Origin of the sequence: Pseudomonas sp. BN415 (assembly GCF_029871195.1) — a bacterium.
Lineage (GTDB): Bacteria > Pseudomonadota > Gammaproteobacteria > Pseudomonadales > Pseudomonadaceae > Metapseudomonas > Metapseudomonas resinovorans.
The window spans coordinates 1-57,414 of the sequence record NZ_SSOK01000055.1 but is presented as its reverse complement, the minus strand read 5'-3'; the positions used below and the strand labels follow the sequence as shown (position 1 = coordinate 57,414).

General features: G+C 63.1%; 51 protein-coding genes (1 of these 51 only partly in view). 23 read left to right on the top strand and 28 right to left on the bottom strand.

Annotated features, from left to right (window positions below; translation table 11 throughout):
* From E8F20_RS15080 to E8F20_RS15045, 8 genes are all read right to left on the bottom strand, one after another.
* Positions 1-895, bottom strand: the 5' portion of a protein-coding gene (locus E8F20_RS15080) for a M14 family metallopeptidase (RefSeq protein WP_280284433.1). 218 nt of this gene lie to the left of the window's left edge; 895 of the gene's 1,113 nt are visible here — the first part of the coding sequence; the start codon lies at positions 893-895; its stop codon lies off the left edge, out of view.
* Positions 896-899: 4 nt separating this feature from the next.
* Positions 900-1,598, bottom strand: a complete 699-nt coding sequence (locus E8F20_RS15075; RefSeq protein ID WP_280284432.1) for an ABC transporter permease — start codon at positions 1,596-1,598, stop codon at positions 900-902.
* Positions 1,595-2,284, bottom strand: a complete 690-nt coding sequence (locus E8F20_RS15070; RefSeq protein WP_280284431.1) for an ABC transporter permease — start codon at positions 2,282-2,284, stop codon at positions 1,595-1,597. Before E8F20_RS15070 ends, E8F20_RS15075 begins: the two co-directional genes overlap by 4 nt.
* A 108-nt stretch (positions 2,285-2,392) precedes the next feature.
* A complete protein-coding gene (locus E8F20_RS15065) occupies positions 2,393-3,175 on the bottom strand; it encodes an ABC transporter substrate-binding protein (RefSeq protein WP_280284430.1) in 783 nt (260 codons plus the stop codon).
* Positions 3,176-3,798: 623 nt separating this feature from the next.
* Positions 3,799-5,754, bottom strand: coding sequence for an acetate--CoA ligase (acs, locus tag E8F20_RS15060; protein WP_280284429.1), 1,956 nt, complete (start codon positions 5,752-5,754; stop codon positions 3,799-3,801).
* A 302-nt stretch (positions 5,755-6,056) separates the two neighbouring features.
* On the bottom strand, positions 6,057-7,550 hold the full coding sequence (gene putP / locus E8F20_RS15055; protein WP_280284428.1) for a sodium/proline symporter PutP: 1,494 nt from the start codon (positions 7,548-7,550) through the stop codon (positions 6,057-6,059).
* A 567-nt stretch (positions 7,551-8,117) separates the two neighbouring features.
* Positions 8,118-10,178 (bottom strand): TonB-dependent receptor, encoded by a 2,061-nt coding sequence (locus E8F20_RS15050; RefSeq protein WP_280284427.1) that lies wholly within the window; start codon positions 10,176-10,178, stop codon positions 8,118-8,120.
* Between the two features lie 144 nt (positions 10,179-10,322).
* Complete coding sequence (locus E8F20_RS15045) at positions 10,323-11,096, bottom strand: AraC family transcriptional regulator (RefSeq protein WP_280284426.1); 774 nt, start codon at positions 11,094-11,096, stop codon at positions 10,323-10,325.
* A gap of 147 nt (positions 11,097-11,243) precedes the next feature.
* Between E8F20_RS15045 and lon the strand changes: the two genes are divergently transcribed.
* From lon to cmoB, 6 genes are all read left to right on the top strand, one after another.
* Positions 11,244-13,643, top strand: coding sequence for an endopeptidase La (gene lon / locus E8F20_RS15040; protein WP_280284425.1), 2,400 nt, complete (start codon positions 11,244-11,246; stop codon positions 13,641-13,643).
* Positions 13,644-13,750: 107 nt separating this feature from the next.
* On the top strand, positions 13,751-14,155 hold the full coding sequence (locus E8F20_RS15035) for a protease inhibitor I42 family protein (protein ID WP_280284424.1): 405 nt from the start codon (positions 13,751-13,753) through the stop codon (positions 14,153-14,155).
* 91 nt (positions 14,156-14,246) lie between these two features.
* On the top strand, positions 14,247-14,936 hold the full coding sequence (locus E8F20_RS15030; RefSeq protein ID WP_280284423.1) for a lysoplasmalogenase: 690 nt from the start codon (positions 14,247-14,249) through the stop codon (positions 14,934-14,936).
* A gap of 27 nt (positions 14,937-14,963) precedes the next feature.
* Entirely contained in the window at positions 14,964-15,536 is a 573-nt protein-coding gene (locus tag E8F20_RS15025) for a hypothetical protein (RefSeq protein WP_280284422.1), read from the top strand.
* A 65-nt stretch (positions 15,537-15,601) separates the two neighbouring features.
* A complete protein-coding gene (gene cmoA / locus E8F20_RS15020) occupies positions 15,602-16,345 on the top strand; it encodes a carboxy-S-adenosyl-L-methionine synthase CmoA (protein ID WP_280284421.1) in 744 nt (247 codons plus the stop codon).
* On the top strand, positions 16,342-17,310 hold the full coding sequence (gene cmoB / locus E8F20_RS15015; RefSeq protein ID WP_280284420.1) for a tRNA 5-methoxyuridine(34)/uridine 5-oxyacetic acid(34) synthase CmoB: 969 nt from the start codon (positions 16,342-16,344) through the stop codon (positions 17,308-17,310). The genes cmoA and cmoB overlap by 4 nt, the downstream gene beginning before the upstream one ends.
* A gap of 153 nt (positions 17,311-17,463) precedes the next feature.
* Here the strand turns inward: cmoB and pdxJ are convergent, their stop codons facing one another.
* From pdxJ to rpoE, 11 genes are all read right to left on the bottom strand, one after another.
* A complete protein-coding gene (gene pdxJ, locus E8F20_RS15010) occupies positions 17,464-18,210 on the bottom strand; it encodes a pyridoxine 5'-phosphate synthase (protein WP_280284419.1) in 747 nt (248 codons plus the stop codon).
* The gene (gene recO, locus E8F20_RS15005) at positions 18,203-18,901 is read right to left on the bottom strand and encodes a DNA repair protein RecO (protein ID WP_280284418.1); all 699 of its coding nucleotides are present in this window, start codon (positions 18,899-18,901) and stop codon (positions 18,203-18,205) included. The genes pdxJ and recO overlap by 8 nt, the downstream gene beginning before the upstream one ends.
* A gap of 8 nt (positions 18,902-18,909) precedes the next feature.
* On the bottom strand, positions 18,910-19,812 hold the full coding sequence (era, locus tag E8F20_RS15000) for a GTPase Era (protein WP_028626356.1): 903 nt from the start codon (positions 19,810-19,812) through the stop codon (positions 18,910-18,912).
* Positions 19,805-20,494: a ribonuclease III gene (rnc, locus tag E8F20_RS14995; RefSeq protein ID WP_280284417.1), complete on the bottom strand. Its 690-nt coding sequence runs from the start codon at positions 20,492-20,494 to the stop codon at positions 19,805-19,807. Before rnc ends, era begins: the two co-directional genes overlap by 8 nt.
* Positions 20,491-20,868 (bottom strand): DUF4845 domain-containing protein, encoded by a 378-nt coding sequence (locus E8F20_RS14990; protein WP_280284416.1) that lies wholly within the window; start codon positions 20,866-20,868, stop codon positions 20,491-20,493. The genes rnc and E8F20_RS14990 overlap by 4 nt, the downstream gene beginning before the upstream one ends.
* 115 nt (positions 20,869-20,983) lie before the next feature.
* The gene (gene lepB, locus E8F20_RS14985; RefSeq protein WP_280284415.1) at positions 20,984-21,838 is read right to left on the bottom strand and encodes a signal peptidase I; all 855 of its coding nucleotides are present in this window, start codon (positions 21,836-21,838) and stop codon (positions 20,984-20,986) included.
* A gap of 5 nt (positions 21,839-21,843) precedes the next feature.
* A complete protein-coding gene (gene lepA, locus E8F20_RS14980; protein WP_137823094.1) occupies positions 21,844-23,643 on the bottom strand; it encodes a translation elongation factor 4 in 1,800 nt (599 codons plus the stop codon).
* A 151-nt stretch (positions 23,644-23,794) separates the two neighbouring features.
* A complete protein-coding gene (locus E8F20_RS14975; RefSeq protein WP_280284414.1) occupies positions 23,795-25,219 on the bottom strand; it encodes a DegQ family serine endoprotease in 1,425 nt (474 codons plus the stop codon).
* A gap of 192 nt (positions 25,220-25,411) precedes the next feature.
* Positions 25,412-26,362 (bottom strand): MucB/RseB C-terminal domain-containing protein, encoded by a 951-nt coding sequence (locus E8F20_RS14970; RefSeq protein ID WP_280284413.1) that lies wholly within the window; start codon positions 26,360-26,362, stop codon positions 25,412-25,414.
* Positions 26,363-26,370: 8 nt separating this feature from the next.
* Positions 26,371-26,964, bottom strand: a complete 594-nt coding sequence (locus E8F20_RS14965) for an RseA family anti-sigma factor (protein WP_280284412.1) — start codon at positions 26,962-26,964, stop codon at positions 26,371-26,373.
* Positions 26,965-26,995: 31 nt separating this feature from the next.
* Positions 26,996-27,577: an RNA polymerase sigma factor RpoE gene (rpoE, locus tag E8F20_RS14960; RefSeq protein WP_028626348.1), complete on the bottom strand. Its 582-nt coding sequence runs from the start codon at positions 27,575-27,577 to the stop codon at positions 26,996-26,998.
* 381 nt (positions 27,578-27,958) lie between these two features.
* Here rpoE and nadB point away from each other — a divergent pair, with 381 nt between their 5' ends.
* Positions 27,959-29,575, top strand: a complete 1,617-nt coding sequence (nadB, locus tag E8F20_RS14955) for an L-aspartate oxidase (RefSeq protein WP_280284411.1) — start codon at positions 27,959-27,961, stop codon at positions 29,573-29,575.
* Here nadB and E8F20_RS14950 read toward each other — a convergent pair.
* Together E8F20_RS14950 and E8F20_RS14945 are read right to left on the bottom strand one after the other, a co-directional pair.
* Positions 29,544-29,996, bottom strand: coding sequence for a protein YgfX (locus E8F20_RS14950; RefSeq protein WP_280284410.1), 453 nt, complete (start codon positions 29,994-29,996; stop codon positions 29,544-29,546). The two genes, nadB and E8F20_RS14950, sit on opposite strands and share 32 nt — an antisense overlap.
* Positions 29,980-30,234, bottom strand: coding sequence for a succinate dehydrogenase assembly factor 2 (locus E8F20_RS14945; RefSeq protein ID WP_028626345.1), 255 nt, complete (start codon positions 30,232-30,234; stop codon positions 29,980-29,982). The genes E8F20_RS14950 and E8F20_RS14945 overlap by 17 nt, the downstream gene beginning before the upstream one ends.
* A gap of 119 nt (positions 30,235-30,353) precedes the next feature.
* Between E8F20_RS14945 and E8F20_RS14940 the strand changes: the two genes are divergently transcribed.
* From E8F20_RS14940 to E8F20_RS14930, 3 genes are all read left to right on the top strand, one after another.
* The gene (locus tag E8F20_RS14940; RefSeq protein WP_280284409.1) at positions 30,354-31,295 is read left to right on the top strand and encodes a folate-binding protein YgfZ; all 942 of its coding nucleotides are present in this window, start codon (positions 30,354-30,356) and stop codon (positions 31,293-31,295) included.
* Positions 31,296-31,327: 32 nt separating this feature from the next.
* Positions 31,328-32,164, top strand: coding sequence for an HDOD domain-containing protein (locus tag E8F20_RS14935; protein WP_280284408.1), 837 nt, complete (start codon positions 31,328-31,330; stop codon positions 32,162-32,164).
* Positions 32,165-32,232: 68 nt separating this feature from the next.
* Entirely contained in the window at positions 32,233-32,988 is a 756-nt protein-coding gene (locus E8F20_RS14930) for a transporter substrate-binding domain-containing protein (RefSeq protein WP_280284407.1), read from the top strand.
* A 103-nt stretch (positions 32,989-33,091) separates the two neighbouring features.
* Here the strand turns inward: E8F20_RS14930 and E8F20_RS14925 are convergent, their stop codons facing one another.
* On the bottom strand, positions 33,092-34,477 hold the full coding sequence (locus E8F20_RS14925) for a sensor histidine kinase (protein ID WP_280284406.1): 1,386 nt from the start codon (positions 34,475-34,477) through the stop codon (positions 33,092-33,094).
* Positions 34,470-35,141, bottom strand: a complete 672-nt coding sequence (locus tag E8F20_RS14920; protein WP_280284405.1) for a response regulator — start codon at positions 35,139-35,141, stop codon at positions 34,470-34,472. Before E8F20_RS14920 ends, E8F20_RS14925 begins: the two co-directional genes overlap by 8 nt.
* Positions 35,142-35,343: 202 nt before the next feature.
* Here E8F20_RS14920 and E8F20_RS14915 point away from each other — a divergent pair, with 202 nt between their 5' ends.
* The 6 genes from E8F20_RS14915 to E8F20_RS14890 all read left to right on the top strand — a co-directional run bounded on the left by E8F20_RS14915 (position 35,344) and on the right by E8F20_RS14890 (position 41,628).
* Complete coding sequence (locus tag E8F20_RS14915; protein ID WP_280284404.1) at positions 35,344-36,609, top strand: OprD family porin; 1,266 nt, start codon at positions 35,344-35,346, stop codon at positions 36,607-36,609.
* Between the two features lie 37 nt (positions 36,610-36,646).
* Positions 36,647-37,621: a tripartite tricarboxylate transporter substrate binding protein gene (locus E8F20_RS14910; protein ID WP_280284403.1), complete on the top strand. Its 975-nt coding sequence runs from the start codon at positions 36,647-36,649 to the stop codon at positions 37,619-37,621.
* Positions 37,622-37,685: 64 nt separating this feature from the next.
* Positions 37,686-38,129, top strand: a complete 444-nt coding sequence (locus tag E8F20_RS14905) for a tripartite tricarboxylate transporter TctB family protein (protein ID WP_280284402.1) — start codon at positions 37,686-37,688, stop codon at positions 38,127-38,129.
* 1 nt (position 38,130) lies between these two features.
* Positions 38,131-39,639, top strand: a complete 1,509-nt coding sequence (locus E8F20_RS14900; protein WP_280284401.1) for a tripartite tricarboxylate transporter permease — start codon at positions 38,131-38,133, stop codon at positions 39,637-39,639.
* Positions 39,632-40,654: an AbrB family transcriptional regulator gene (locus tag E8F20_RS14895; RefSeq protein WP_280284400.1), complete on the top strand. Its 1,023-nt coding sequence runs from the start codon at positions 39,632-39,634 to the stop codon at positions 40,652-40,654. The genes E8F20_RS14900 and E8F20_RS14895 overlap by 8 nt, the downstream gene beginning before the upstream one ends.
* A gap of 113 nt (positions 40,655-40,767) precedes the next feature.
* Positions 40,768-41,628 carry a DUF6279 family lipoprotein gene (locus E8F20_RS14890; RefSeq protein WP_280284399.1) on the top strand — a complete coding sequence of 287 codons (861 nt, stop codon included), beginning with the start codon at positions 40,768-40,770 and terminating at the stop codon, positions 41,626-41,628.
* Between the two features lie 4 nt (positions 41,629-41,632).
* Here the strand turns inward: E8F20_RS14890 and ung are convergent, their stop codons facing one another.
* Positions 41,633-42,328 carry a uracil-DNA glycosylase gene (ung, locus tag E8F20_RS14885; RefSeq protein ID WP_028626333.1) on the bottom strand — a complete coding sequence of 232 codons (696 nt, stop codon included), beginning with the start codon at positions 42,326-42,328 and terminating at the stop codon, positions 41,633-41,635.
* Between the two features lie 109 nt (positions 42,329-42,437).
* Here ung and E8F20_RS14880 point away from each other — a divergent pair, with 109 nt between their 5' ends.
* Positions 42,438-43,280, top strand: a complete 843-nt coding sequence (locus E8F20_RS14880) for an HDOD domain-containing protein (protein WP_280284398.1) — start codon at positions 42,438-42,440, stop codon at positions 43,278-43,280.
* Between the two features lie 144 nt (positions 43,281-43,424).
* On the opposite strand, the gene E8F20_RS14875 is transcribed toward E8F20_RS14880, so the two are convergent.
* Positions 43,425-44,306 carry an AraC family transcriptional regulator gene (locus tag E8F20_RS14875; RefSeq protein WP_280284397.1) on the bottom strand — a complete coding sequence of 294 codons (882 nt, stop codon included), beginning with the start codon at positions 44,304-44,306 and terminating at the stop codon, positions 43,425-43,427.
* A 131-nt stretch (positions 44,307-44,437) separates the two neighbouring features.
* Here E8F20_RS14875 and E8F20_RS14870 point away from each other — a divergent pair, with 131 nt between their 5' ends.
* The 5 genes from E8F20_RS14870 to mmsB all read left to right on the top strand — a co-directional run bounded on the left by E8F20_RS14870 (position 44,438) and on the right by mmsB (position 50,043).
* A complete protein-coding gene (locus E8F20_RS14870) occupies positions 44,438-45,931 on the top strand; it encodes a CoA-acylating methylmalonate-semialdehyde dehydrogenase (protein WP_280284396.1) in 1,494 nt (497 codons plus the stop codon).
* 64 nt (positions 45,932-45,995) lie between these two features.
* Entirely contained in the window at positions 45,996-47,159 is a 1,164-nt protein-coding gene (locus E8F20_RS14865) for an isobutyryl-CoA dehydrogenase (RefSeq protein ID WP_280284395.1), read from the top strand.
* Positions 47,160-47,169: 10 nt separating this feature from the next.
* Positions 47,170-47,988: an enoyl-CoA hydratase gene (locus E8F20_RS14860; RefSeq protein ID WP_280284394.1), complete on the top strand. Its 819-nt coding sequence runs from the start codon at positions 47,170-47,172 to the stop codon at positions 47,986-47,988.
* 23 nt (positions 47,989-48,011) lie between these two features.
* A complete protein-coding gene (locus E8F20_RS14855; protein WP_280284393.1) occupies positions 48,012-49,115 on the top strand; it encodes an enoyl-CoA hydratase/isomerase family protein in 1,104 nt (367 codons plus the stop codon).
* 43 nt (positions 49,116-49,158) lie between these two features.
* Entirely contained in the window at positions 49,159-50,043 is an 885-nt protein-coding gene (mmsB, locus tag E8F20_RS14850; protein ID WP_280284392.1) for a 3-hydroxyisobutyrate dehydrogenase, read from the top strand.
* A gap of 69 nt (positions 50,044-50,112) precedes the next feature.
* Here the strand turns inward: mmsB and E8F20_RS14845 are convergent, their stop codons facing one another.
* The 3 genes from E8F20_RS14845 to E8F20_RS14835 form a co-directional block, all read right to left on the bottom strand.
* The gene (locus E8F20_RS14845; RefSeq protein ID WP_280284391.1) at positions 50,113-51,471 is read right to left on the bottom strand and encodes an HlyD family type I secretion periplasmic adaptor subunit; all 1,359 of its coding nucleotides are present in this window, start codon (positions 51,469-51,471) and stop codon (positions 50,113-50,115) included.
* A complete protein-coding gene (locus E8F20_RS14840; RefSeq protein WP_280284390.1) occupies positions 51,461-53,617 on the bottom strand; it encodes a type I secretion system permease/ATPase in 2,157 nt (718 codons plus the stop codon). Before E8F20_RS14840 ends, E8F20_RS14845 begins: the two co-directional genes overlap by 11 nt.
* A 107-nt stretch (positions 53,618-53,724) precedes the next feature.
* Entirely contained in the window at positions 53,725-55,077 is a 1,353-nt protein-coding gene (locus E8F20_RS14835; RefSeq protein WP_280284389.1) for a TolC family outer membrane protein, read from the bottom strand.
* Between the two features lie 339 nt (positions 55,078-55,416).
* On the opposite strand from E8F20_RS14835, the gene E8F20_RS14830 reads away from it, so the two are divergent.
* Positions 55,417-57,414 (top strand): retention module-containing protein (locus tag E8F20_RS14830; protein ID WP_280284388.1); only part of this gene is annotated, 1,998 nt, incomplete at its 3' end.

Sequence of the window (57,414 nt, the reverse complement as noted above, 5' to 3'; positions counted from 1 at the left end):
CGCCGGAGTGCGGTGCATAGAGATATTCAGCGCCTTCGAACGGCGTCGCCTCGCAGCAATCCTGCGGGGCCGCCGGCCATTCACCAGTGATCAGCCCCTGCTCGGCGAGGAAGGCCAGAATGGCTTCGGCGCGCGCCTCGGCCAGCGGCTTGTCAGTATCGGCCATGCTACCCAGCTCCACGGTAGTCGCCATGCAGGCCGGAGGAATCGACGCTTCAGGGAAGCGCTGGGCCAGGCGCAGCCAGGGCAGCGAGCAGGATTCGTCGAATGAGCTGCCGCCGGAATCTTCGGCGGTCAGTACCGCACCGGCCTCCAGACGCGCAGCCAGCGGGCGCAGTTCGTTCCAGTGCTGCGGCAGGCAGTAGAAATGCACCGCAGCTTCGAAGTCACAGTGCAGGTCCAGCACTAGGTCGGCATCGCAGGCATGCTGCAACAGCAAACGCTGCATGCCTGCCAGCTCGGAACCAGCCGGGGGCAGTGCGGCCAGTGCCTCGCCCATGGCCTGACGGATCAGCGCCACGTTGGCCGCAGCGTCGACACCCAGACGACCTTCCAGGCGCTCGGCCACCAGGCCGGCCAGGTCAGCGAAGTCACGGTTGAAGTTCTTGCCGCTGCCCAGCTCGAAGCGACCCTGCTGGACCGCCTGGAGCACCTGACCAAGCCCCAGGGGGTTGGCCACCGGCACCAGTTCAATCACACCGCTCAGGCGGCCTTGCCCTTCCAGTTCGCGCAGGCGGCGCTTGAGCTCGACCGCAACGCGCATGCCCGGCAACTCATCGGCATGCAGCGAGGCCTGGATGTAGGCCTTGCGCGCGCCAGTGCCGAATCGGAAGACCGTCAGTTGGCGGCGGGTTCCCAGGCATCCCCAGGGCAGCTCGTGGTCAATACGTTGCATGACGTCAGGCCTTGCGCGGGGCCAGATAGGCCAGGTAGCGACGCTCGGCGGCCTTGAACAGGCGCACCAGGATGAAGGTCAGGCACAGGTAAAACGCACCGGCAGTAATGAAGGCCTCGAACGGCAGATAGTACTGCGAGTTCACAGTGCGCGCGGCGCCAGTGATGTCGATCAGGGTGACGATGGACGCCAGACTGGTGGTGTGCAGCATCATGATGACTTCATTGCTGTACTGCGGCAGCGCACGACGCAGGGCCGACGGCAGCAGGATGCGGCGGTAGAGCTTGGCGCGGGACATGCCCATGGCCTTGGCTGCCTCGATCTCGCCGTGGGGCGTGGCCTTGATGCTGCCAGCAAGAATTTCCGCAGTGTAAGCGCTGGTGTTGATGGCAAATGCCAGGCAGGCGCAGAAGGTCGCATTGGACAGGTAGGGCCAGAGGACGCTCTCACGCACTGCCTCGAACTGCGCCAGGCCGTAGTAGATCAGGAACAGCTGCACCAGCATCGGAGTGCCGCGGATCACATAGGTGTAGAGCCAGGCCGGGAAATTCACCCAGGGCTGCTTGGATACGCGCATCAATGCCAGCGGAACTGCTGCAGTCAGCCCCAGAGCCAGTGAGATGACCAGCAGCTTCAAGGTCACCAGCACGCCACCGAAGTAGAGCGGCAGGCTCTCCAGGATCACGTTGTAGTCGAAGATCATAGTTCAGCCGCCTTGATGCCTACCGAGTAGCGTCGCTCCATGTAGCGCAGCGCCAGCAGGGAAACGCTGGTCAGCACCAGGTACAACGCGGCAACCGCGAGGTAGAAGGTGAAAGGTTCACGGGTAGCGTCCGCTGCACTTTTGGCCTTGAACATCATGTCCTGCAGGCCGACCACCGAAATCAGCGCGGTGGCCTTGGTCAACACCAGCCAGTTGTTGGTGAAGCCGGGAATAGCCAGGCGAATCATTTGCGGCACGAGAATGCGGAAGAACACCTTGGGGCCGCTCATGCCATAGGCCATCCCCGCCTCGCCCTGCCCTTTCGGGATTGCCATGAAGGCACCGCGAAAGGTCTCGGACAGGTAAGCGCCGAAGATGAAGCCAAGGGTAAAAACGCCTGACCAGAAGGGGTCCAGGTCGATGTAGTCGTCGTAGCCGACCATCGGCGCGACGACGTTCACGATCTGCTGACCGCCGTAGAAGATCAGCAGGATCAGCACCAGGTCAGGAATGCCACGGATCACGGTGGCGTAAGCCTCACCCAGCAGGGACAACCACTTGATCGGGGACAGTCGGAACGCCGCACCGATCAGACCGAGCACCACGGCCATGGTTATGGAAGACAGGGCCAGCAACAGGGTGAGCCAGGCACCATCGAGAATGGTCGAGCCGTAGCCGTTGAGCATGATTCAAATCCTCATGCAGCGCGCCGGAATGCTCCGGGCGGCACCGCCACAACGAAAAAGTGGCACAAACCGCTATGTGAAGTTTGTGCCACTTTCAGGGAAATGCGATTACTCGCCGTAGACGTCGAACTTGAAGTACTTGTCCTGTACTTCCTTGTACTTGCCATTGGCACGGATGGCGGCGATGGCATTGTTGATCTTCTCGGCCAGGGCCTTGTCACCCTTGCGCACGGCGATGCCAGCACCTTCGCCGAAGTACTTCTTCTCGGTGAAAGCCGGGCCTACCAGGGCGAAGCCCTTGCCGGCATCGGTCTTGAGGAAACCGTCGTCGATGTTCACCACGTCCGCCAGGGTGGCGTCGAGGCGGCCAGCGGACATATCCAGGAAGATCTCGTTCTGCGAACTGTAGCGAACCACTTCAACACCCGCAGGCGCAAAGACGTCAGTCGCGTAACGGTCATAGATGGAAGCGCGCTGCACACCGACTTTCTTGCCTTTAAGGTCAGTCAGCGGGTCATTGATGACGGTGCCTTCCTTCATCGCGAGGCGAGCGGGGGTGTGGTAGTACTTCTTGGTGAAGTCCACCGACTTCAGGCGCTCTTCGGTGATGCTCATGGAGGAAAGTACGGCGTCGAACTTGCGTACTTTCAGGGCTGGGATCAGGCCATCGAACTCCTGCTCGATCCACTTGCACTCGACTTTCATCTCAGCGCACAGGGCATTGCCGATGTCGTAGTCGAAGCCAGTGATGGTGCCTTCCGGCGTCTTGAAGGCGAAGGGCGGGTAAGCAGCTTCGATACCAATGCGCAGGGGCTTGGCATCATCAGCAATGGCGGCCAGCGGCGACAACAGGGACAGCGCCATGGCGCCGAGAAGTGCAATCTTCTTCATCTTATGACTCCTTCAAAGGGATATGGCTTCTGTTGGCAGCGTGAGAATTCGCCCAGACGGTCCACGAATTGTAGAAAGAGTCGTCGTCTTTGCTGGCTGAAAGCCGTAGGCAAAAGGCTCCGACTGGGTGTGCGGCATTCTAGCCACAGCCCCGAAGTCGATATTTCTTCAATGCGACAACAAATTACAGAAGCACCGGAGAGGGGGATGAAGAGCATTGACAGGCATGAATAAAAATGCCGGAAAGATCAGATGCAGAACCTTTCAAACAGGCAATTATCGGACCATAAAAAATAAGCCCCTTTAATTCCGGGACCTTGCGAGTTTCACCTTGATTCTGGCGACCCAAATAACGCCCCGACAAAGGACAATACGTTCCCAATGGAACCAGAATGGTGCGGCCTGTAACGGGCACTGTTACTCGACCACCCCTCCCCCGCCGAAAACTCGATAAGAAATCGGTATTTGCAGCGAGGCGTGATGCCCGGCCTACCGGGCCGACTGCAGTCGCGCTAGCGTCCGGGCTCGATTAAACGCAACGGCAACGTGCAAGCGCCCTGCCCCTGAAATGCAAAACCCCGCCCCGGCTTGTGGCCAGGGCGGGGTTTTGCGACAAGCCCCGATCAGGCAGCTTGCATGGTGCGGTGAGTATCGATGAGGTGTTGCACCACTCCGGGATCAGCCAGTGTGGAGATGTCACCGAGGGTGTCATACTCGGCGACGGCGATCTTGCGCAGGATGCGGCGCATGATCTTGCCCGAGCGGGTCTTCGGAAGGCCCGGAGCCCACTGGATTACATCTGGGGTAGCGATCGGACCGATCTCCTTGCGCACCCAGTTCCTCAGCTCCTGACGCAGTTGCTCGGAAGACTCCTCTCCTGCATTCAGAGTGACGTAGACGTAGATGCCCTGCCCTTTGATGTCGTGGGGCATACCCACCACCGCAGCCTCGGCAACTTTCGGGTGGGCGACCATGGCGCTCTCGATTTCTGCGGTACCCATGCGGTGACCCGAGACGTTGAGTACATCATCCACGCGACCGGTGATCCACCAGTAGCCGTCCTCGTCTCGACGAGCGCCGTCGCCAGTGAAGTACATGCCCTTGAAAGTCTTGAAGTAGGTGTCGACGAAGCGGTCGTGGTCGCCGTACAGGGTGCGAGCCTGGCCCGGCCAGGAATCAATGATCACCAGGTTGCCTTCGGTCGCGCCTTCCAGGATGTTGCCGAGATTATCCACCAGTGCCGGTTGCACACCGAAGAACGGACGCGCCGCGGAGCCCGGCTTCATGGCGTGGGCGCCCGGCAGCGGGGTCATCAGGCAGGCGCCGGTTTCGGTCTGCCACCAGGTATCGACGATCGGGCAGCGGCCCTGGCCGACATTCTCGTAGTACCAGTGCCAGGCTTCCGGGTTGATCGGCTCACCCACGGAACCCAACAGACGCAGGCTGGAGCCGTCAGCGCCTTCGACCGCAGCCTTGCCCTCGGCCATCATGGCGCGAATGGCGGTGGGGGCGGTGTAGAGAACGTTGACCTTGTGCTTGTCGACGATCTTGGCGACGCGGGTCATGTCCGGGTAGTTCGGCACGCCTTCGAACATGACAGTCGTCGCGCCGTTGGACAGCGGACCGTAGACCAGATAGGTGTGGCCGGTGACCCAGCCGATGTCGGCGGTGCACCAGAACACCTCGCCCGGGCGGTAATCGAATACGCGCTCATGGGTCAGCGAGGCGTAGGTGAGGTAGCCCCCAGTGGTGTGCAGCACACCCTTGGGTTTGCCGGTGGAGCCGGAGGTGTAGAGGATGAACAGCGGATCCTCGGCGCCCATTTCCTTCGGCGCGCAGGTGCTACCCGCCACCTTCATCAGATCCTCGTACCAGACATCGCGATGCTGGTTCCACTTGATATCGCCGCCGGTGCGCTTGACCACGATGATCTTCTGCACACTGCTGGTTTCAGGGTTGGTCAGCGCGTCATCGACGTTGGCTTTCAGCGGGGTCTTCTTGCCGCCGCGCAAGCCTTCGTCGGCGGTGATCACCACCTTGGAGCGGCAGTCGATGATGCGACCGGCCAGAGCCTCAGGGGAGAAGCCACCGAACACCACGGAGTGGATGGCACCGATACGGGTGCAGGCCAGCATGGCCACCACGGCTTCCGGGATCATCGGCATATAGATGGTCACCACGTCGCCGCGGTGTACGTCCTGACCGCGCAGGGCGTTGGCGAACTTGCAGACGCGTTCATGCAGATCGCGGTAGGTGATGTGCTCGTGTTCGGAAGGGTCGTCGCCTTCCCAGATGATCGCGACCTGGTCTCCACGCTCGGCAAGGTGGCGGTCCAGGCAGTTGGCGGAAACGTTGAGGGTGCCATCAGCGAACCACTTGATATCGACGTGGTGGTCGTCGAAGGAGGTCTGCTTCACCTTGGTGAAAGGCTTGATCCAGTCGATGCGCTTGGCCTGTTCACGCCAGAAGCCATCAGGATTGATCACGGACTGCTGGTACATGGCTTTGTAGGTCGCCTCGTCCGTCAGGGACTGGGCGGCCACTTCAGGGCGGACCGGATACAGAGAAGCAGCACTCATGGGTCTTACCTCGGTGGGTAGTTGTTTTTGTATGGCGCCTTTTGTATCCCCCGCTCTTCTGTAGGGCCATTCGACCATGGTCTTACCAAACCCGGACTATGGTCGAAGCTGTAAAAATGACGTACGGCTGGGCGCTGGCGAACAGGCGCCACCCAAACACGCCACAACCTTTTCCGGGGCGAAAAAAACCGGCCCGATATCAGAGGACATGGGCCGGCGAAGCACTATCGGGTCGTTGGTGAGAGCCCGGACGTCAAGCCCGGCTGATGGCGCGCGGACGACCGGCCGCGCGCCATACAGAGTCAGACGTGGGCGTCCTGGTATTCCTTCTCGGCTTCGTCGAAGCGCTTGATCATGGCGGCGGACGGGCCGTTGCCGATGCGGCTGAAGATCAGGATGCCGAGGGTGCAGAGGATGAAGCCCGGAACGATTTCGTACAGACCGGTCCAGCCGAAGAAGTTCTTCCACAGAACCACGGTGACCGCGCCAAGGACCATGCCGGCCAGCGCACCGTTACGGGTCATGCCTTTCCACACCAGGGAGAGGATCACCACCGGACCGAAAGCAGCACCGAAGCCAGCCCAGGCGTAGGACACCAGCCCCAGCACCTTGCTTTCGGGGTTGGCGGCGATGGCGATAGCGATCACAGCCACCAGCAGCACCATGGCACGACCGACCCACACCAGTTCCAACTGGCTGGCATTCTTGCGGAAGAAGGCCTTGTAGAAGTCTTCGGTCAGGGCACTGGAGCACACCAGCAGCTGGCAGCTCAGGGTGGACATCACAGCGGCCAGAATGGCGGACAGCAGCACGCCGGCGATCCAGGGGTTGAACAAAATCTTGGCCAGTTCGATGAACACGCGCTCGTGGTTCTCACCCACGGCACCAGCCTGCTCCGGATGGGCGGAGAAGTAGGCGATGCCGAAGAAGCCGACGGCCACGGCACCAGCCAGGCAGAAGATCATCCAGGCCATGGAGATGCGACGGGCATTGGGGATGGATTTGACCGAGTCGGCAGCCATGAAGCGCGCCAGAATGTGCGGCTGACCGAAGTAGCCCAGGCCCCAGGCGAGCAGGGAGATCACGCCGATGAAGGTAGCGCCCTTGAGCATGTCGAAGTTGGTCGCGTCCTTCATTTCGATGGCCATGAAGGTCGGATCGACGCCACCAGTGGCGATCATCACGATGATCGGGGTGAGGATCAGGGCGAAGATCATCAGGCTGGCCTGGACGGTATCGGTCCAGCTTACCGCCAGGAAACCACCGACGAAGGTGTAGCAGATAGTGGCGGCAGCACCGGCCCAAAGGGCGGTTTCGTAGGAAATGCCGAAGGTGCTCTCGAACAGACGGGCGCCAGCCACGATGCCGGATGCGCAGTAGATGGTGAAGAACACCAGGATCACCACGGCGGAGAAGATGCGCAGGACGCGACTGTTGTCTTCAAAGCGGTTGGTGAAGTAGTCCGGCAGGGTCAGGGCATTGCCGTTGTGCTCGGTCTGCACGCGCAGACGGCCGGCAACGAATAGCCAGTTGAGGTAGGCACCAACGATCAGGCCGATGGCGATCCAGCTTTCGGAGAGACCGGAGAGGTAGACGGCACCTGGCAGGCCCATAAGCAGCCAGCCGCTCATGTCAGAAGCGCCGGCGGACAGTGCGGTAACGAAGCTACCGAGGCTGCGGCCACCGAGGATGTAGTCGGAAAGGTTGTTGGTGGAGCGATAGGCATAGAAGCCGATCAGCACCATGGCCGCGATGTAGATCACGAAAGTGATCAGTGTCGGGTTACTCACACTCATGGGGGTCTCCCCTGCTCGTTTGTTTTTATTCGGATGCGGCGGGTATCCGCTCCGTGGTTGCTTTTTGGCAGACGCTTTTGGCGGCTACCGGTTTACTTCCCGACCACGCCAGCCAGAGGGCCGATGCAATCCCGGTCGGGCAATGGTCACAGAGCATCCGGCCCTGCCAATACGACGATGAATCGGCACTGAGGGCCCGGCCCACCATGCGTATCAATGAATTCCTTTCGGCGCCTCATGAGTTACGGAGGTCGCGCTGCCATGGACCACGATGAAGAGAACGACAAGCGGGTGGGCTTGGCGGACCAACACCGAACCGACGTGACGGGCTATCGACATCACCCCCTTTACTCACCGGGATCGCTACTACTTTGGTCTAGTACAACCATTCCGGCTCGCAAGGGCACGCCAGACTGCCGGCGGTCGCAAGGCGAGTGCGGAATTTAGAGACATGGCCTTACGCCTTTCTTGTCAGATTCTCTGATTCACTTTCAGAATCCTCTGATTCAGGGAACTTTCCGCCAAAAGGTGCAACCGGCTGCTCAGCAGAGCAGCCGGCGCATAGCCTCAAAACGCGAGACGCAGCCCCAGCGTCAGGTTGCGCCCAGGAAGGACAACCTCATCCTTGATGAAGGAACTGTGGTTGCGCCCAACGGAATCCAGCAGGTTGCTCCCCTTCAGATAAACCTGATAGTCGGTACTCTGCAAACGCCCGTCGTAGGTCAGCGAAGCACCGAGCATGTTGTAACCACCCGTTTCGCTCTCATATGCCGCGACCTCGTCCTGACGCTGCACCCGGTAGAACTCCAGCTGGCCGGCCAGCGACGGGGCAAGGCGTTGATCGAGGCGCATGCCCAACCGATCCGCCGGAATGCGCGGCAGGTCACCGCCATCACGCAGCTTTCCACGCACATGATCACCAAACAGGCTCACCTGGGTGGCATCGGTGAAGCGGTAGCTGACCTCACCCTCTGCGCCGGTCAACACGGCATCGTCCTGGCTGTACTGGATCTCGCGCATGCCACCACCGATGTCACGTCCCGTGTCGGCGGCGTAGATGAAGTCATTCACCTGGTTCCAGTACAGACTGAGACTGAACTGGGTACGGCCAGTGTGCTTGCGCAACGACAGCTCGGCATTGTGGGAGGTTTCCTCCTCCAGCTCCGGATCGCCCAGCTCTACTGTGCGAGTCGCCGCGTGAGGCCCGTTGGCATAGAGTTCCTCGGCGGTGGGCAGGCGCTGCGAACGCGACAGGGTCAACCCAAGTGAATACTCCGGGGCAAAACTCCAGACCGCCCCGGCCGAAGCCGAGGTGCCGCGATGACTGGCGCCGTGCTGGCCTTCAGCGTCAATGTCCTGCCACTCGTGACGCAAACCGAGCTCGTAGCGCCAGTCGCCAACCCGGTACTCCTCCAGCAGGAAAAGGCCATGGTTGCGCGTGAGTGTTGGCGGCACGTAGGCCTCTTCACCCAGCGCTTGAAAATCACGCCGCAGTGTCTGACCACCTAGCACGCCACGCCAGCCCAGCAGCGGCGCATGGGTCAACTCCAGACGAGCATCGGTAGCGTCGTTGCGGAAAGTGGTCGCAGTCTCGCCTCCTTCTACTTCCCGGTGCTCATAGTCACTGTGACCCACACGGAGCCGGCCCAGCTCGAAACCCGGCAGCGGTTCACGGTACTCACCACGCAGGTCCCAGTGACGCTGCTCCATGTCGATGTAAGGCACACCGCCTTCGGCATGCTCTTGGTCGTGATCTTCGTCATGTTCGTCGTCATGGCCTTCATCGTCATGGCTCGCGCAGTGCCAGTCGCGCGGATCGTGCATATGGCAGTCAGCATGCTCGTGGGCCAGCAGACCGTAGCGATTGTTCTGCTGGGTGTAGGCCAGGCCGAGGTACCCACGGTCACCGATCCAGCTACCACCGAGGGTGGCGGTATCCGTGTCGTTGTAGGAGCCCGTCTGTTTGCTGGAACGAGGTTCGCCTCCGGCACCGGGAATCTCATACTCGTCATCCTGGCGCTTGACCCCCTCGACACGCATCGCGAACTGCCCCGCTCCGGCAGTCAGACCGAACGCCCCGGCGCCTTCGTTGGCCACGCTGTTGGCGCGCAGTTCGACTTCCCCCTCGTAACCCTTCTCGGGAATGTAGGTAGGCACTTTCTTGTCGATCACATTGACCACACCACCGATGGCTCCACCGCCATAAAGCAAGGTCGCTGGCCCTTTGAGTACTTCGATACGCTCAACCAGCATCGGCTCCAAGCTGACCGCATGATCAGGGCTGATCGTGGAGGCATCCAAGGCATCGACTCCATCACTGAGGACCCGCACCCGAGCGCCATCCAGGCCCCGGATGACCGGGCGACTGGCCCCCGCGCCGAAGCTACTGGAACGCACGCCTGGCAGGCCGTCGAGGGTTTCCCCCAGGGTCGCCTCGCGACGCAGCATCAGTTCGTCGCCCTGTAGCACGGCCGCCGGGCTGACCATGTCGTTGGGTGCGCTGGACAGGGCGCTGGCGCTGATGACGTTGCTCTCCAGCTCCAAAGGCGTCCTGGCCTCGTCAGCCAGGGCAGCCGCACTCGGCGCCAGGGCAATGGCCAAGGCGAGAGGATGGTGAAACGCTTTCATGTTGTACCTCTGATATCCGTATGACGCACCGCATTGCACGGTGCTGTTGGCAGACAAGCGCAGGGATGATCACTGCGAGGCACAACTATATAGCGTTATAACGTAACAATTAAGAGTGATTCACAACGGCTGGGCACAGTACAGCTAATCGTGGGGCATGGAGGTCATGTCTGCGCCACGCAGACGCTTGGGCGTCAGGCCAAGATAGCGGCGCATGGCCGTGGTCAGCGCGCTCTGACTGGAGAACCCGCATTCTTCGGCGATACGCACTAGCGGCTGCTCACTTTCGCGCAACAGGCGGGCCGCGCGATCCAGGCGGGTTTTCAGCAGGTACTGATGAGGGGTCAGGCCCAGGCTGTCCTTGAACTGCGCATGGAAGTGGCTGGGACTCAGGCAAGCGACCTGGGCCAACTCCGCCACGCTGATCCGCCGCGACAGGTTGCCCTGGATGTAGCCGTCCAGCCGCTCGATATCGAGACTGCTGACCGGACGCCGCTGCGTCTCGCCAAACAGGCGCAGGTACAGGGCGCGCAGCAGGATGCCACCGAGGGAACGAGCCAGCATAGGATCGCTGCCATAACGGGCGAGTTCCGCGCCGGCGTAGTTCAAGAGGTTCTGGAAGTCGGCATCCAACTCCGGGTAGCGCGGGGTCTCGAAAAGGCGACCAAGCAGCTCGAGGTCCTCGGCCGGGGTGCCTTGCTCATCCAGATCGAGAATCAGCATGCGGTTGTCCCCAACGCCCGCGAAATCGTGCCTGGTATCCCCTGGCACCAGGCAGGCGCGCATCCGGCAAACTTCCCCCCCACGGCCATCCACCTCAAACGCGGCGCGGCCAGCGATGGACATAACCAGTTGGTGATGGTCATGGGCGTGATGGTGGGCCTGGTCGTCCAGGCGCAGGAGGCGGGCTTCGAGCATAGGGCAACTTGATCAAATTTTGCGCATTCTAGCCGTCGCAACCCAGGTTGCACAGCGCCACCTGGCAGAGTGTCATCACCCAGCGCAGTTGAAATGCCTTCCGCGTTACCCCATCTAGCCTGGGTAAGCCATTTGCCAGGTGCCCCCATGAGCGATCAGGACATCAACGCCGACATCGTCGACGAAGCCACTCCCAGCCAACGGACCGGCCTGGTGCTGCCCGGCCAGACCCTCCCGGACAAGGTCTACGTCATTCCCATCCACAACCGCCCGTTCTTCCCGGCCCAAGTGCTGCCGGTCATCGTCAACGAAGAGCCTTGGGCGGAAACCCTTGAGCTGGTTGGCAAGACCGAACACCACTGCCTGGCGCTGTTCTTCATGGAGAACCCGCCGGAAAACCCGCGCCATTTCGACCCCAGCACCCTGCCCGAGCACGGCACCCTGGTGCGGGTGCACCATGCCAGTCGTGAAGGCGGCAAACTGCAGTTCGTGGCCCAAGGCCTGTCACGGGTGCGCATCCGGGGCTGGCTCAAGCGTCATCGCCCGCCCTATCTGGTGGAGGTGGATTATCCACACAGCCCGCTGGACCCGCGGGACGAGGTCAAGGCTTACGGCATGGCGCTGATCAACGCCATCAAGGAACTGCTGCCCCTCAACCCGCTGTACAGCGAAGAACTGAAGAACTACCTCAACCGCTTCAGCCCCAACGATCCTTCTCCGCTGACCGACTTCGCCGCGGCCCTGACCACTGCACCCGCCCGTGAGTTGCAGGAGGTGCTGGACACCGTTCCGATCCTCAAGCGCATGGAGAAGGTGCTGCCGCTGCTGCGCAAGGAAGTGGAAGTCGCGCGGTTGCAGAGCGAGCTGTCCGCCGAGGTGAACCGCAAGATCGGCCAGCACCAGCGCGAATTCTTCCTCAAGGAGCAGCTCAAGCTGATCCAGCAGGAACTCGGCATCACCAAGGACGACCGCAGCGCCGACAGTGAGCAGTTCACCCAGCGCCTGGAAGGCAAGGTCCTGCCGAACCAGGCAAAGAAGCGCATCGATGAAGAGCTGAACAAGTTGTCGATCCTGGAGACCGGATCGCCGGAGTACGCGGTCACCCGCAATTACCTGGACTGGGCCACCTCGGTGCCATGGGGGGTCTACAAGGCAGACAAGCTCGACCTCAAGCATGCCCGCAAGGTATTGGACAAGCACCACGCCGGGCTGGATGACGTGAAAAACCGCATCCTCGAATTCCTCGCGGTGGGCGCCTTCAAGGGCGAGATATCCGGTTCCATCGTCCTACTGGTAGGCCCGCCCGGCGTAGGCAAGACCAGCGTTGGCAAGTCCATCGCCGAATCCCTCGGACGCCCCTTCTACCGCTTCAGCGTCGGCGGCATGCGCGACGAAGCTGAAATCAAGGGTCACCGCCGCACCTACATCGGCGCCCTGCCCGGCAAACTGGTGCAGGCGCTGAAAGAGGTGGAGGTGATGAACCCGGTCATCATGCTCGACGAAATCGACAAACTCGGGGCCAGCTATCAGGGCGATCCAGCCTCGGCCTTGCTGGAGACCCTGGACCCGGAGCAGAACGTCGAGTTTCTCGACCACTATCTGGACCTGCGCCTGGATCTGTCCAAGGTGCTGTTCGTCTGCACCGCCAACACGCTGGACTCCATTCCGGGCCCCCTGTTGGACCGTATGGAGACCATTCGCCTCTCCGGCTACATCACCGAGGAAAAGCACGCCATCGCCAAGCGCCACCTCTGGCCGCGCCTGCTGGAGCGCACCGGCGTGCCGAAGGGGCGCCTGGCCATTACCGATGGCGCCCTGACTTCCGTGATCGAGGGCTACGCCCGCGAAGCAGGCGTGCGTCAATTGGAGAAGCAGTTGGGCAAGATCATCCGCAAGGCGGTCGTCCGCCTGCTGGAGGAGCCCGAGACGAATATCAAGGTCGGCCAGAAGGACCTGGAGCACTACCTGGGCCTGGCACCGTTCCGCAAGGAGCAGTTGCTGTCAGGGGTCGGCGTGATCACTGGCCTGGCCTGGACCAGCCTGGGCGGCGCAACCCTGCCCATCGAGGCGACTCGCATCCACACCCTCAACCGCGGCTTCAAGCTCACCGGCCAACTGGGTGATGTCATGAAGGAGTCGGCCGAGATCGCCTACAGCTACATCAGCTCGCACCTGAAGCGCTACGGCGGCGACCCGACCTTCTTCGACCAGGCATTCGTCCATCTCCACGTACCGGAAGGCGCCACGCCCAAGGATGGCCCAAGTGCCGGCATCACCATGGCCAGCGCGTTGCTCTCCCTGGCGCGCAACCAAGTACCGAAAAAGGGCGTGGCCATGACCGGCGAGCTGACCCTCACTGGCCAGGTGCTGCCGATCGGTGGCGTACGCGAGAAGGTGATCGCCGCACGCCGGCAGAAGATCTTCGAGCTGATCCTGCCTGAGGCCAACCGAGGTTCGTTCGAAGAACTGCCGGACTACCTCAAGGAAGACCTGACCGTACACTTTGCCCGACGCTTCAGCGATGTGGCGAAGGTATTGTTCGACTGAGGGACCGCGCCTGTTCTAGAAAAGTCGCCGGCACTTTTCGAACCAAGCCTACGCAAGGGCGGAGTCAGCCGTTATGCTGACCCCGCCCTTGACCGACGGAGCCGCCGATGAACTTCGTTCCCTCACCCCGCCTGTTGTTGCCCCTGGGCCTCGCCCTGCTCACCGCCTGCGCCCAGCAGAAGACCGGCCCAATGGTGGTCCAGGATCAACAGGATGACTGCCCGCTCTCCCTCAACCAGGGCCAACCTCTGGTACTGACCCTCCCCAGCAACCCCACCACGGGCTTTCGCTGGGTGGTGCGCGACGCCGCGACCAACGTGCTGCAGAGCCTCGGCCCGGAGGTCTACTCGACGCCGGAAGATGCCGGTCTGGTGGGCAGTGCAGGCCAATCCACCTGGCGCTTCAAGGCGAGCCAACCCGGCGAAGGCCGACTGCACCTCGACTACCAGCGCCCTTGGGAGAACGACGTGGCGCCGGCCGAATCCTTCGACTGCCAGATCAGCGTCAAGTAGCGCCAAATGACTGCACCGATGGCGTCCGCCGCCTGGCGGGCGCGTCGGCAGCTTTCCATAGTGATGCCCTGAACGATCTGCAGGAGCACTCATGGGATTCTTGATCTTCGGGCTGGCCGGCGTGCTGGCTTTTCTGACTGGCCTCTCGCTGGAACTCGACTGGTTGTGCTTCGTCAGCAAACCGGTTCCCATCATCGCCCTGCTGCTCTGGCTGCGCCGAGCAGCATCCGGCCCTTACCGCCGCTGGATAGCCATAGGCCTGGCGTTGTCCCTGCTCGGCGACATGCTGCTGCAGTGGCCTGCCGATCTGTTCGTCTTCGGCCTTGGTGCTTTCCTGCTGGCCCATCTGGCCTACCTGCGCGCCTACCTGCTGGACACCCGCCGGCTGGCCCCAATGGCGCTGCTGGTGGCGCTTGGGAGTGGCGGCACCATCTTCGCCCTGCTCGCCTCGGGCGGCCTGGGCGTCCTGCTGGTACCGGTAGCCTGCTACGCACTGGCCATCAGTGCCATGCTCTGGCGCGCACTGGCCCGCCTGGGTGCCGATCTCGACCGCCAATCGGCGCTCTTGGCAGCCGGGGGTGCAGCGCTCTTCGTGCTATCCGACAGCCTGATCGGGTTCAACCGCTTCGTCTCACCCTTCGGTGCCGCGAGCTACTTGATCATCCTCAGTTACTGGCTGGGCCAATGGGGTATCACCGCCTCCGCCGTGACATTGTCGACCACCATCCCATCCCCAAAGAAACCCCCGGCACCCCCCCGGGAAATCGGCTATAGCAAATAGGCGGACACTCAAAAAAGGGAGCGAGCGATGGGCGGCCTGGTACGACTGTGGAGCTTGCTGTGCTATGCAGTTCTTCTCGCAGGTTGCGGCAGTCTATTGCCCAGTGAACGGGCCGAAGTGTTGTCGCCATTTCGGGACTACACCGATGCGGAAGCCCGCTATTCCCAAGCGACGCCGGGCACGACGACCCGCCCCGAGCTTTTTTCCCTGGGCTTCGACCCGCTGATCCAGGGTAACGGCAAGATGCTCTCGTTCATTGACGTGCGGTTGATGTTCGTCCAACCCAACGTCCCGATCGATTATCTGCCCGAAGGGCTGATGAAGTGCCTCGAAGCCAAGGACCGCTGCATTGGCTACGCCTTCGAGTTCACCAAAACCGATACCCAGCGGGTAGGCAGCTTTTGGGCTGACGTCTTCAATTTCCGCAAGAATCGCGAACTGCAGGGCTGGGTGTTCCGCGCAGTCTTCGTGCTGGTGGACGACGTGCTGGTGCACAAGGTGAGTAACGGCGAACCGAACATCCGCCGCCACGAGGTCAAGCGAAACCCGCTTGGTCCCCTGCAGGGGGCGGGCGAGTTCTTTTCCGATCAGTTGAAGTAAGGGTGGTTTGGCCGCGTCGCGCAGTCCGTTAGAATGCCGGCCTTTTCCACTGCTGGTACCGGCCCGTGACCGAAAGCCCTGATCGCATCTACGCCAATCCCCAGGCCCAAGTCGGCGACTTCGCCTTCAACGAAGACGTGGTCCGGGTGTTTCCGGACATGATCAAGCGCTCGGTGCCAGGCTACCCGACCATCGTCGAGAACATCGGCGTGCTGGCAGCACAGTTCGCCCAGGCCAACACCCCGCTCTATGACCTGGGCAGTTCCCTCGGTGCCGTGACCCAGGCCCTGCGCCGCCATGTGAAGACCGACGGTTGCCGGGTCATTGCTGTGGATAACTCCATCGCCATGGTGGAGCGCTGCCGCGAGTACCTGCACGCCCAAGACGCCATGTTTCAGGAGCTGCTGCCGGTGGAGGTGATGGAGGCCGACATCCTTGCCCTGGACTTCCAGCCCTGCTCCCTGGTGGCGATGAATTTCACCCTGCAATTCGTGCCCCGCGAGCGCCGCACCGAACTCCTCGGCCGTATTCGCCAGGCCTTGCTGCCCGGCGGCGCGCTGATCCTCTCGGAAAAGCTGCGCTTCGAGGACGCCGACGAGCACCAGTTACTCACCGACCTGCACGTTGCCTTCAAGCGCGCCAATGGCTACAGCGAGCTGGAAATCGCTCAGAAACGCAGCGCCTTGGAAAACGTCATGCACCCGGACAGCCTGGAAGAACACCGTGAACGCCTGCTGGCGGCCGGTTTCTCCAAGGTCGTGCCCTGGTTCCAATGCCTCAACTTCGCTTCGCTGATCGCCCTACCATGATTCGTACGCTGGACCTGGATACTCTGCAGCAAACGTTGGCAGGTACGCCCCTGCAGGATTGGGCAGCCGATTTGCCCGCTCAGCTCGACGCCAAACTGGCGGTTGGTCATGGCGACCTGGAGCGCTGGAGCGCTGCGGTCAACGCGCTGCCGCCCCTACAACCACAGCACGTGGAACTGGCGCAGCGCTTCTTGCTCGACGGCCCCTGTGACGACGCCACACGCATCTCGCTGACAAGCGCGCTGCAAGGGTTGATTCCTTGGCGCAAGGGCCCCTTCGAGCTGTTCGGCGTACACGTCGACACCGAATGGCGCTCGGACTGGAAATGGTCACGAGTGTCACCCCATCTCGACCTGCGTGGACGCCGCGTGCTGGATGTCGGCTGCGGCAATGGTTACTACCAGTGGCGCATGCTCGGTGCCGGTGCCGACTGCGTGGTGGGTATCGATCCCAACTGGCTGTTCTTCTGCCAGTTCCTGGCTATAAAACGCTTCCTCCCCGACCTCCCTGCCTGGCACCTGCCTCTGGCGCTGGAGGAATTGCCGCCGAAGTTGGAAGGCTTCGATACCGTGTTCTCCATGGGCGTGCTCTACCATCGCCGCTCCCCTATCGACCACCTGCTCGACCTCAAGGATTGCCTGCGCCGAGGCGGCGAGCTGGTACTGGAAACCCTGGTGGTCGAAGGCGATGCGCAACAGGTGTTGGTGCCCGAGGACCGCTACGCACAGATGCGCAATGTCTGGTTCCTGCCTTCGGCTCCGGCCCTGGAGCTATGGCTACGCCGTGCAGGCTACGTGGATATCCGTTGCGTAGATGTCAGCTACACCAGCGTGGAAGAGCAGCGCAGCACCGAATGGATGCGCTTCCAGTCTCTCCCGGAGTTCCTCGATCCCGCTGACCATAGCCGCACCATCGAAGGCCTGCCCGCGCCGGCCCGTGCCGTGATGATCGCCCGCAAGCCTTGATACGGGTTGCCTCGTGGGAGCGACTTCATTCGCGATTGCAATCGCTCCTCCACTGGCCTTCGCTTGAAACGGCTCGCCCCCACAGGAACCAATTCCTGCGGGGGCGAATTCATTCGCTGAGCGGACCGCAAGCCCGCCTTACGCAGACACCTATCAACGCTTGGCCGCGGCCGAAACGATCAGCTGCTTCATCTCCACCACTGCCTGTTTGAAACCAACGAACAGCGCGTGGGCCACCAGCGCGTGGCCAATGTTCAGCTCATTGATGCCTGGAATCGCCGCCACAGGCTCGACGTTGTGATAGTGCAGGCCATGGCCGGCGTTGACGATCAGGCCGAGCTTGAGGCCCAGGACGACGCCCTCCTGGATGCGCTGAAGTTCGCGAGCGGCTTCTTCCGGGGTGTGGGCATCGGCGTAACGACCGGTATGCAGCTCGATGGCCGGTGCGCCGACACGGTGGGCCGCCTCAATCTGCAGCGGATCAGCATCGATGAACAGCGACACTTCACTGCCGACCTTGGCCAGGCGCTCTACCGCGGCCTTGATGCGGGCTTCCTGTCCAGCGACGTCGAGGCCACCTTCAGTGGTCAGCTCCTGGCGGGTCTCCGGAACCAGGCAAACATGCGCGGGGCGAATCTCCTCGGCGAAGGCCATCATTTCCTCGGTCACGCCCATCTCGAAGTTCATGCGGGTCTGCAGCACGTCCTTGAGCAGGCGTACGTCGCGTTCCTGGATGTGCCGGCGGTCTTCGCGCAGGTGCACGGTGATGCCATCGGCACCCGCTTCTTCGGCGTCCAGCGCTGCCTTGACGGGGTCCGGATAGCGAGTGCCGCGGGCCTGGCGAAGGGTGGCGACGTGATCGATGTTGACACCGAGAAGTACGCGGTTGGCTTCAGTCACAGGGAGGTTCCTTGATCGTCATGAATAGCTCGCGGCTGACCAGAGGTCGGCCGCCCAGATGAGGTGCCAGGGCCTGGCGCATCAGGCGCTTGGCCGCGCCAAGGGCGCCGGGGGCGCTCCAGTCGGCTTCGGCCAGGGCGAGGAGTTCGCGGCCATGGAAAAGACCGGGCTGCAACTGCCCCACCGGCTCCAGCCCTGCGTCGGGCAACAGGCGATAGATACCGTCGGGGGCGATGGGCTGTCCTGCCAAGTCCGAATCCAGGGCAAAACCATAGCCCAGCTCGTCCAGCAGGCGCCATTCGAACGCGCGCAGCAAAGGTTCCAGCGGCCGGTTGGCCGCCAGGGCCTGGAGCGTAACAGCGTAGTGTTCGAAGAGCGCCGGCTGCGCGTCTTCAGCCGGCAACAGGCGAATCAGCAGTTCATTGAGGTAGAGCCCGCTGAACAGCGCTTCGCCGGCAAGCAGGTTGGGTATACCGCCCCCCTCCAGGCGAGCGACATTCTTCAGCTCGCCGCGGCCACGGAACTCGGCCTCCAGCGGCAGGAAAGGTCGCGCCAGCGTTCCCGCCTTGCCTCGAGCACCACGCATTACGGCGCGCAGGCGGCCTTCAGGGGTGAAAAAATCGACCAGCGCGCTGCTTTCCCGATAGGCCCTACTGTGCAGGACAAACGCCGGTAGCGCCGCGCTGATCATGGGGAGGCTCAGAGGTCGTTGTAGCCCAGGGAACGCAAGGCACGCTCGTCGTCGGACCAGCCTCCCTTCACTTTCACCCAGAGGTTGAGCATGACCTTGGAGTCGAACATGGTCTCCATGTCCTTGCGGGCGTCCTGGCCAATGCGTTTGATGCGCTCGCCACCGTCGCCGATGATGATCTTCTTCTGGCCATCACGCTCCACCAGGATCAGGGCGTGGATGTGCAGGATATGACCCTCCTGCTTGAACTCTTCGATCTCCACGGTGATCTGGTAGGGCAGTTCGGCGCCCAACTGCCGCATGATTTTCTCGCGCACCAGCTCGGCTGCGAGGAAGCGGCTGCTGCGGTCGGTGATCTGGTCTTCCGGGAAGAAGTGGTCACCTTCCGGCAGTCGCTCGGAAACCAGGCGCTCCAACGTATCCAGGTTGTGTCCCTGGAGGGCCGAAACCGGGATCAGTTCAGCGTTTGGCAGTTGCTCCTGGAGCCAGGCCAGGTGCGGGATGAGGTCGCCCTTCTCTTCCAGGCGGTCAGTCTTGTTCACCGCGATCAGCACGGGGCCTTGCACGTACTGCACGCGCTCGAGCACCAGTTGGTCTTCTTCGGTCCAGCGGTCACGGTCGACCACGAAGACAACCACATCCACGTCCTTCAGGGCCGCCGAGGCGCTACGGTTCATGTAGCGGTTCAGCGCCTTGTCGCTTTTCTTGTGCAGGCCGGGGGTGTCGACATAGATCGCCTGGACATTGCCCTCGGTCTTGATGCCGAGCATGTTGTGCCGGGTGGTCTGTGGCTTGCGCGAGGTGATCGCCAGTTTCTGCCCAAGGATGTGGTTGAGCAGCGTGGACTTGCCCACATTGGGGCGGCCGACGATGGCAACGTAGCCGCAGCGGGGGGTATCGATATCAGTCATTGCCGTTCTCCACACCGAGGGCAACCAGGGCGGCAGCCGCAGCCACCTGTTCGGCGATACGGCGGCTGGCGCCCTGGCCCTGGGTCTTGTCATTCAACAGGGTGACCTGGCACTCAACGAAAAACGTCCGGCAGTGCGGTTCACCCTGGATATCCACCACGTCATAACGTGGCAGTTCGCAGGCCCTGGACTGCAGAAACTCCTGCAGACGGGTCTTGGGGTCCTTGTTGGTGTCCACCAGGGTCAGGCCTTCGAGTTCGTTGGCCAACCAGGCAAGTACGCGCTCACGCGCGGCCTCCATGCCGGAATCCAGGTAGATGGCGCCTATCAGCGCTTCCAGTGCGTCCGCGAGAATCGACTCACGGCGGAAACCGCCACTCTTCAGCTCACCCGAGCCCAGGCGCAGGTACTCGCCCAGCTCGAAACCGCGGGCGAGCAGCGCCAGGGTCTCGCCCTTCACCAGTCGCGCACGCAGTCGTGACAGCTGGCCCTCGCGGGCCTGCGGAAAACGCTCGAACAGCGCTTCGCCGGCGACGAAGTTGAGGATGGCATCGCCGAGGAATTCGAGGCGCTCGTTGTTGCGCCCCGCGTAACTGCGGTGGGTCAGGGCCAGAATCATCAGACTCTGGTCCTTGAAGGTATAGCCGAGCTTACGCTCGAGACGGCTGAGGGATACGCTCACTGGGCTCGCACACGGAATTCTTTATCGAAGCGCACCACCAGATCGAGGTTTTCGACCAGGGGTTCGCGTTTTTCATACTTGAGGTGGGCCTGGAATTCGTTGTTTTCCAGGGTTACCTTCAGGGACTTTTCCAGGTCAAGGTCACGGATGCCATTCACCTGCATGCCCTTGGACACATGGCTGTAGAAGTCGGGAATGGTCCTGATCTCAAGGGCTTTCTCGGTTTCAACCGACGTGATGATCTTCTCCAGGGAGAAGAAATCGAGGTAATGCGGGATAACCTTGAAGGCGGTGCTTGCCAGGAAGGCCACTACGGCCAGAACCAGCAGCCAGCCCATAACCGACATACCCTTCTGCTTACGCGCGAACGTCATGATCGACCTCAATGTCTGTGTTTTTATGGAGGCCGGTTGGCCCGCAAGCAAGACTATATAGCGACTGCGGCGCTGTCATGAACAACGCCGCAAAACCGCAATGGCGAGCGGGTTATCAGTGAATCAGGCCCACTCGGGAGAAGTTCGGCAGATTGCGCATCTTGGGATCGGGCCAGCTCATCCAAACGGCAAACGCCTTGCCGACGACGTTCCGGTCCGGGACCATGCCGAGCAGGTCCTTCGGGATACGCGGATCGTTCCAGTAGCGGCTGTCGTTGGAGTTGTCCCTGTTGTCGCCCATCATGAAGTAATGCCCCTGGGGCACTACCCACTCGCGACCCGGCTCCATGCGGTAGCGCTTCATTTCCTTGCGGATCAGATGCTCGGCTTCGCCCAGTCTCTCTTCGTAGAGCATGGCGCTACCCAACGTGCCTGGCTCTTCGCCCAGTAGCTTTTCAGCGACTGGCTTACCGTTGACGGTCAGATGCTTGTCGCTGCTGTAGGCAATTCGGTCGCCCGGCAGGCCGATCACCCGCTTGATGTAGTTGATGTTCGGGTCGCTGGGATAGCGGAACACCATGACATCACCGCGCTGCGGATCACCCACCTCGATCACCTTGTTATCCAGAACCGGCAGGCGGATGCCATAGGCAAACTTGTTGACCAGGATGAAATCGCCCACTTCCAGGGTCGGTTTCATCGAGCCGGACGGGATCTGGAAGGGTTCCACCAGGAAGGAGCGCAGCACCAGTACGATGGCCAGCACCGGGAAGAAGGACTTCCCGTACTCCACCAGCAGCGGCTCCTTGTTCAGCCTGTCGACCACTTCCGGATCGGGCTCGCCGACTTGCCCCTCGTAGGCAGCAATCGCAGAGCGCCGGCGCGGAGCCAGCAGAACCAGATCGATAAGCGCGAGCACGCCGCAGACTGCCACGGCGATAACCAACAACAGCGGGAAATTGATCGACATAGACCCTAGCTATCCACTTTGAGCACAGCGAGGAAGGCTTCCTGCGGGATTTCCACGCTGCCAACCTGCTTCATCCGTTTCTTACCGGCCTTCTGCTTCTCCAGCAGTTTTTTCTTACGGCTTACGTCGCCGCCGTAGCACTTGGCCAGAACGTTCTTCCTGAGCGCCTTTACGGTAGTACGCGCAACGATCTGTCCACCGATCGCCGCCTGAATCGCCACGTCGAACATCTGCCGCGGGATCAGTTCCTTCATCTTCTCGGTCAGCGCGCGACCCTTGTAGTGGGCCTGATCGCGATGCACGATCAGTGCCAGGGCATCGACCTTCTCGCCGTTGATCAGCACATCCAGCTTCACCAGATTAGCCGGTTCGAAACGATCGAAGCTGTAGTCCAGCGACGCATAGCCACGACTTACCGACTTCAGGCGGTCGAAGAAGTCCAGCACCACCTCGTTCATCGGCAGGTCGTAGCAGACCTGGACCTGCGAGCTGAGGAACTGCATGTCGCGCTGGACGCCACGTTTCTCGATGCACAGGGTGATGACGTTGCCGAGGTGCTCCTGGGGTACCAGGATATTGGCGCGAACGATGGGCTCGCGCATTTCGTCGATGGACGCGAGGTCGGGCAGCTTGGACGGGTTGTCGACGTAGATCGTCTCGCCGTTCTTCTGCACGATCTCGAAGACCACGGTAGGAGCGGTGGTGATCAGGTCCAGGTCGTATTCGCGCTCCAGGCGCTCCTGGATGATCTCCATGTGCAGCATGCCGAGGAAGCCGATGCGGAAACCAAAGCCCAGGGCTTCGGAGCTTTCCGGCTCGTACTGCAGGGCAGCGTCGTTCAGGGTCAGCTTCTGCAGGGCTTCGCGGAAGTCTTCGAAGTCATCGGAGCTGACCGGGAACAGGCCGGCGTAAACCTGCGGCTTGATACGCTGGAAGCCCGGCAGCACGTCCACGTCAGGGGTGTTGGACAGGGTCAGGGTATCGCCCACCGGCGCGCCATGGATGTCCTTGATGCCCGCAATGATGAAGCCCACTTCACCGGCCTTCAGATCGGCCATCTCGGTGTGCTTCGGGGTGAATACGCCGACGCTGTCCACCTGGTGGAGCTTGCCGGTGGATTTCACCAGGATCTTGTCGCCCTTCTTAACCCGGCCATGCTTGACGCGTACCAGCGAGACAACACCCAAGTAGTTGTCGAACCAGGAGTCGATGATCAGGGCCTGCAATGGTGCGTCGATCTCGCCTTCAGGGGCGGGAATCACCTCGACCAGACGCTCCAGCACATCGATCACGCCCATGCCGCTTTTGGCACTGCAGGGCACGGCGTCGGTAGCGTCGATGCCGATAATGTGTTCGATCTCTTCCTTGACCCGCTCCGGCTCGGCCTGGGGCAGGTCCATCTTGTTCAGCACCGGCATGACCTCGAGGCCCTGCTCGATGGCGGTGTAGCAGTTGGCCACGGACTGAGCCTCCACGCCCTGGCCGGCATCCACCACCAGCAACGCGCCTTCGCACGCGGCCAGCGAACGACTGACCTCGTAGGTGAAGTCCACGTGACCGGGGGTGTCGATGAAGTTCAGCTGGTAAGTCTTACCGCTCTGCGCCTTGTAGTGCAGCGTGACGCTGTGGGCCTTGATGGTGATGCCACGCTCGCGCTCCAGGTCCATGGAGTCCAGTACCTGGGCCTCCATCTCGCGGTCGGACAGGCCGCCGCACATCTGGATGAAGCGGTCTGCCAGGGTCGACTTGCCATGGTCGATGTGGGCGATGATGGAGAAATTGCGGATATGACTCAGGTCACTCACAGGTCAACACTCAAGAAAGCCGCAAGCAGGTTGCTCGCCGAAAAATAGCGGGGGAGTTTACCTGATCGGCGGCCAGCCCGTCACGCCCATGCAGCGGAAGGCATAAACGAAAAAGGGCGGCCATTGGCCGCCCTTATGCACTCCAACCGCGCTATTCGGCTAGTTTGAAGGTGATGAAGCTGGCACGCCCCTGACGCAGTACGCGCATGGATACCGAACGATTCTTCGGCAGCTCCTTCGCCACTTGGGTGAAAGCCTTGGCAGAGGTGATAGCCTGATTGTTCAGGTGAGTGATCACATCCCCCGGACGCAGGCCCATCATGGCCGCCGGACCGTCCTGGACCTCCTTGATCACAACGCCACCCTGGATATCCAGCGCCTTTTTCTGCTCATCGGTCAGTTCGACCACGCTCACACCAAGGCGATTAATGTTGCGTTCGACGCCATCGCCGGTTGCAGCGGCCATTTCCTCGCCATCTTCCGGCAGGGCGCCAATGGCCATGTCGAGGGTCTTGCGACTTCCTCCACGCACGACTTCCAGCCTGATCTTGCTACCAGGCTTGAGATTTCCGACCAGGTGCGGCAGGTCAGCGGAAACCACAATGGGCTGACCATTCATGCTGAGGATGACATCCCCCACCTGCAGACCACCCTTGGCTGCCGGGCCACCTTCCTGGACCTGAGCCACCAGCGCGCCGGCAGGCTTGTCCAGGCCAAAGGATTCGGCCAAGTCTTTATTCACTTCCTGAATCACGACGCCGAGCCAGCCGCGGTTCACCTTGCCCTCGGACTTCAGTTGCTCCGCGACGCTCATGGCCACGTCGATCGGGATGGCGAAAGACAACCCCATGAAGCCGCCGGAGCGGGTGAATATCTGCGAGTTGATACCGACCACTTCGCCATCCAGGTTGAACAGCGGGCCACCGGAGTTGCCCGGATTGATGGCGACGTCGGTCTGGATGAACGGCACATAGTTCTCGTTCGGCAAGCTGCGCCCCTTGGCGCTGACGATACCGGCCGTCACCGAGTGGTCGAAGCCGAACGGCGAACCGATGGCCAGCACCCAGCTGCCCACCTTGAGCTCGTCGGATTTACCGATCTTCACGATCGGCAGGTCCTTGCCCTCGACCTTCAGCAATGCCACGTCGGTACGCGGGTCGGCGCCAATCAGCTTGGCTTCCAGCTCGCTGCGGTCGGACAGGCGCACGATGATCTCATCGGCGTCAGCCACCACGTGATTGTTGGTCAGGACATAACCGTCCCTGGAAATGATGAAGCCGGAACCAAGCGACTGTGCTTCACGCTGGCGACCGCCCTGCGGATTACGCGGCACCTGCGGCATGTTGCGCTCGAAAAATTCACGCAGCATCGGCGGCAGACCTTCCAGATCTGGCATCACTTGGGCCCCGGCCGCACCACGCTGGGGCAGCTTCTGCCGGGTACTGATGTTGACGACTGCTGGAGACGCCTCTTCGACGAGAGGCGTGAAGTCCGGCAATTCGGCACGAGCCACAAGGGTTTGACCAAGCAACAGCAAGGCTGCCATGGCAGTCATGCAGGATTTGAGGTTAAGCATCGACATACAGCTCCCGTCGCATAACGAGTGGTATGAACTCGCCGAGCCGCCCGGCCCGACGAGCAAAACAGAAACATAAAAGCAAAACGAGCCCGGAGCGTCAGCCCCAGGCTCGGTGGAACATCGTGAAAAAGACAAAGCGGGAGCCGAGACTCCCGCACCGCGATGCGGTTACAGATCCTGTAGCAGGGATCATTGTGTCGCAGAGGCCTCCGCTGCCCGCATGGACAGGGCGACCCGTTCGGCCGTTCCCAGCGGGATTTCGCCGACCACAGTCACCATCACGTCGCCATCGGCCGTACTAAGCCGCTTGGACACCATCACTGTTGGCCCCAACTGGCTGCGTGCATCTTCGACCACTGCGCCATGCAGTGGCTCGAGGAACACCGAGAAACGTGCCAGGCCATCGCTGTAAAGCAAGCTGGACACAGGATCGGACGATGCCGGGCTGCGACGTTCCTGCGCGCTGGTTAGACTGAAGCCCGGCGGCAGCCATTCGGAGCGCCAGTGAGCAGGCTTGTCGGCCTGCGCCTCACTGACGCGCACTGACTTGCAGCTCGAACTGGGCTGCAGGTCGGCATCAGCCGGGGGAGTCGCTGTATTGATGCGAGTGAACTGGAACCGTTCCAGCAGCTGTCCCTTGTCGCCCAGGAGAAGGGACTTGAGCGGCAAGCCAGTGTCACGATCCAGATGCAGCTCGAAGCCATAACGATGCTGATCACGGGGAGCCAGGGTCAGGACCATGGCCGGTCGCCCGGCTACGCGAGACTCGCCGGCCAGGCGCAGGTCATACCATTCGGAAAGCTGCTTGGCATCGAAGGTACGGGCGGGCCAGACCTGACCATCGGACATCTGATCGGACAGGGAGCCACTCACGCACTGGGCGCGTCCATTGACGCGCACCACCTCTTGCGCCGGGCCATCGAGCTGAAACAGACGCTCGCGCACTTCGCCGCCCTCCTGGACCTGATGCCAGACCTCATGGGTGGAGAAGCTCCCATTTCGTTCGTAGACGAAAGTTCCCTGGAAACTCTGGCGCTGCTCCGCGTCAGCGAGGCGCTGCAGCCAGTCCTGAGCGTCAGCGGCCTGGACTGATTGGGCCAGCCAGCCACTCAGCAAGATGAATACCGGAAGTGCGCGCATGTTCCTCCTCAGCGGCTCTCCAGACTGGCAGCACGGGCATAGGGCAATGCGCTATCGCTACCACTCATCGCAGCCTGCTGTGCGTGCTGCCGCAGGTAGGCCGGCAAACGCTTCTCGTGCCAACCGGAAGACGACTGTGTCGCGCCGATGGGCTGCTGAACCTGCTGGGCATCTTCACTATAGCCAGCCAGAACGGCACCTTTCTGCGCCTGCGGCATAACCATCGCCGGTTGGCTGCCCTGCTGCTGCGCCAGCTGCTGGGTGCCTACGACCTCGTCCTGGTTGTACAGACGTACACCGGCCAGCACAGCCACGGTCACCGAAGCGGCAACAGCCAGTCGTCCCAGGCTGCGCCACGGACCCCGTACCACCTTCGCCGGCGGCGCGGCTTCTTCGGCCAGGGCGGCCGATACCGCGGCAGCGATGTCCAGGCGCGGCTCCAGCAGCTCCTTGTGCATCACGGCCCGAGCAATCTGGTAACGCGACCAGGTAGCCCGTAGTTCTTGATCTTCGCTGGCGGCGAGAACTCGACGCAGCTCCAGTTCGTCCGCCTCGTTATCCATTACCGCGGACAGCGATTCCTGCAAAGCTTCACGACTCATGGCGGTTCCCCTCTTGGCTGTCGCCGCTGTCTCAGGTTCCATGCAACAAGGGTTGCAAGGCTTTATCGATGGCTTCCCGCGCTCTGAAGATACGGGATCGCACAGTACCCACCGGACACTGCATGACGCTGGCAATGTCTTCATAACTAAGACCATCGAATTCGCGCAGGGTTAGCGCCGTGCGCAAATCTTCCGGCAGTTGCTGGATGCTCCGGTGCACTGTGGCCTCGATCTCATCGCGGAGCAGGGCTCGCTCCGGCGACTCGATATCCTTGAGGGCGTGGTCACCGTCATAAAACTCGGCGTCCTCAGCACTTACATCACTGTCTGGCGGGCGTCTTCCACGCGCCACCAGATGGTTTTTCGCCGTGTTGATGGCGATGCGGTACAGCCACGTATAAAACGCACTGTCGCCGCGGAAGTTTCCGAGCGCGCGGTAAGCCTTGATGAAGGCTTCCTGGGCTACGTCCTGGGCTTCCTGGGCGTCATGCACGAATCGCACGATCAGCCCGAGAATCTTGTGCTGGTACTTCAACACCAGCAGATCAAAAGCCCGCTTGTCGCCCTGCTGCACCCGTTCGACCAGCTGCTGATCCTCTTCCTGGGTTAGCATGAACACTCCTCGTCGATCTCGAAGGGGTGTTGCGCCAGCCAGTGGATCGGCTTGCCAAAATAGACTCGGGCGTTGCGCAAAAGTTCTCCCCTCCAAGCAAGCTTCCTGCAGATTGTTTTTCCATCTGCACGGAATGACGCAGCAGAGCCTGCGGCCATGCTGCGCCGAATATAAGTCGCTTGATCTACAGGCATCCGGGCTGCACATTTCATGTGCATTCGTTGCGTAAGTGTAAGCAAGCACCGTCTCTTCAAAATGGTGACCCTGAATGGAACCTGAACGACTAAAAAAGTTCCGTGGCACCACGCAGGATCATAAGCGCGCTATTGTGCCGCCCACCCCGGCTATATACTAGCCGCCGCTTTTTTCGCGGGAACCGACATGAGCCAACATTTCCAGCATGACGTACTGGTCATCGGCAGCGGCGCCGCCGGCCTGACCCTGGCCCTCACCCTGCCCTCGCACCTGAACATCGTCGTACTGAGCAAGGCCGACCTCAGCAACGGGTCGACCTACTGGGCCCAAGGCGGTGTGGCTGCTGTGCTGGACGATACCGACACGGTCGATTCCCACGTCGAAGACACCTTGATCGCAGGCGCCGGCCTGTGCCGCGAAGACGCCGTGCGCTTCACGGTGGAGCACAGCCGGGCGGCCATCCAATGGCTGATCGACCAGGGGGTGCCCTTCACCCGCGACGACGAAAGCGCCCGCGAAGACGGCGGCTTCGAATTCCACCTCACCCGCGAAGGCGGCCACAGCCACCGGCGCATCATTCATGCCGCCGACGCTACTGGCGCCGCCATCTTCAACACCTTGCTGGAGCAGGCGAAAAAACGGCCGAACATCCAGCTGCTGGAACAGCGCGTCGCCGTCGACCTGATCACCGAGCGCAAGCTCGGCCGCGAGGGTCAGCGCTGCCTGGGCGCCTACGTGCTGAATCGCAACAATGGCGAAGTGGACACCTTCCATGCCCGCTTCACCGTGCTCGCTTCCGGCGGCGCGGCCAAGGTCTACCTCTATACAAGCAACCCCGACAGTGCCTGCGGTGACGGCATCGCCATGGCCTGGCGCGCCGGCTGTCGGGTGGGCAACCTGGAATTCAACCAGTTTCACCCCACCTGCCTTTATCACCCGCAGGCGAAGAGCTTCCTGATCACCGAAGCCGTGCGCGGCGAAGGTGGCCTGCTCAAGCTGCCCAATGGCGAACGCTTCATGCAGCGCTTCCACCCGCGCGCCGAACTGGCCCCGCGCGATGTGGTGGCCCGCGCCATCGACCATGAGATGAAGCGCCTGGGCGTGGACTGCGTCTACCTGGACATCAGCCACAAGCCAGCCGAGTTCGTGAAGAGCCACTTCCCCACGGTCTATGAGCGCTGCCTGGACTTCGGCATCGATATCACCCGTGAGCCGATTCCGGTGGTACCGGCGGCCCACTACACCTGCGGCGGTGTAGTGGTGGATCAGCACGGGCGAACCGACATCCCCGGCCTCTACGCCATCGGCGAGACCAGTTTCACTGGCCTGCACGGCGCCAACCGCATGGCCAGCAACTCCCTGCTGGAATGCTTCGTCTATGGCCGTTCGGCAGCGACCGACATCCTCAGCCAACTGGGCGAAGTGCCGATGCCCACCCACCTTCCAACCTGGGACGCCAGCCAGGTGACCGACTCGGACGAGGACGTGATCATTGCGCACAACTGGGACGAACTTCGGCGTTTCATGTGGGACTACGTCGGCATCGTGCGCACCAACAAACGCCTGCAACGTGCCCAGCACCGGGTACGCCTGCTACTCAGCGAAATCGACGAGTTCTATAGCAACTACAAGGTCAGCCGCGACCTGATCGAACTGCGCAACCTGGCGCAGGTAGCGGAACTGATGATCCGCTCGGCCATGCAGCGCCACGAGAGCCGTGGCCTTCATTACACCCTGGACTATCCGGATCTGCTGCCCGAGGCCAAGGACACTATTCTGGCTCCGCCCATCTTCGGCGACTGAACCTCAACCTCACCCGCAACCGGCGGTGCTGCTCCTGACGCAGGGAATCCGCCGGTATGCACAGCCCCCTCCCCCACCACTGCCCCGGCACTCGGAAGCGCAGAATCACCACCAACGGCAACGCCAGGCCGTCCGGGCGCAACTGCACCGGCCGCCAGCCGTCGGCCGCGCACCAGAGCTGCCAGCCGTCGCGGTCAAGACGCAAGCCGGTAAAGGCGTTTGGAGAAGTCAGAAGAATCTGCCTGGGTAGGCACCAGGCGGCGTGTACTGCGCATGCCATGAAGCCGGCAATCCTCGCCCAGAGTGGAAGATTGGCAACCGACAGGGCCAGGACGGCCAGGCATGAGAGGATCAGGTAGAGCGCCAGCAGGCGCCGCGATGGGCGCCAGTGGCATTCGAAGGTGTTACTTGGGCTGGACACGATCCAGGATCATGCGAACCATGCGGCGCAGATCCGCATCTTCCGGCTCGCCACGCTGCATGAACCAGCCGAACATATCCTGGTCCTCGCATTCCAGCAGCTTGCGGTAACGAGCCTGGTCTTCGGCGTCGAGGCTCGGATACACCTCCTTCACGAAGGGCACCAGCAGCACGTCCAGTTCAAGCATGCCGCGACGGCTGTGCCAGAAGAGTCGGTTCAGTTCAATTGAGTCGGCCATCACAGCGCCTCCAGGAAAGAGGCGCGCATTATAACCACAGCCGCCGCCCCGGGCACCCGCTGACAAGCCACCAGCGGAACTCTATGATGGCGCCCCAAACATTTTTCCAGCGATCCGCAATGGCCGACTCAGCATTCTTCTGTCCGCTCTCCCACGAAGGCCTGCTCGCCGTCCGCGGCGTGGATGCCGCGAAATTCCTCCAGGGCCAGGTAACCTGCAACCTCAGCTACCTGGACGAGACCACCTCCAGCCTGGGTGCCCGTTGTACGCCCAAGGGCCGAATGATCTCCAGCTTCCGCATCCTCACCCAGGGCGAGGGCTTCCTGCTGGCCCTGGCCAGTGACCTGGTCGAAGCCCAACTGGCCGACCTGAAGAAATACGCCGTCTTTTCCAAGTCCACCCTGACCGATGAAAGCGCCAACTGGGTGCGTTTCGGCCTCAGCCAGGGCGATGGCGCCCTGCTCGCCCTGGGCCTTGACCTGCCGCAGTCCGCTGACAGCGTCACTCGCGAACGCGACCTGATCGCCGTGCGCCTCTGCGACGGCCGCGCCGAACTCTGGGCCCCCAAGGACGACGCCACCACCCTGGAAGCCCGCCTGGCGGCGCAGCTGCCACAGGCACCGCTGAACGCCTGGCTGCTGGCCCAGGTGCGCGCGGGCATCGGCCAGGTGTTCGGAGCTACCCGTGAGCTGTTCATCCCGCAGATGATCAACCTCCAGGCGCTCGGCGGCGTCAGCTTCAAGAAAGGCTGCTATACCGGCCAGGAAATCGTCGCCCGCATGCAGTACCTGGGCAAGCTCAAGCGTCGTCTCTACCGCCTGGCTCTGGTCGCAGGCGAACTGCCCCAACCGGGCGTCGAGCTCTTTTCCCCGGTCCACCAGAGTTCGGTAGGTGAAGTGGTATTGGCCGCCCCGACGACGGACGGTTGCGAACTGCTCGCCGTGTTGCAGGAAGACGCCGCGAATGACGGGCGTATCCACCTGGGATCCGCCGATGGTCCAGCACTGGACCTGCTCGACCTGCCCTATACCCTGGACGCTGACCGCGAAATCCAGCGCTAGCCCGCCCCTGCCGGCCACTGACGAGACATTCAATGAGCAAGCTTGCCGACAAAGTCCTACAAGACCTCACCAAAGCCATCGAATGCGATGAACTGGTGCTGCCAACCCTGCCGGAAGTGGCGCTGAAGGTGCGTGAAACCGCCGAAGACCCGAACTCTGGGATCCACGACCTGGCCAAGGTCATCGGCAACGACGCCGCGCTTACCGCCCGCATCATCAAGGTGGTGAACAGCCCGTTGCTGCGTACCAGCAAGGAAATCACCGACCTGCAGATGGCCATCAGCCGGCTGGGCATCAACTACACCAGCAACTTGGCCACCGGCCTGGCCATGGAGCAGATGTTCCAGGCCACCACGGACGTGGTCGACCGCAAGATGCGCGAAGTCTGGAACAAGAGCACCGAAATCGCCGGCATCTGCCATGTGCTTTGCCGCCACTACACCCGCCTGATGCCCGACCAGGCAACCCTGGCTGGCCTGGTGCACCAGATCGGCGTGTTGCCCATCCTCACCTACGCCGAGGAACACAACGAACTGCTGGCCGACTCCATCAGCCTCAATCATGTGATCGAGCGCATCCACCCGCTGATCGGCGACCGCATCCTGCGCGCCTGGGAATTCCCCGAGCCGATCGCTGCCGTGCCCAGCCAGTATCTGGACTTCAGCCGCAACTCGGCGCGCGTCGACTACATCGACATCGTCCAGGTGGCCACCCTGCAGAGTTACCTCGGCAGCGAGCACCCCTACACCCAACTGGACTGGGGCCAGGTGCCCGCATTCGCCAAGCTCGGCCTCGACCCGAACGTCGACATGCAGGCCGACGAAGACCTCTCCGCCGCCATGGAGGCGGCTATGAGCCTGCTCCAGTAAAACCCGTACGCATCCTCCCCATCCAGCGCTAGACTCAGGCTTCCCCTGACGTCGCTGGATGGACCCGGATGCGCGTACTCCTTCTCTCCCTATGCCTGCTCTGCCACGGCCTGGTCGCGGCAGAAGAAGTGCGCCTGACCAACGGGGAATGGGCCCCCTACCTGGGCGCCAGGCTTCCCCACCAAGGCGTGGCCTCACGCATTGTCGAGGAAGCCTTCGCCCTGGAAGGCATCGAGGTGAAGTGGGAGTTCTACCCCTGGGCTCGCTCGATTCACCTGGCCGAGCGCGGCGAGCGCACTGGCACAGCTGTCTGGCTGCGCAGCCCGGAGCGAGAAGCGCGCTTCTTCATCAGCGAGCCGGTGGTGGACAGCACCTACTATTTCTTTCACCACAAGAACCACCCTCTGGACTGGCAACAGGTTTCCGACCTCAAGGGCCGGCAGCTCGGCGGCGCTCTGGGCTACGACTATGGCGCGGACTTTCAGCGCGCCGAAAGTCACGGCCAGATCAAGGTCAAGCGCCTGAGTGGTGAAGAACAAGGCCTGCGAATGATCCTGGCCGGTCGGCTCGACGCATTTCCCATGGACAAGGTCGTCGCATTCGCCCTGCTGAACGACAAGTTCAGCTCCGCCGAACGCGCAGAGATAAGCTTTCACCCACACCCGCTACGCAGCGACAGCCTGCACCTGATGCTCTCCCGGGAGGTGCCCGGTAATGCCGAGCTGATCGCACGCTTCAATAAGGGCCTGTCGAAACTGCGGGAAAGCGGCAAGGTCGCCCACTACCTGCTGGAAGTGCAGCAGCCGCTTAGCCTGGCGCCGTAGGGTGGATCACGCCTTACCGATCCATCGGCGATGCTGAGCCGGGCTCAGATGGTGGAAATAAAGAGCGATTACCACCCTGCGGCAATCTTAGCTACGACAAGCATCAGGCCGGCGGAAAGCTCACCCGCACCTTCAACCCACCTACGTCGCCATCGTACAGGCTGATCTCGGCCTGGTGGGCCCGGCAAATCTCCCCGACTATCGCTAATCCGAGCCCCGCGCCCGGGCCCTGCACGTTGCGCCGGTAGAAACGCTGGAACACCTTGTCGCGCTCCTCGGGCGGGATGCCGCTGCCGTCATCCTCCACCTCCAGCACCGCCGGCGAGCATACCCGCAGGGTCACGTTGCCGCCCTTTGGGGTGTGGGCCAGGGCGTTGTCCACCAGGTTGCACAGCAGCTCATTGAGCAACGTCGGCTCGCCCATGACCCAGGCCGGGTCTTCCGCCTCCAGCGCCAGGGCGACGCCACGGGCATGAGCCAGTGGCGCCAGCGCCATGCCCAGCTCACGGGCCAGTTGACCCAGCTCGATACGTTCGGCGCCGCCCTCGGCGATAGCCCGCGCACCACTCTCGATGCGTGCCAGAGACAGCAGCTGGTTGGCCAGGTGAGTCAGGCGATCGGTGTTCTGCGCCGCTTCTTCCAGGGTCGAGCGCCAGACCGCGGGTTCCTGATCGCGCAGGCCCAGCTCCACCCGCGCCTTGAGCGCTGCCAAAGGGGTGCGCAGTTCGTGGGAGGCATCGGCAATGAAATCCGCCTGACGCTGGAACAATCCGCGCAGGCGTTCGGTGAACTGGTTGAGGGCGTCCACCAGGGGGCGCAACTCGCGCTGCACCGCCACCTCGGGCAGGGGCCGAAGGTCATCGGCCTGACGTTCCTCCACAGCCAGGCGCAGCTTGTTCAAGGGCCGCAACGCGGCACTGACCGCCAGCCACACCAGTACCAGCGCCGCCACTACCAGCAGCACCAGCCGCCACAGACTGTCCACCAGCAGGCCCCGGGCCAGGCGCTCGCGTGCGCTTTCTGTTTCGGCGACACGAATCTCGGCGATGCCATTCAGGCGCGGTTCGCTGACCGGTTGCAGCAGGCTCACCACCCGCACGCCAACGCCCTCGTACTCGGCATCGTAGAAGCGCGCCAGCGCCGGATAGTCGTCAGTGCGTGGCGTGCCCGACGGTGGCGCCGGCAGATGCTCGTAGCCCGACACCAGTTTCCCGTCCGGGTCGATCACCTGATAGAAGATGCGCCCTGCGCTGTCGTAGGCGAACACATCCAGCGCCACATAGGGAACGTCCGCCCTCAGGCGACCGTCTGTTTCGTAGAGACCATCGGCAATCGCGCGGGCCGACGCCAGCAAGGTGCGGTCGTAGGCGGTGTCGGCGGCCTCGCGGGCGCTCCAGTAAGAGCTCAGGCTGGCGATCAGCAGCAAGGCGCCCAGCATCAGTGCCAGGCGGCGCAGCAGCCGCCCGCGCAGGCTGCCGGCTTCACGCATCCTGACTCTCCAGCAGATAACCCAGCCCCCGGAATGTGACGATGCGCACCGCGCTTCCTTCCAGCTTCTTGCGCAGGCGGTGGATGTAGATCTCGATGGCGTCGGGACTGGCTTCCTCATCCAGGCCGAACACCTGGGAAGCCAGTTGTTCCTTGCTCATCACCCGCCCCGGCCGTGCGATCAGCGCCTCCAGGACGGACTGCTCACGCGACGTCAGACTGAGGATTTCATCCGCCAGGCTGAAACGCCGTGTACCCAGGTCATAAACCAGCGTCCCGCAACGCTGCTGCGCCTCGCCACCGAGCACGCTACGGCGCAGCAGCGCCTTCACCCGGGCCTCCAGCTCAGTCAGCTCGAAGGGTTTGGCCAGGTAGTCATCCGCCCCCAGGTTGAGGCCGTGAACCCGGTCTTTCACCTCCCCGCGGGCGGTGAGCATCAGCACTGGCAGGGTCTTGCCACGTCCGCGCAAACGCGCCAGCACCTCGAAGCCATCCATACGCGGTAGCCCCACGTCCAGTACTGCCAGGGCGTAGTCCTCACTGGCCAGGGCCAGGTCGGCGGCCACGCCGTCATGCAGCACATCCACCGTCCAGCCCGCGCCCTTGAGCACCTGGGCAACGCTTTCAGCCAGTTGGGGATGGTCTTCGACCAGCAGGATTCGCACGAGAATGTCTCCGAAATGGCAGCGATCACTCGGAAGTTTAACGGCCGTTTGAAGGCTGTGAACGTTGCACGAACTTTCTTTCACGCTGAAAGGCTGGCGAAAGTTTCACTGCATAGCATCGCGTCAGGGTGGCAATGACCACCCGTAAAAAAGCCGGCCCGTGGTTGCGCCGGCTAACAAGAACAACAACGGAGACCACTCGATGCTCACTGCCGCACGGCAGGCGCTTGCGCCTGTTTGCACCCTCAGTCTCGCCATCGCCAGCAGCACCCTGGCCACTCAGGCCCATGCCGAGTTCTTAAAGGACAGTTCGGCCACCCTCGAAGCACGCAACATCTACCTGAACCGCGATTTCCGCGAAGGCTCCGGCCAGTCCAAACGCGAAGAATGGGCGCAAGGCTTCATCCTCAACCTCGAATCCGGCTACACCGAAGGCACTGTCGGCTTCGGCCTCGACGCCCTTGGCATGCTCGGCATCAAGCTCGACTCCAGCCCCGGCCGCAGCGGCACCGACTTGCTGCCGGTGCAGGACGATGGCGGCACCCCGGACGAGTACAGCAAGCTCGGCCTGACCGCCAAGCTACGCGCTTCCAGGAGCGAACTGCGCCTGGGCACCCACATTCCCGAACTGCCCGTGGTGAAAGCCAGCGACAGCCGCATCCTGCCCCAGGTATTCGAAGGCGGCCTGCTCACCTCGAAGGAGATCAGCAACCTGACCTTCACCGGCGGACGTCTGTCGGAGGTCAAGGACCGCGCTTCCACCAACTCCGAAGACCTGGCCATCAACAACAAGAACAAGCGCTTCGCTGCAGCCGCCACCGGCGATCACTTCGACCTCGCCGGTGCCGACTACGCGTTCAGCAAGCACTACACCGGCCGGTACTACTTCGCCGAGCTGGATGAGGTCTACCGCCAGCACTTCTTCGGACTGCTCGCCAGCCAGCCGCTAGGTGCCGGCACCCTGAGCGCCGACCTGCGCTACGCCATCAGCGACGACGCCGGCCGCGCCGAGGCCGGCAAGGTGGACAACCGTGCCCTCAACAGCATGGTCAGTTACGGCCAGGGGAGCCACAAGGTTGGCCTGGGCTATCAGCGCATGAGCGGCGACACCGGTTACGCCTACATCGATGGCAGCGACCCCTTCCTGGTGAACTTCGTGCAGATCAACGATTTCGCCAACGCCGACCAGCGTTCCTGGCAGGCCCGCTACGACCTGGACTTCGCCGCCATGGGCGTTCCCGGCCTGAGCTTCATGACCCGCTACATCACCAGCGACAACGCTGAAGTCACTGGCAGCAGCGAGGAAGGCCGCGAGTGGGAGCGCGATGTCGAGTTCAAGTATGTCGTGCCCAGCGGCAGCCTGAAGAACCTCACCCTGCGTGCACGCCATGCCGGATTCCGCTCCAGCTTTGCCCGCGACGCGGATGAACTGCGCCTGATCGTCAGTTATGCACTGCCGATCTGGTGATGACTGAACCAAAATAAAACTCCACAGGAGAACCCCGATGAAAACTGCTCTCTCCCGCATCGCCCTGATCACTTCCGGCCTGCTGCTGTCCACCCAATTGCTGGCCGAACCCAAGCGCCCCGAGTGCATCGCCCCGGCCAAACCCGGCGGCGGCTTCGACCTCACCTGCAAGCTGGCCCAGAGCGGCCTGAAAGACAGCGGCCTGCTCGAAGCGCCGATGCGTGTCACCTACATGCCCGGCGGGGTTGGCGCCGTGGCGTACAACGCCGTGGTAGCCCAGCGTCCGAAAGATGCCGGCACCATCACCGCCTTTTCATCGGGCTCCCTGCTGAACCTTGCCCAGGGCAAGTTCGGCCGCTATGACGAGAACGCCGTGCGCTGGCTGGCCGGCATCGGCACCGACTACGGCGCCATCTCCGTGCGCGCCGACTCCCCGTACAAAACCCTGGGCGAACTGGTGGAAGCGGTGAAGAAAGACCCCGCCTCCATTGTTTTCGGCGCCGGCGCCACCATCGGCGGCCAGGACTGGATGCAGACCGCGCTGATCGCCCGCGCCGCCGGCATCGACCCGCAGAAGCTGCGCTACGTTGCGTTCGAGGGCGGCGGCGAAACCCTCACCGCCATGCTCGGTGGCCACGTGCAGGTAACCAGCAGCGGCCTCGGCGAGATCACCCCGCAACTGGCAGCCGGCAAGATCCGCGTTCTCGCCGTGCTCTCCGACCAGCGCCTGCCGGGCAAGTTGGCCGAAATCCCCACCGCCAAGGAGCAGGGCTTCGATATCACCTGGCCGGTAATCCGTGGTTTCTACATGGGCCCGGAAGTCAGCGACGAAGACTTCAACTGGTGGAAACAGCAGTTCGACACCCTGCTGGCCAGCGACGACTTCTCCAAGCTGCGTGAACAGCGCGACCTGTTCCCCCTCAGCCTCACCGGCGACCAGTTGAAGGCCTACGTCTTCGATCAGGTGAAGCAGTACAAGCAGCTCGCCGGCGAATTCGGCCTGGCGCAGTAACACGCCGCTCCGGCCCCCTCTCCCAACGGGAGAGGGGAGATCAATGATTCCTAGGTAAACCGCCATGTACGTACGAATCTTCGCTGCGGTCTGGCTGCTCGTCTGCGCCCTGCTCACAGTGGTCGCCTGGGGCTTCCAGGCCCCCTTCAGCTACGACCCGGTCGGCCCACGCGCCTACCCCCTGCTGCTCCTGTTCCTGATGGCAACGGCCGCACTCTGGCTTCTGTACAAGCCAGGCGACACCGAAGACTTGCCGATTTCCTGGCCGCTGGCTCGCAAGGTCGCACTCTGCGTCGCCGCCCTGTTCGCCTACGCCTTGCTCTTCGAACCCCTCGGCTTCGTCGTCAGCACGACCCTGGTCGGTTTCGGCCTCGGCCTGCTGTTCATGGGCCGGCCGCTGCCGAGTCTGGCCAGCGGCGTGCTGATGGGCGTGCTGCTCTACGGCCTGTTCGACTACCTGCTGGACGTCCCGCTGCCCCTGGGCCTGCTGGCCTTCCTGGAGAACTGAGATGGAAACCCTCAACTTCCTGGCCCAGGGCTTCGACGTCGCCCTGCGCCCGATCAACCTCCTGGTGGCACTGTTCGGCGCCTTCGTGGGCACCGTCGTCGGCCTGTTGCCGGGCCTTGGCCCGATCAATGGCGTGGCCATCCTGCTGCCACTCGCCTTCGCCCTCGGCCTGCCGCCGGAGACGGCGCTGATCCTGCTGGCCGCCGTGTACCTGGGCTGCGAGTACGGCGGACGCATCTCGGCGATCCTGCTCAACGTACCCGGCGATGCCGCCGCCATCATGACCACCCTCGACGGCTACCCCCTGGCGCGTCAGGGCAAGGGCGGCATCGCCCTGTCGCTGTCGGCCATGAGCTCCTTCATCGGCAGCACCATTGCCACCATGGGCGTCGTGCTCTTCGCGCCGATCCTGGCCAACTGGGCGGTAGCCTTCGGCCCGGCGGAGTACTTCGTGCTGATGGTCTTCGCCATCGCCTGCCTGGGCGGCATGGTCGGTGACAAGCCGGTCAAGACCCTGCTCTCGGCGCTGATCGGCCTAGGTTTGGCCACGGTCGGCGTGGACGCCACCACCGGGGTCTACCGCTTCACCTTCGACAGTGTCGGCCTCTCCGACGGCATCCAGTTCGTGATTGTGGTGATCGGACTGTTCAGCGTCAGCGAAGTGCTGCTGATGCTCGAACACACCACCACCGGCCAGCAGGCGGTCAAGGCCAGCGGGCGCATGCTGTTCAACGTCAAGGAGTTTTCCTTTACCTGGTGGAGCAGCGTGCGCAGTTCCCTGGCCGGTTTCGTCATCGGCGTGCTGCCGGGTGCCGGTGCTACCATCGCCAGTGCCATCACCTACATGAGCGAGAAGCGCATGGCCGGCAGCAGTGGCCGCTTCGGTGAAGGCGACCTGCGCGGCGTGGCCGCTCCGGAAGCGGCCAACAACGCCTCGGCCTGTGGCTCGCTGATCCCCATGCTGACCCTCGGCGTGCCGGGCTCGGGCACGACCGCCGTGATGATCGGAGCCCTGACCCTGTACAACATCACCCCCGGCCCGCTGCTGTTCGAGCAACAGCCCGACGTCGTCTGGGGCCTGATCGCGTCGCTGTTCATCGGCAACGTCATCCTCCTGGTGATGAACATCCCGCTGGTGGGCCTGTTCGCACGCATGCTCAGCGTGCCGACCTGGATCCTGGTGCCGGCGATCACCATCGTCAGCGTCGTCGGTGTGTATGCCGTACACAGCACCACCTTCGACCTGGTGCTGATGGCCGCCCTCGGGGTGTTCGGCTACCTGCTGCGCAAGATGGACTTCCCGCTGTCATCGCTGATCCTCGGTTTCGTCCTGGGCGAGCTGATGGAGTCCAACCTGCGCCGTGCCCTGTCCATCACCAATGGCGACCTCGGCATTCTCTGGAGCAGCCCGATCACCATAGCGCTCTGGGTGCTGACGGCGATCATGCTGGCGTTGCCGGGGATTCGCTGGATGCGCGCTCGGGCCAAGGCGAAGCTGGCCCATGCCTAAGTGGCTGCTGACGCCGCTGGTGGGTGCCGTCGGCGGCTGGCTGGCCAGCCTGGTGGGCTGGCCGCTGCCGTGGATGGTGGGCTCGCTGCTGGCGGTGATCGCCATACGCTGCATCGGCAATCTGCCACTGGCGGAAGTCCCCGGCGGACGTAAGTGCGGCCAGTGGATCGTGGGCGTGGGCATCGGCCTGCATTTCACTCCAGCGGTGATCGAACAGGTGCTGGCCAACAGCGCGATCATCCTGATCGGAGCCGTGGCCACTACCCTTTCCAGCGTCATTGGCATCAGCCTGATGCTGCGCAGCGGCGAGGACCGCGCCACCGCCTTCTTCGCCAGCATGCCGGGTGGCGCCAGTGAGATGGTCAACCTCGGCCAGCGTAACGGCGCTGTACTCAGCCGCGTCGCCGCCGGCCAGAGCCTGCGCCTGCTGCTGGTGGTGCTGAGCGTGCCGGCGCTGTTCCAGTTCTTTCTCGGCGTTCCCGCCGCCCAGCACCAGGCCGCAACCGTGGACTGGAGCTGGCTTGCGGCGCTGTTGGCCGGCGGCGCGCTGCTGGCTGCGCTGATGCAGCGCTTCCACCAACCCAACCCCTGGCTGATCGGACCGCTGCTGGTCAGCGCTGCCATGAGCATCGGCTTCGACCTGCAGCTGGGCCTGCCGCAAGGCGCCAGCCAACTCGGCCAGTGGCTGATCGGCATTGCCCTGGGCTGCCATTTCGATCGCGCGTTCTTCCGCCGCGCGCCCTCCTTCATTGCCCGCACACTGCTGGCCACCTCCCTGGGCATGGCCTTCGCCGCCGTGGCTGCAGAGCTGCTGGGCTGGCTGGACGGGCTCGACCACCGTTCGCTGATGCTGGGCATGATGCCGGGCGGTATCGCCGAACTCAGCCTCACCGCTGAAGCGCTGCAATTGTCGGTACCTCTGGTCACCGCCCTGCAGGTGCTGCGACTGCTGCTGGTGTTGTTCCTCGCCGAGCCGGTGTTCCGGCAATGGAAGAAGCAAGAGACCCACGCTTAGCCCGCCTCGTGCGGGCTCTTTTTCTCCGGCAACATCCGGTTGCGGGTGCGAAATCATTCGCAACAAGACGCGCCTATGCTCTTCCTATCCGATGGTTGCCAAGGCTGACCGCCATGTCCGGACGCATCGCACCGCTTCGTCTCCTGCTGCTCGTTACCGCCCTGCTGCTGGCCTCCTGCAGCCGTCTCGATCTGGCCTACCGCAACCTCGACCTGATCATTCCCCTGTGGGTCAAGAGCTACGTCACGCTCGACGACCGACAGGAGCAATGGTTGGACTCTCACTTGCAACAGCACCTGGCATGGCATTGCCGCACGCAACTACCGATCTATGTCGACTGGCTGGAAAGCGTCCGCCTTCAGGCGAAGCAACCGCACCTGGAACCAACCACGGTGCAAGGCTGGATCGACAATGTGCAGGGTTCGATCAAGCGCATATCCGTTGAAATCACGCCAACCGTGATTGGGCTGACCGAAAACCTGAGCCCCAGGCAAGTGGGTGAGCTCTATGTCGCCATGGACGAGAAGAACGAGGCGCTGCACGACAAGTACCTGGCGCCATCCATGACCGAGCAGGTGGACCAACGCACCCAGCGCATGGTGGACCGGGTTGAAGACTGGATGGGCCGGACCACAGCCCGCCAGCGGGCGAGGATCGCCAAGTGGTCAAAAGCCCAGGGCGAGTACAACCGGATCTGGATGGAGAATCGCCAGGCTTGGCAACTGGCCTTGCGCCGCACCTTGTACACACGTCACAACCCGGACTTCCAGGCGCAGTTGACCAGCCTGCTGCAGTCCCCGAAAGCCCACGGGACCGCAGCGTTCCGGACATTCGAGGCCCAGCAGCTCCAAGCCTTCGCCAGCCTGCTTGCCGACCTGTTAAACCAGGCCGAGACGGACCAGCGCCAGCACCTGGACAATCGCCTGGCCGACCTGGCCAGCGACCTGCGCGGCCTGGCCTGCTACCCGCGCTGACCGCTCAGAGCGCGGGCAGGCTCCACTCGATCGGCTCCAGCCCATGCTGGGCCAGGAACTTGTTGCAGCGGCTGAAGTGGCCGTTGCCGAGAAAGCCCCGGTACGCCGACAGCGGCGACGGATGCGCCGATTTCAGGATCAGGTGCTTGGTGGGGTCGATCAGGCGCTCCTTGCCTTGCGCGTGGGAACCCCAGAGCAGGAACACCAGGCGCGGACGACTCTGGCTGACCACCTCGATTACCTTGTCGGTGAAGGGTTGCCAGCCAGCAGCGGCGTGGGAACCGGCGCGGGCCTGTTCGACGGTGAGGGAGGTGTTGAGCATCAGCACGCCCTGATCGGCCCAGGACTGCAGGTAGCCATGGGACGGAATCTCGATGTTCAGGTCGCGCTTGAGCTCCTTGTAGATGTTCTGCAGGGACGGCGGCGCTGGCACGCCCGGCTGCACCGAGAAGCACAAGCCGTGGGCCTGGCCCGGACCGTGGTAGGGGTCCTGGCCGATGATCACCACCTTCACCCGTTCCAGCGGCGTGGAGTTAAGCGCATTGAAGATGAGCGGTCCCGGCGGGAAGATCACCTTGCCGGCGGCCTTCTCCTGGCGCAGGAACTCACTCAGGGCCTGCATGTAGGGCTTGTCGAACTCATCCCGCAGGGCTTCTTTCCAGCTCGCTTCGAGCTTGATCCGGTCGTCGCTTTCAGTCATCGCTTTATCTGTTCCGTGGCGGTTGCCGGGGCGCTTCCCGCCCGATGGTCGGGCACCCTAAGAAATGCCCACTACCCTTGTCAATCAAGGACGCCAGGAGCAATCCCATATGGATAACCGTCACGACAACGTGAAACTCGCGCTCTACGAGCGCTTTCTCAAGGACGCCGGTGCATTGCCACCGATGCCGGGGGTCTCCCTGCGCTTGCGCCAGCTGCAGACGGCGGACGCAGCCACCCACGAACAAGCCAGCGCCCTCCTGGAGGCCTGTCCCGCGCTGGCCGATCGCCTGAAGGAATTCGCCAGCCTGCCCCTGCTCGGCCACATCCACCCCGGCGGGCAATTGACGGACGTGGTACAGCAACTGGACGGCAGGCGTCTGGCCAACCTGGTGCTGGCCTTTGAACTTCGGCAGCTGTACGAGGGCAGCGAACCGAGCCTGGAAAAAGTCTTCAACAAGCGCTGGCGTCTCAGCCTGCAACGCGCAGCCCTCAGCGCCGGCCTGGCGCAACACCTGCCCCACCTGGAAGCAGAAGACGCCCTGCTGGCCGGCCTGCTGCAGGACGTCGGCAGCCTGCCGCTGCTGAAGGAGTTGCACCAATGGCCACAAGTGTCACGCCTGGAAGTCGACCTGCAGCGTCTCTGTGAACAACTCTCCGCCGAAGTTGGCGTGCTGCTGCTCACCGCCTGGAAACTGCCCGGCAACCTGCAGGACTGCGCCCGCCTGCGCCGCGACTGGTGTCGCCAGCACAAGGGCCCGGTGGATCTCGCGGACGTGGTGCAGGTCGCCAGCCAATTACTGGAAGAACCCCGCGACGATGATCGCCTGGCCCGGCTGCCCGCCTACCAGCGCATGGAGCTGCCGGCACCGCAAGTACTACGCGCCGAACTGGCGGAAGTCGTGGCGTTATGGATGAAGTTGCTGGGTGGGCGACCGGTGGAGACCGACTGACGGGCTTGTTCGCAGCGCCTCCCACACACCCACCGGCGCATGTATGGAACGGGAATGAAGAATGGTGGGGTTACAAAGACTCGGGAGGTAGCCCAACGGCTGCTTGGCCAATGAATTCTCCCTCACGGGTTCTGCTCCACCCAATCACCCCTGGTGCAAGGCCCGGTAATGACTGGGCGCCATCCCCACCACCTTCCGGAACAGCCGCGAGAAGTAGTAGACGTCCTCGTAACCCAACTGCTCGGCGATCAGCTTCACCCCCAGATCGCCTTCGTCGAGAAGGCGGCAGGCATGGGCCATTTTCAGTTGAATGAAGTCCTGGATCGGCGCATGGCCGGTCAGGGCTCGGTAGGTCTTGGCGAAGTGGAAGCGCGACAGCTTGAACTGCGCCGCCAACTGGTCGAGGTTGAGGCTGTCGTGAAGATGGGCACGCATCACCGCCTGTACCGCGTCCACGTCCAGCACGCGGCCGGACTTGAGATAGCCCCGCACCGGCAGTACTGCCAGGGAGGTCAGCAGGGTCTGCAATTGATGGGCGGCATGGACGAAATGCGGCAGGTTCAAGCCTTGCTTGCGCAGTCCCAGCAGGCCATCCAGGTCCGCCAGCAACCTCGGCTGCACGCCGATCCGACGCATGACCGACTGGCCCAGGGGGCGCAGGTAGTCCTCCACCAGCTCGCCTTCGAAATGCACCCAGTAAATGCTCCAGGGGCGCAAGGCGTCCGAGCCATAGGCATGGGCACGGCCCTTGGGCAACAGCAGCAGGTCACCCCCTGCCACCTCGAATCGTCCATCCCCGCTTTCCAGCCAACCCTGCCCGGAACGGCAGTAGATCAGCAGGCTGTCTTCCGGTTCTAGGCGCTCCATACGGTGCCCCAAGGCCTCCGGGTAATAGCCCAGGGCCAGCGGATAACAAGCGGAAGTCAACGGATGACGGGCCAGTTGACGGCGCAGCCGGGGCGGCGTGGTGAAGCGCACGCCATTGGCCGGCAGGGGCCAGTTGGATGTCTCGACGGAGCGGCTCATGGTCGTTCTTGTAGTGGCCTGCAATACCAAGATCGTCCATCCCGCAACCAAGATCGTCAATCCACAACTGGTTCGGCGGCCGCTATAAAAGCAAGAAACGACAAGGTCCCGTCTTACGGGTGGAGGACCAGATGGCCAAGACACTTCCACAACTGATCGACGGTGAATGGCGCGAAAGCCGTGCTCGCGAGCTGATCGAAGTCACCGACCCGGCAACCCAGGAGGTCCTGGCCCTTGCGCCGAAGGCCACGGCCGAGGAGATCGAGGCCGCTGTCGCCAGCGCCAAGGATGCCTTTCAGAGCTGGCGCGAAGTCCCGGTGCCGGAGCGCGCCCGGCTGATGCTGCGCTACCAGCAACTGCTCAAGGACCATCACGACGAACTGGCCGAACTGCTGGCCAGTGAAACCGGCAAGACCTTCGCCGATGCCAAGGGCGACGTCTGGCGCGGAATCGAAGTGGCCGAACACGCCGCCAACGTAGCCAGCCTGATGATGGGCGAGACGGTGGAGAACGTCGCCCGCGAGATCGATACGGCCAGTTGGGTACAACCGCTGGGCGTATGCGTCGGCATTACCCCCTTCAACTTCCCGGCGATGATCCCGCTGTGGATGTTTCCGCTGGCCATCGCCTGCGGCAACACCTTCGTCCTCAAGCCGTCCGAGCAAGACCCGCTAACCCCCAACCGCCTTGCCGAGCTGTTCATCGAAGCCGGTGCGCCCAAGGGCGTGCTGCAGGTTATCCACGGTGGCCGCGAGCAAGTGGACGCCCTGCTCACCCATCCCGACGTGCGTGCCATCTCCTTCGTCGGCTCGGTGCCGGTAGGTCAGCACATCTACCGCACAGGCACCGCCCATCTGAAACGGGTACAGGCCTTTGCCGGCGCCAAGAACCACATGGTGATACTGCCCGACGCCCACAAGGACCAGGTGCTGAGCAACCTGGTCGGCGCCAGTTGCGGCGCCGCCGGCCAGCGCTGCATGGCCATCAGCGTGGCGATCTTCGTGGGAGAGGCGCGCCAGTGGATTCCCGAACTGGCAGCGCAGATGGCCGAACTGCGCCCCGGTCACTGGAAAGATGCCCATTCGGCCTTCGGCCCGTTGATCAGCCAACAGGCCCGTCAGCGTGTGCTGCGGCTGATCGCCGAGGGTAAGGCGGAAGGCGCCGAATGCCTGCTGGACGGTTCTCAATGCCAGGTGCCGGGCTACCCGAACGGCAACTGGCTGGGCCCCACGCTGTTCCGCGGCGTGACGGCGAAGATGGGCCTCTACCGTGAGGAGATCTTCGGCCCGGTGCTGCTGTGCATGGAGGCAGAGACCCTGGAAGAGGCCATCGTCCTGGTCAACGCCAACCCTTACGGCAACGGCACCAGTCTGTTCACGCGTTCCGGCGGGGCCGCGCGGCACTTCCAGCACGCGATCGAGGTCGGCCAGGTGGGGATCAACGTCCCAATTCCGGTACCCCTGCCCTTCTTCTCCTTCACCGGTTGGAAGGGTTCGTTCTATGGCGACCTGCACGCCTACGGCAAGCAGGCGGTGCGCTTTTACACCGAGACCAAGACGGTCACCACGCGCTGGTTCGATGACACACCGGTCACTGGCCCGAACATGACCATCCACCTGAAGTAGGGGCGAATTCATTCGCAAAGCGGTGCGCAGCATCGCTACGGAACCGAGCACAGGCAAACGATATATGGATTTCGACCTCACCGAAGAACAACGCCTGTTGGTGGACAGCGCCCGCGCCTTTGCCAGTCATGAGCTCACCCCTCACGCAGCGGAGTGGGACCGAGACCATCACTTCCCGCTGGAGGTGATCCGCCGGGCCGCCGAACAGGGTTACCTGGGGCTGTATATCAGCGAAGACGATGGTGGCTTGGGATTGTCCCGACTGTCGGCCGCGCTGATTTTCGAGCAACTGGCCGCCGGCTGCGTGGCCACCACCGCCTACTTGACCATCCATAACATGGCCGCCTGGATGCTCGCCTCCTTCGGCGATAGCGAGCTGAAGGCACACTGGTTGCCCGGGTTGATCAGCGGCGAACTGCTGGCCTCCTACTGCCTGACCGAACCGGATGCCGGGTCCGATGCCGCCCACTTGCGTACCCGCGCCCGCCGCGACGGCGACCACTACGTGCTGGACGGCAGCAAATGCTTCATCTCCGGCGCTGGCAGCACCCAGGTGCTGATCGTTATGGCGCGTACTGGGCAGGACGGTGCCAAGGGCATCTCCTGCTTCCTGGTGCCGGCCGATGCCGAAGGCATCCGTTACGGTCGCAACGAAGACAAGATGGGCTGGCGTGCCCAGCCGACCCGCACCATCACGTTCGAGGGGGTGCGAATCCCGGCTGGCCATCGCATCGGCCCGGAAGGCGAAGGCTTCGTCTACGCCATGAAGGGTCTGGACGGCGGCCGCCTGAACATTGCCAGCTGCTCCCTTGGTGCCGCCCAGGCGGCCCTGGAACAGAGCCTGCGCTACGTGGAGGAGCGCAAGCAGTTCGGCAAGCCATTGGCCGACTTCCAGGCCTTGCAGTTCAAGCTCGCCGACATGCTTACCGCGCTCACCGCCAGCCGGCAGATGGTGCGCCTGGCCGCCCACCGCCTGGACCAGCGCCACGCGGAGGCCAGCCTCTACTGCGCCATGGCCAAGCGGTTTGCCACCGACCAGTGCTTCGAGCTGTGCAACGAAGCCCTGCAACTGCACGGCGGGTACGGCTACCTGAACGACTATCCTCTGGAACGCTGGGTGCGCGATACCCGGGTGCACCAGATCCTCGAAGGCACCAATGAAATCATGCGCGTCATCGTGGCGCGCCGTTTACTGGAACAGGGCGGAACCCTTGACCGTCTGTTGTAAGGAGATGCACATGAGCACTGCCGTAGAACCCTATCAGCCCGGAATCTTCGACCTGACCCACAAGCTGACGGTGGAGAAGCACGGCCACACTGCGCTGATCACCATCAACCACCCGCCAGCCAACACCTGGGACCGCGAGTCGCTGATCGGCCTCAAACAACTGATCGAGCACCTCAACCGCGACGACGACATCTATGCCCTGGTGGTGACCGGCCAGGGGCCGAAGTTCTTCAGCGCCGGGGCCGACCTCAATCTCTTCGCCGATGGCGACAAGGCCCGCGCCCGTGAAATGGCCCGGCGCTTCGGCGAAGCCTTCGAGGCCCTGCGCGACTTCCGTGGCGTGTCCATCGCCGCGATCAACGGCTACGCCATGGGTGGCGGCCTGGAATGTGCTCTGGCCTGCGATATCCGCATCGCCGAGCGCCAGGCGCAGATGGCCCTGCCGGAAGCCGCCGTGGGCCTGCTGCCCTGCGCCGGCGGTACTCAGGCCCTGCCCTGGCTGGTGGGCGAAGGTTGGGCCAAGCGGATGATCCTGTGCGGCGAGCGCGTGGATGCGGAAACCGCCCTGCGCATTGGCCTGGTGGAACAGGTGGTGGACAGCGGCGAAGCCCGTGGCACTGCCCTGCTGCTGGCGGCCAAGGTGGCGCGGCAGAGCCCGGTTGCCGTACGCACCATCAAACCGTTGATTCAGGGCGCACGGGAGCGTGGGCCGAACGGCTGGCTGCCAGAAGAGCGTGAGCGCTTCGTCGACCTGTTCGACGCCGACGACACCCGCGAAGGCGTCAACGCCTTCCTGGAAAAACGCGACGCGCACTGGCGCAACAAATGACCGAACGCTGGACGAGAACGACTATGAATGTGAGTTTCGAAGAACGCAGCGGCCTGCACGGTGCCCGTATCGGCATCGCCAGCCTGGACGCCGAGGCCAGCCTCAACGCCCTGTCCCTGCCGATGATCGAGGCCCTGGACGCCAAACTGCGCGCCTGGGCCGAAGACCCGGAAATCGTCTGTGTGCTGCTGCGCGGCAATGGCCCCAAGGCCTTCTGCGCCGGCGGCGACGTGCGCAAACTGGTGGACGCCTGCCGCGAGCAGCCTGGCGTGGTGCCGCCGCTCGCCGGTCGCTTCTTCTCCGACGAGTATCGTCTCGACCACCGCATCCACACCTTTCCCAAGCCGCTGATCTGCTGGGCCCATGGCCATGTGCTAGGTGGTGGCATGGGTCTGATGCAGGGAGCCTCGATCCGCATCGTCACCCCGTCCAGCCGCCTTGGGATGCCAGAAATCAACATCGGCCTCTACCCCGACGTGGGCGGCAGCTGGTTCCTCGCCCGCCTGCCCGGCAAGCTCGGACTGTTCCTTGGCCTGGGCGCCGGCACCATCAACGCCCACGACGCGCTGGATCTCGACCTGGCCGACCGATTCCTCCTGGAAGACCAGCAGGATGCCCTGCTCGCCGGCCTGGTCCAGCTCAATTGGCAAGACCAACCCAACGCCCAGCTCAACAGCCTGCTCAAGGCGCTGGAGCACGAATCGCGCAGCCAATTGCCGGAAGCCCAGTGGCTGCCACGGCGTAAACGCATCGACGAATTGCTGGATGTAGCTGACCTGCCGGCGGCCTGGAAAGCCATGACCGCCCTGCAACACGACAGCGATGTGCCCCTGGCCCGCGCCGCCAAGACCCTGGCCGCAGGTTGCCCGCTCACCGCCCACCTGGTCTGGGAACAGATCCGCCGGGCGAAGCACCTGTCGCTCGCCGACGTCTTCCGCATGGAATACGCCATGAGCCTGAACTGCTGCCGCCACCCGGAGTTTCCCGAAGGCGTCCGCGCACGGCTGATCGACAAGGACAACGCGCCGCGTTGGCACTGGCCAGATGTGGCGGCCATTCCCCGTGCGGTGATCGATGCCCATTTCGAGCCGGTGTGGGAAGGCCGGCACCCGCTGGACGATCTCTGACACGTTGATCGCTACCGCACAGCACCGGACAAGGAGAACCACGATGAGCAAGATCGCCTTTATCGGACTGGGCCACATGGGCCTGCCCATGGCCCGCAACCTGCTCAAGGCCGGTCATGACCTCCGGGTTTACGATCTGGTGCAGGCCGCCATCGACGAGCTGGCGGCCGAAGGGGCCAAGCCAGCGCAGGATGCGCGGGACGCGGTCAGCGGTACACAGGTGGTGATCACCATGCTGCCGGCCAGCAAGCATGTGGAAGGGTTGTTGCTGGGCGACGGCGGCTTGCTGGAGTCCATCGTCCCCGGCAGCCTGCTGCTGGAATGCTCGACCATCGCCCCGGAATCCGCGCGCAAGGTGCATGCGGCGGCCAAGGCACGCGGAATCGAGCTGCTGGATGCGCCGGTATCGGGCGGCACCGCTGGCGCAGCGGCGGGCACCCTGACCTTCATGGTGGGCGGCGAAGCGGCGGCATTGGACAAGGCACGGCCGGTCTTCGAGGCCATGGGTAAGAACATCTTCCACGCCGGCCCTGACGGCGCCGGCCAGGTGGCCAAGGTGTGCAACAACCAGTTACTGGCGGTGCAGATGATCGGTACCGCCGAGTCCATGGCCCTGGGCGTGGCCAACGGCCTGGACCCGGCCATCCTCGCCGAGATCATGCGCCAGAGCTCGGGCGGCAATTGGGTGCTGGAACGCTACAACCCCTGGCCGGGCGTGATGCCCAACGCACCGGCGAGCAAGGACTACGACGGCGGCTTCATGGCCGAGCTGATGACCAAGGACCTGGGCCTGGCCCAGGAGACCGCGCAGCACAGCCTCTCCAGCACCCCCATGGGCGCCCTGGCGCTGCAGCTCTATCGCCTGCTGCTCAAGCAGGGCCAGGGCAAGAAGGATTTCTCGGTGGTGCAGAAGCTGTTCGCTGAGTGAGATCAGGAGGCGCTGGGCGGGAACCCGTAGGCGGTGGATAGAAGTGCGCTATCCACCCCAAAGGCTCGATCAGCGCTCGCGCAGAGCCTCAGCCCTGGCGCGGACGATGGGTTTGAGCAGGTAGCTCAGGATGCTCTTCTTGCCGGTCATGATATCCACCGAAGCGACCATGCCGGGAATGATCAGCAGCGGGTTCTGGTCGCTACCCAGGTGGCTCTTCTGGGTGCGCAACTTGATCAGGTAGAAGCTGTTGCCGTCTTCGTCCGTAATGGTGTCCGCGCCGATCTGCTCGAGATCGGCGGTCAGCCCGCCATAGATGGTGAAGTCATAGGCGGTGAACTTGACCATGGCGCGTTGTCCGGGGTGCAGGAAGGCAATGTCCTGCGGCCGGATGCGTGCTTCTACCAGCAGTGTGTCGTCCAGCGGCACGATCTCCACCAAGTCGCTGCCCGGCTGGATCACGCCACCGATGGTGTTGACCAGCAACTGCTTGACGATACCCCGCACCGGCGAGGTGACCAGGGTGCGCTTGACCCGGTCCTCCAGGGCCTTGCCGGTGGCGTTGGCCTTGTTCAGCTCGGTACGCGCCTCGTTCAACTGGGCCAGCGCCTCGCTGCGAAAGCGCGAGCGGGTCTCGGCGATCTTGCGCTCGGCTTCCTTGATCGCTGACTCGGCGCGGGGAATCGCCAGGCTAGTGGCTTCCAGCTCGCCTCGGTTCTCCACTTCGGCACGGCGCAGGCGCAGCACTTCCACCTTGGAGATCGCACCCTGGGCCACCAGGGGCTCGGAGATGGCGATCTCCTGACGCAGCAGTTGCAGGCTGTTGCGGTATTGGCCTTGCTTGGAGATGAACTCCTGCAGTTCCTGGCGGCGCTGCACCAGTTGCTCCTCGAGGCCGGCCACCTCTTCCTGAAGCTGCTGCTGCCGGCTGCGGTACAGGGCGTCCTCGCTGTCCGCCTGCTCGGGGGCGAGGTTGCGAAGCGCTTCGGAAATCTCCAGCGGACGGTCGTCAACCTCGGCGCTCAGGCGCTCGACCCGCAGCTGCATGGCGTTGCGGTCAGCCTCGGTCTCGCCAACGTTCGATTCGAAACGGGTCGGGTCCAGACGCAGCAACGGATCACCCACTTCCACCACCTGGCCCTCGTGGATGAAGAGCTCGGACACGATACCGCCTTCCAGGTTCTGCACCTTCTGCAGCTTCGAGGAGGGAATCGCCTTGCCTTCGCCACGGGTGACTTCATCCACCTGGGCAAAGTGCGCCCAGAGCGCCATGAATAGGGTGAAGCCAATGAGGGTCCAGATGGTCAGCCGCACGACGCGCGGTGCATCTTCCACCAGGGCCTTATTGACCTCCGGCAGCGGTTGATCGGACAGCGAGTCACCGCCCTTGAAGTACTGGCGCAGCGCGCCGAAGCCCTTATGCGACACTTATCTGCCCCTTCTTCAGCGCTTCCATGACCGCTTCCTTCGGGCCGTCGGCAATGACCCGGCCACGGTCGATGATCAACAAGCGATCCACCAGCGAAAGCATCGAGGCGCGGTGAGTGACCAGCAACAGGGTCTTGTTGGCGATCACCGAGGCTAGGCGTTCCTTGAGGCGCTCCTCGCCAGGGTTGTCCATCGAGCTGGTGGGTTCGTCGAGCAGCAGGATCGGCGGATCGAGCAGCAAGGCACGCGCCAGGGCAACGTTCTGCCGCTGGCCGCCGGAGAGGTTCTGCCCGCGCTCCCCGACCTGCAGCTCATAGCCCTGCGGATGCATCCGGGCGAATTCGTGCACGCCGGACAGTTCCGCCGCCTGCAACACCAACTCGTCTTCCACGTAACGGGCGCCAGACATCAGGTTGTCGCGCAGCGTGCCGCTGAACAGCTGGATATCCTGAGGGACATAGCCGACGTTGTGGCGCAGCTCGCTGACGTCCAACTGACGGATATCGGTACCGTCCACCAGCAGGCTGCCGGAGTCAGCCTGGTAGAGCCCGACGATCAGCTTGGCCAGGGAACTCTTGCCCGAACCGCTGCGGCCGATGATGCCGATCTTCTCGCCCGGGCGGATGATCAGGTTGACGTCGCTCAGGGCCGGGATCTGCTGATGCGGGTAGGTGAAGCTGATCTGGCGCAGCTCAAGGCTGCCCTGCAGCTTGGAACGGACCAGGGGTTGCTCGCCCTCCTGGCGCTCCTGGGGCAGGTCCATCATCTGGTCCACGGAAATCATGGTCAGGCGCGCCTGCTGATAGCGCGTGAGCAGGCCAGAGAGTTGGGTCAGCGGTCCAAGGGCACGGCCGTTGAGCATGTAGCAGGCGATCAGCCCGCCCATGCTGAGATCCCCGTCCATGATTAGGTACACGCCGGCGACGATCATCACCACGCCGGCCAGTTGCTGGATCATCAGTGTCAGGTTCATCGCCAGGCTGGAGAGCATCTTCACCCGCAGCTCGAGGCGGCCAAGGGTGCCGATGGTCTGTTCCCAGAGGTACTGGCGGTCGCTCTCGGCGTTGTTGACCTTCACCGCATCGAGACCGGCGAGGGTTTCGATCAGGCTCGACTGGCGTTCGGCGGCCAGCGCCATGGTGCGATCCATGGTTGCCACCAGCGGTTTCTGCAACAACCAGCTGATGCCCATGGCCAACGGGAAGGCAAGGATCGGAACCCAGACCAGATGCCCGCCCAGCAGGCCGATAACCAGCAGGATCAAAAGGGTGAACGGCAGGTCGATGACGCTGGTCAGGGTCAGCGAGGCCAGGAAGTCCCGTAGCGTCTGGAATTCATGGATGTTCTGGGCAAAGCTGCCGACCCGCATCGGGCGGTACTTCATCGCCATGCCGACGATGCGCTCGAACAAGGTGGCGGAGATGATCAGGTCGGTCTTCTTGCCAGCCAGGTCAAGGCACAGGCCACGCATGGTCTTGAGCAACAGGTCGAAGAAGTAGGCGCCAGAAATACCGATGGCCAGCACCCAGAGGGTCGCGGCGGCCTGGTTGGGCACTACGCGGTCGTATACGTTCATCACGAAAAGCGGCGCGCCGAGGCCGATCAGGTTGATCAGCAGGCTCGCGGCGACGGCATCGATGTAGAGCCAACGCGAGCGCTTCAGGGTGTCGCGGAACCAGGACTGGGTTCGCGGAATCAGGCTGCCCTGGTTGAGGTCGTACTTGTGTTGGGGTTGGGCGAAGAACACCTGGCCGCTGTAGTCCTCCTGCAGCAACTCGCGGGAAATCTTCACCTCGCCGCCATCGCTCTCGCTGAGTAGCAGGCGAGCAGTTCCATCGTCGCTCCAGCCGAGCATCACCGCGCAACGGCCTTCCTTGAGCAGCAGCAGCGCGGGCATCGCGATCTTCGGGATCTGCTCCAGGCGACGCTGCAGAAGGCGTCCCTGCAGACCGGCACGGGCCGCGGCGCGGGGCAGCAGTTCGGCAGTCAGGCGCTGTTTAGGCAGTGGCAGGCCACTGGTGAGCATGGCCCGGTTGGCGGGTTTGCGGTGCAGGACGCAAAGGGATAGCAGCGAATCCAGCAACGGATCGTCATGCTGCCCACGGGGATCGGTATTGAGTTGAATCGGGCTGACTTCTGGATCCACGCCTGGGCACTCTGCTCTGGGTTCTACGAAAGACTCTGCCTGGAGCCGGACTCACCGCCAGGGCGAAGTAGGCGCTTCGCCCTGGCGGTGCAGGTGGGATCCAGGATTCAGTTCAAACCGGGAAGGGTTGCCTCTGGCTTAAGTTCGGTCTGTACGACCGTTGCCATCGGTGCCACCACTCCCTGGCTCTTCAGCAACTCGCCTATGGTCGCCTTGATGCGGTACTGCGTAAACAGCTCGGTGTAACGCAGATCCACCAAGCGACGCGAGGCAGTGAAGAGTTCGTTCTCGCTGTCCAGCAGGTCGAGCAGGGTACGTTCGCCGATGCTGAATTGCTGCTGGTAGGACGCACGCACGCGGGTGCTGTAGTCAACGTACTGCTGGGCAATCGGCACCTGCTCTCGGGCGTTGTTCAGGGCATTCCAGGACAGGCCCAGTTCCTCGTTCAGCACACGTAGGGCGTTGTTGCGGATGTCCAGCGCCTCATTGATCTGATAGGCCTTGGACTCCAGGTCAGCCTTGTTGCTGCCACCGGCGAACAGGTTGTAACGCATGCGCAACATTGCCTGCCATTCGTTGACGTGGCCGTTCTCGCCGTCCAGGTCATTGTCCGCCCCACGGGACAATTCAGCATCGAAGCGCGGATAGAAGAAAGACTTGGCGGCGTCATACTGCTTCTCGGCAGCGGCGACATCAGACTCGGCGGAGCGCAGGATCGGGCTGTTGGCAAGCAGGGTCTGGCGAGCCGACTCCAGGGACTCCGGCAATTGACCCGGCAGGCCAGCCGGCTCGCTGAGTTCCACCGGATCCTCGCCCACGACGCTGTAGAAATTGGTGCGAGCGTCACTCAGGTTGGTCTGTTCGGTGATCAGGTTGTTGCGGGCCTGGGCCAGGCGAGCTTCTGCCTGGTCCTGGTCCGCCAGGCGCCCTACCCCACGCTCACTGCGCAGGGTGATCTGGTCGAAGATGCGTTCGTGGCTGCGCAGGTTTTCCTGGGCCAGGCGCACCATCTCCTGGCGGCGCAGCACGTCGATATAGACCTGGGCCACGTCCAGCGCCGTGCGCTCGGAAGTACCGAGCAACGAGTAGGCGCGGGAGTTGACGGTGGCCTGCTGGCGGCCGACCTCGTTCTTGGTGGCGAAGCCGTCGAATACCATCTGTTGCAGACGCAGGCTGGACTCACCACGAGTCATGGTCTTCCAGTGGTCGTCGCCGGTGGCGCGAGTGGTGGTGTTGTCAGTGCCCTCACGGCCATATCCCCCCAGCAGGTCCACCGAAGGCAGATACCCCCCTTTGGCCGCCTGAAGCTGTTTGTCGGCCGACAGACGGCTGTTCACCCCAGCCTGGATCTCCGGATGGGCATCCATGGCACGTTGCATTGCCTCGGAGAGGCTCTGAGCGTGGGCGGGCAGGCTGACAGCCAGGGCGAACGGGAGAATGGTGGAGAAGCGCAGACGCATGTTCTTGGCATCCTTTTCGTTGAATTGGAGGTCCGGAAACTTCACCGGAAACGGCCCTTAGTCGAGGCCTGGCCGGCGTGACACGAGCCACACTTTACGGCACGGGACGAGCAATGAATATCAAAGTGACAGCATGCAGCCGATTGTTTAGGATGGGAGTCAATTGGTCAATACTTTGGCATATCTCCAATAGCCAATCGTAATAAGCCAATTAATTGGCGCCACCTTTACGCCACGTCTTAACTATAGAAAAGGAATGTCAGTCCTGCGCTTGGTCGTCGACGGAACGACCCCCAGCGACGACAAGCCAGCTGAGAGCCACTCCAGGAGAGTCACCCCATGAGCAGTGTTGTTGCGATCGTCAAAAGCATTGTCGGCCAGGTATTTGCCATGTCGCCCGAGGGTATCCAGCGCCTGCTCATCGAAGGCGACAGACTCTTCAAAGGCGATCAGTTGCAGACCGGCCTCGAAGGCATGGTGACGCTCGAACTCACCGATGGCCGCACCGTCGACCTCGGCCGAGATAGCCAGTGGAGCGAATCCGATGCGGACGCCAGCACTGGAGCCCAGGCGTCCCAGCCGGCCACGCAGACACCCGCCGATGACGTTGCACAGCTGCAGAAGGCCATCGAGGCGGGTGTCGACCCAACCAAGGAACTCGAAGCCACTGCGGCAGGCCCGAGTGCGGGTGGCGCTGGCGGTGGTGCCGCCGGTGGCGGCCATAGTTTCGTGATGCTGGATGCAACGGGGGACCGGGTCGACCCAACCATTGGCTTCGCCACCGGAACCGAACCTCTGGCCGGCGAAGCGCTGGTCGAAGAGGACGGCACTCCGACCGTGGATGCCACGCTTCCGACGAATGATGACCAGCAGCCCACCCCTGACGTTCCGGATAGCCCTAACGCGTCCCCGCTCGGCCAGGACGCCAGCATTACCACTGACGAAGACACCCCGATCACAGGTCAGCTGGGGGCCACCGACCCCGATGGCGACCCGCTCACCTATGCGCCTGGCGACGCCCCGCGCAACGGCACCGTGGCGGTCAACCCGGATGGCTCCTACACCTACACGCCCAACCCGAACTTCAACGGCACCGACAACTTCACGGTCATCGTCGATGACGGCAAAGGCGGCACCGACACCATCGTCGTCACCATTGGCGTGAATCCGGTAAACGATGCCCCCGTTGCAGCCAACGATGGCCCGACTGCGGTCACCGAGGACACGCCCGCCACCGGAAACGTGCTGACCAACGACCGCGACTCCGACGGCGATACCCTCACCGTCACCCAATACACGGTGGGCGGAACGACCTACACCGCCGGCCAGACCGCCACCCTCACTGGGGTTGGCACCCTGGTGATCAACGCCAACGGCAGCTTCACCTTCACTCCGGCACCGAACTACAACGGCCCGGTACCGACCGCGACCTATACCGTCACCGACGGCACCGCCACCGATACCGCCGAACTGAACTTCGCCGATGTCACCTCGGTGGACGATGCCTCGGTCCTGAACCCCGACAGCAACACCGTGGCCGAAGACAACCCGACCACCGGCAACGTGCTGGGTAATGACAGCGATGTGGATAACACGCTCATCGTTGCCAGCTTCACCGTGTCCGGCGTCACCGGCAGCTTCACCGCCGGTTCCAGCGCGGTGATCGCCGGCGTCGGCACCCTGACCATCGCCGCCAACGGCAACTACACCTTCACCCCGGTGGCCAACTGGAATGGCGAAGTGCCGCAGGTCACCTACGTCACCAACACCGGCAGCAGCTCGACGCTGGATATCAGCGTCACCCCGGTGAACGATGCCCCCGAAGCGGGTAACGATGGCCCGGTCCCGGTAAGCGAGGACACCCCGGCCAGCGGCAACGTGCTGACCAACGACAGCGATGTAGAAGGCGACAGCCTCACCGTCACCCAGTTCGAAGTGAACGGCACCACCTACACGGCAGGCCAGACTGCCACCCTCACCGGGGTTGGCACCCTGGTGATCAACGCCAACGGCAGCTTCACCTTCACCCCGGCACCGAACTATAACGGCCCGGTACCGACCGCGACCTATACCGTTACCGACGGCACCGCCACCGATACCGGAGAGCTGAGCTTCGGCAACGTCAGCCCGGTCAACGATGCTCCGGTCGCCAACAATGACGGCCCGAATGCCGTGGCCGAAGACACTCCGGCCAGCGGCAATGTGCTGACCAATGACAACGACGCCGACGGCGATACACTGACCGTTACCGGCTTCAGCTTCGGCGGAACCGGTTACCTGGCCGGCCAGACCGCGACCATCAATGGCGTCGGCTCGCTGGTGATCAATGCCAACGGC

Bases quoted from the DNA above. Each gene is read 5' to 3' on its own strand.
- E8F20_RS14875 (WP_280284397.1), bottom strand. From the start codon at position 44,306: ATGAGCCGCTCCGTCGAGACATCCAACTGGCCCCTGCCGGCCAATGGC.
- recO (WP_280284418.1), bottom strand. From the start codon at position 18,901: ATGATCAGCGCGGCGCTACCGGCGTTTGTCCTGCACAGTAGGGCCTAT.
- E8F20_RS15030 (WP_280284423.1), top strand. From the start codon at position 14,247: ATGGGATTCTTGATCTTCGGGCTGGCCGGCGTGCTGGCTTTTCTGACT.
- acs (WP_280284429.1), bottom strand. From the start codon at position 5,754: ATGAGTGCTGCTTCTCTGTATCCGGTCCGCCCTGAAGTGGCCGCCCAG.
- E8F20_RS14990 (WP_280284416.1), bottom strand. From the start codon at position 20,868: ATGACGTTCGCGCGTAAGCAGAAGGGTATGTCGGTTATGGGCTGGCTG.
- E8F20_RS14915 (WP_280284404.1), top strand. From the start codon at position 35,344: ATGCTCACTGCCGCACGGCAGGCGCTTGCGCCTGTTTGCACCCTCAGT.
- E8F20_RS15075 (WP_280284432.1), bottom strand. From the start codon at position 1,598: ATGATCTTCGACTACAACGTGATCCTGGAGAGCCTGCCGCTCTACTTC.
- E8F20_RS14880 (WP_280284398.1), top strand. From the start codon at position 42,438: ATGGATAACCGTCACGACAACGTGAAACTCGCGCTCTACGAGCGCTTT.
- lepB (WP_280284415.1), bottom strand. From the start codon at position 21,838: ATGTCGATCAATTTCCCGCTGTTGTTGGTTATCGCCGTGGCAGTCTGC.
- E8F20_RS14910 (WP_280284403.1), top strand. From the start codon at position 36,647: ATGAAAACTGCTCTCTCCCGCATCGCCCTGATCACTTCCGGCCTGCTG.
- rpoE (WP_028626348.1), bottom strand. From the start codon at position 27,577: ATGCTAACCCAGGAAGAGGATCAGCAGCTGGTCGAACGGGTGCAGCAG.
- nadB (WP_280284411.1), top strand. From the start codon at position 27,959: ATGAGCCAACATTTCCAGCATGACGTACTGGTCATCGGCAGCGGCGCC.
- E8F20_RS14890 (WP_280284399.1), top strand. From the start codon at position 40,768: ATGTCCGGACGCATCGCACCGCTTCGTCTCCTGCTGCTCGTTACCGCC.
- E8F20_RS14970 (WP_280284413.1), bottom strand. From the start codon at position 26,362: ATGCGCGCACTTCCGGTATTCATCTTGCTGAGTGGCTGGCTGGCCCAA.
- E8F20_RS14905 (WP_280284402.1), top strand. From the start codon at position 37,686: ATGTACGTACGAATCTTCGCTGCGGTCTGGCTGCTCGTCTGCGCCCTG.
- E8F20_RS15065 (WP_280284430.1), bottom strand. From the start codon at position 3,175: ATGAAGAAGATTGCACTTCTCGGCGCCATGGCGCTGTCCCTGTTGTCG.
- E8F20_RS14855 (WP_280284393.1), top strand. From the start codon at position 48,012: ATGAATGTGAGTTTCGAAGAACGCAGCGGCCTGCACGGTGCCCGTATC.
- E8F20_RS14965 (WP_280284412.1), bottom strand. From the start codon at position 26,964: ATGAGTCGTGAAGCTTTGCAGGAATCGCTGTCCGCGGTAATGGATAAC.
- mmsB (WP_280284392.1), top strand. From the start codon at position 49,159: ATGAGCAAGATCGCCTTTATCGGACTGGGCCACATGGGCCTGCCCATG.
- E8F20_RS15070 (WP_280284431.1), bottom strand. From the start codon at position 2,284: ATGCTCAACGGCTACGGCTCGACCATTCTCGATGGTGCCTGGCTCACC.
- E8F20_RS14865 (WP_280284395.1), top strand. From the start codon at position 45,996: ATGGATTTCGACCTCACCGAAGAACAACGCCTGTTGGTGGACAGCGCC.
- E8F20_RS14860 (WP_280284394.1), top strand. From the start codon at position 47,170: ATGAGCACTGCCGTAGAACCCTATCAGCCCGGAATCTTCGACCTGACC.
- E8F20_RS14975 (WP_280284414.1), bottom strand. From the start codon at position 25,219: ATGCTTAACCTCAAATCCTGCATGACTGCCATGGCAGCCTTGCTGTTG.
- E8F20_RS15045 (WP_280284426.1), bottom strand. From the start codon at position 11,096: ATGCTCGAAGCCCGCCTCCTGCGCCTGGACGACCAGGCCCACCATCAC.
- E8F20_RS14940 (WP_280284409.1), top strand. From the start codon at position 30,354: ATGGCCGACTCAGCATTCTTCTGTCCGCTCTCCCACGAAGGCCTGCTC.
- E8F20_RS15050 (WP_280284427.1), bottom strand. From the start codon at position 10,178: ATGAAAGCGTTTCACCATCCTCTCGCCTTGGCCATTGCCCTGGCGCCG.
- lon (WP_280284425.1), top strand. From the start codon at position 11,244: ATGAGCGATCAGGACATCAACGCCGACATCGTCGACGAAGCCACTCCC.
- E8F20_RS14935 (WP_280284408.1), top strand. From the start codon at position 31,328: ATGAGCAAGCTTGCCGACAAAGTCCTACAAGACCTCACCAAAGCCATC.
- cmoB (WP_280284420.1), top strand. From the start codon at position 16,342: ATGATTCGTACGCTGGACCTGGATACTCTGCAGCAAACGTTGGCAGGT.
- E8F20_RS14900 (WP_280284401.1), top strand. From the start codon at position 38,131: ATGGAAACCCTCAACTTCCTGGCCCAGGGCTTCGACGTCGCCCTGCGC.
- E8F20_RS14870 (WP_280284396.1), top strand. From the start codon at position 44,438: ATGGCCAAGACACTTCCACAACTGATCGACGGTGAATGGCGCGAAAGC.
- E8F20_RS14945 (WP_028626345.1), bottom strand. From the start codon at position 30,234: ATGGCCGACTCAATTGAACTGAACCGACTCTTCTGGCACAGCCGTCGC.
- E8F20_RS14925 (WP_280284406.1), bottom strand. From the start codon at position 34,477: ATGCGTGAAGCCGGCAGCCTGCGCGGGCGGCTGCTGCGCCGCCTGGCA.
- E8F20_RS14895 (WP_280284400.1), top strand. From the start codon at position 39,632: ATGCCTAAGTGGCTGCTGACGCCGCTGGTGGGTGCCGTCGGCGGCTGG.
- E8F20_RS15025 (WP_280284422.1), top strand. From the start codon at position 14,964: ATGGGCGGCCTGGTACGACTGTGGAGCTTGCTGTGCTATGCAGTTCTT.
- E8F20_RS14930 (WP_280284407.1), top strand. From the start codon at position 32,233: ATGCGCGTACTCCTTCTCTCCCTATGCCTGCTCTGCCACGGCCTGGTC.
- E8F20_RS15035 (WP_280284424.1), top strand. From the start codon at position 13,751: ATGAACTTCGTTCCCTCACCCCGCCTGTTGTTGCCCCTGGGCCTCGCC.
- putP (WP_280284428.1), bottom strand. From the start codon at position 7,550: ATGAGTGTGAGTAACCCGACACTGATCACTTTCGTGATCTACATCGCG.
- ung (WP_028626333.1), bottom strand. From the start codon at position 42,328: ATGACTGAAAGCGACGACCGGATCAAGCTCGAAGCGAGCTGGAAAGAA.
- era (WP_028626356.1), bottom strand. From the start codon at position 19,812: ATGACTGATATCGATACCCCCCGCTGCGGCTACGTTGCCATCGTCGGC.
- E8F20_RS14835 (WP_280284389.1), bottom strand. From the start codon at position 55,077: ATGCGTCTGCGCTTCTCCACCATTCTCCCGTTCGCCCTGGCTGTCAGC.